This window comes from Streptomyces sp. NPDC002536 (assembly GCF_053594995.1).
This window is the reverse complement of the sequence record NZ_JBSFWU010000021.1, coordinates 1-57671: the sequence shown is the minus strand read 5'-3', so window position 1 is coordinate 57671 and position 57671 is coordinate 1. Positions and strand designations below refer to the sequence as shown.

The following is a 57671-nucleotide window of genomic DNA, read 5'->3' as shown; positions in this document are numbered from 1 at the left end:
CGACCGCACGGTCACCGCCACCGTCACCGCGGGCGAGGACGGCGTGGCCACCGCACCGCAGATCACCGCGGGCGACGTGACGGGCAAGTTCACCGTGCGCGCCACGGTGAAGGACGTCGCTCCGGCCACCGACTTCGCCGCCGACGTCGAGGCGCGCAAGGCGGACGAGCTCGCCCTCGTCGGCAAGAAGATCCTGACGGCGGCCCCGATGGGCTCGTTCGCCGAGCGCATCAAGGTCGAGTCCCTCGGCAAGGGCAAGCCGGTCGCCGGCACGGTGGTGACGGCCACGGTCTACGCGGACGGCAAGCCGGCCGAGACGACGGGCCCGTTCTTCAAGGACAAGGCGGGCAGTCCGGTCCGCACCGTGACGCTCGCGCCGACCGGCAAGGACGGGGTGGCCGAGGTGCCGGAACTGTTCACGGGCGGACAGCCGGGCAGTTACGTACTCCGCCTCACGACGGAGGACGGCCTGCTGGTGACGGTCTCGTTGGTGGTGCAGGCGAAGTAATTGCGTTTCCCCGCGCCCCATAAGGGGCGCGGGACCGTTACATGTGCGGCTCCGCCGCGTGGGCGCGAGCAACCACAGCAGACCTCAGCTTTCCCCGACATCCTCCGCAACAGGCTTGCCGGTCAACGCCGCCAGGCTATGGCGCACATGCGCCATGTGCGACCGCAACTCCTCGCGCCGCTCCTCGTGCTCCCGCAGCACCCGCTCGGTCTCCCGCGCGACCCGCTCCTCGCGCACCCGCGCCTGCGCGAGCACGGCCGCCGCCTGCGCCTCGGCGTCCTCCTGGCCGTGCCGGGCCGCCTCCTCCGCATCCGCGTAGTGGCGCTGCGCATCGTTCAGGGCCGTGCGGCCGTACTCCTCCATCGCCGCCACCCGGGCGTCCATCGCCGCCTCGCGCTCGGCGATCTCGCGGCCGGCCGCGTCCCAGCGCTCCGCGTGGTCCTTCTCCTGCTCGGCGAGCGCCTGCGCGGTGCGCCGGCGCATCTCCTTCAGGGCCGCGAGGGACTCCTCCCGGCGCTGGGTCACCTCGTGGCGCACCTTCGTGCGCAGGTCGTCGGAGACGGACTCGGCGGCGAGACGGGCCTGCCGGGCCCACTCCTCCGCCTCCGCCCGCACCGCCACGGCGTACTCGTGCGCCGCGTCGCGGAGTTCGCGGGCGTGCGACCCGGTGGCTTCCTGGAGGTCGGCGACGGCCGCCTCGGCGCGCTCGCGCAGGCCCACGGCCTCCAGCTCGGCGGTGGTCAGCAGGCCCTGGGCGCGCGGGCCCAGGGTGTCGTACGTCTGCGGCGGGAGCTTGGAGACGACGTCGGCGAGCCGCCGCACCTCGTCCTCCATCTCCCGCCCGAGGACGGTCAGTCGCGCGGCACGCTCCCATGCGGAGTCGCGCTGGCGCGCCAACTCCGTGAGGGCGCGGTCGACCTGCTCGGGCCGGTAGCCGCGACCCCGTACGACAGCGAATCCGTCAGGAGACACCGATGAACTCATCCCTGTAGCCCCTTATATCCGGAAATCCGGTATGCGACGCGGTCCGGCGTCCCATCATTCCTGGACGGGAGAGGCGCTCTTGACACGACACTCCGCCCCGTCTTGTGCACAGGGCGCCCGTCCCGCCGTCCACGGGTCGAGCGCCCTGTGCCGTCCACGCCTCGGCCGGCCGCTAGAAGAGACCGTCCCACATCTGCTCCAGCAGCACGGCCCACCAGTTCTCCGGCGAGGAGAGGGCCACCGGGTCCAGTGCCGCCAGTTGTTCCTGGAAGTCCACGGTCCAGCGCCCGGCCTGCTCCGGCGTCAGCCCGTAGCGCCAGCGCCACATTTTGCCGAGCAGCGCCAAAGAGCGTACGAACTGAGGAAGGCTCGTGTTGACGAACTGCGGCACGGCCGCGCGCCCGTCGGGCCCGGCCTCCAGGGGGACGGCCACGATGTGCGCCGTACCGTACTGCACGCACAGCTGGCGGCCGTAGTCGCTGCCCATCACCAGGTACGAACCGGCGTCCGCCGCCGGCTGCACCCCGCGCTCGACGGCGAGCTCGGCGAGCGTCGGCACCGGGCGGCCCGGCTGGGCCTGCCCCCAGAAGAACGGGCCGAAGTCGACGGGCACGCCCGCCTGGACGAGGGTCTGCGCGACGACCTCCGGCACGCCCTGGCGCGACACGGCGCGCTGGTCGAAACGGAAGACGCCCTGCGGGCCGAAGGACTCGGCGAGTTCCCGCCCGATGACGTCCGGCGCCGCGGGCGGGGCCGGACGCACCTGGCTCGGGTGCGGCAGCGGCGCCCGGTTCGGCGCGGGGCGCGCCGGGCCGTCGGCGACCTGGTGCAACTCGCCCTGGTGCGCGACGAGATGACGCACGCCCTGCTGCCGGGTCGCGTGGTCGCGCCCGTAGGCGGCGGTGTGGCTGATCCGCACCTGCGGCCAGGTCTCGCGCACCATGCGGGCGCAGTAACCGCCCGGCAGATCACAGGACTCGAGCTCGGTGTGCAGCTCGACGACGGACTGCGGGGGCACGTTCATGCCGCGCAGCTCGTGCAGGATCTGCCACTCCGGGTGCGGCGTGCCCGGCGCACTGCGCCGGATGATCTGCTGCTCGGACCCGTCCTGGGCCCGGTACCGCACCACGGCCATGTACCCGGGCCCCACGGTGGGCGGCCCGGCGGAGGGCTGGGGGTACCCGTACCCCTGCGGGGCGGCGGGGGGCTGGGGCGCGGGACCCCCTGCGGGGGCGCCGGGGATACCGGGGGGCCGGGGCGCGGGACCCCCTGCGGGGGCGCCGGGGATGCCAGGAGGCTGGGGTGCGGCCGGCGCCTGCGGGCCGTTCGGCCCGGCGAGCGGGGCCCCTCCGGGGACGCCGGGAGGCTGAGGTGCGGCCGGCATCTGCGGGCCGTTCGGCCCGGCGAGCATCGTGGCGGCGTGATGCACGGCGGGCCCCTGCCCGGGCCCCTGCGGGGGGCTCGGGGGCTGGACGGGTCCGCCGGGCCCCTGCGGGGCGAACATGGTGGCGGCGTGGTGCACGCCGCCGGGCGGGGTGCCGCCGGGCGCGGGCGGGGCGCCACCGGGGACACCGGGTGCGCCGGGAGGCGCGGGCGGGTTGCCACCGGGGCGTGCGGGGGCGCCCGCCATGGCACTGGGGTCGGCCAGCATCGTGGCGGCGTAGTGCCGGTTCCCTCCGGGGGTTCCGGGGGCTTGGGGGGCGTTCGGGGTGGCCGCGCCCTGCGGGGTGCCGGAGGCGGCGGCTGCGCCCTGGGGCGCGTTGGGAATACCGGGCGGCTGCGGGGGGCCAGGGATGCCAGAGGCTGCCGGACCGCCGGTGCCCTGCGGGGCGTTCGGGGCACCCGGGACGCCGGGGATGCCGGGCGGCTGCGGGGGGTTGGGGGCACCCGGGACCGCCGGGGCGCCGGGCGGCTGCGGGAGGCCGGGGATGCCGGGGGATGCCGGACCACCGGTGCCCTGCGGGGTGTTCGGCGCACCCGGGACGCCGGGGACACCGGGCGCCTGCGGGCCGTTGGGCGCGCCGGGGGCCGAGGGGCCACCGATGCCCTGCGGGATGCTGGGGGGCACTGGTCCGCCGATGCTCTGCGGACCGCCCGGCACGCCGGGGGCTGCCAGACCGCCCTGCGGGGCGCCAGGAGTCACCGGACCACCGATGTCCTGCGGGCTCCCGCCCGCAGGTCCGCCCGGCATGCCGGGAGCCACCGGACCGCCGGTTCCCTGCGGGGCACCGGGGACACCCGGGACCGCCGGAGCACCGGGCACGCCGGAGGCCGACGGGTCGCCCGCGCTCTGCGAACCGCCGGGCACGCCGGGAACCGACGGACCACCGGGCATGCCGGGAGTCGCCGGACCGCTGCCGCCCTGCGGGACACCAGGAACGCCCGGGGCCGCGTGAGCACCGGGGATGCCAGGTGACTGCGGAGCGTCGGGCATGCCAGGGGCCGCAGGGCCACCGATGCTCTGCGGACCGCCCGGCACGCCGGGCACCTGCGGTGTGCCAGGGCTCACCGGACCACCGACGCCCTGCGGGACGCCGGGTGCGCCAGGTGCCGCCGGGCCAACCATGTTCTGCGGGACGCCAGGCCCGCCCAGGGCATGGCCGCCGGACGCGCCGAGAGGCACCGGGCCGCCAGTGCCCTGCGGAGCACCAGGTGCACCCGGAACCGCCGGGCCACCGGGAACACCGGATACGCCAGGGGTCGAGGGGCCAGCGACACCCTGCGGAGCACCGGGCGCACCCAGGTCGCCAGCGGACGGGCCAAGGCCTGCCGGGCCACCCGGGACGCCCATGCCCTGCCGGACCCCAGGGCCACCAAGGCCCTGCGAACCGCCAGAGGCATCCGCGCCCTGCGGGGCGTGGGCCATGCCAGGGGCCATCGGGTCGCCGGGTGCCTGCGGGGCACCCGGAATGCCCGGGCTCTGAAGGCCAACGGGCGCACCGGGCGCACCCGGCGCGGCATGGCCGTGCGCCGCACCCGGCGCACCCGGAGCCTGCGCAGCAGCACCCGGCAGAGCCGGTGCGATCGCCGTGGCCGGCAGCGCACTGCCCCGCGGCAGCAGTTCCGTCTTCGCGTCCGAACGCACGCCCGGCGGCGGCGTGTCGTCGGCGTCCGAACCCGACAGTGCCGGCGTCAGCACCGTCGCCGGCAGACCCACCGAGCGGTCGTCGTCCTCTTCGGCACCCGCCCAGGGGGCCGCACCCACAGCGGACTTGTCCACGTCCTCCCAGGACATGGCCGCCCCGGTGTCGCCGCTGTCCCCCGCCGGAGGCGCCCCGGCGTCCGAACCCGACAGCGCCGGCGTCAGCACCGTCGCCGGCAGACCCACCGAGCGGTCGTCGTCCTCTTCGGCACCCGCCCAGGGGGCCGCACCCACAGCGGACTTGTCCACGTCCTCCCAGGACGTGACCGCCGCAGTGCCGTCACCGCCTCCCGCCGGAGGCGTCCCGGTACCGTCACCACCCGCCCCCACCGGAGGCGTCCCGGCACCGTCACCATCCCCCGCCGGAGGCGAGGACGGCGTCCTGCGGTCCGGGATCCCCATCGCGTCCGCCGCGTCCTGCAGCCACTGCGGCGGCGACAGCAGGAACGACGTCGCCTCCAGGTCCACCCGGCGCGGCGGTGCCGCGTCCGGGGCCGGTTCGTCCACGGGCACCGTTCCGTACTCCTCCTCGTAGCGGCGGATCACCTCGCCCACCGGCAGTGCCGGCCACAGCGTCGTCTCACCGCTGTCCCGGGCGATCACCAGGCGGGCGCCGCCGCCCCCGGAGCCGCCCTCGGCCCAGGCCACGAAGCCCAGGTCGAACTCCCTTACCTGCACCTCGCGGTGGAGGTATCCGGGCACGTCGCCGTTGACCCAGCGCTCCGCCCGTTCCTGCGCCTGCGCGAACGTCACCATGCGCCGCTCACCCCTCCACCGGAACGGCGTACGCGAAGCCGCCGTCCACCATCAGGTTCGCCACCGTCTCCAGCTCCGGCGGTCCGCCGGCCAGCCGCATCAGGAAGGCGTCGAAGTCCTCGCCGCAGGGCAGGAGGAGGTGCTCCACCCGCTCCTGCACCGTCCGGCCGTCGTGGTCCCGGGCGTCGTCGTACGCGCAGAACCACACCGAACCGACCGCTTCGCCCTTCACCTTGACGGCGAGGACGCCGCCCTGGACGAAGGCCACACCCAGGTAGTCCTTGGTGAGGTGGTCCCGCAGGCACTTGTTGACGTAGACGAGGTCGTTGACCGCCGCCTCCTCGCGCACCGTGAAGAACGGCTGGTCGATCAGCAGGCCCAGCTCCGCGTCCAGCGCCGCGCCCACGGGTACGCAGCCGCCCGCCGCCTTGAGGAAGGAGCGGTACGCGTCCGGCAGGCGGTAGCCGAGGTCCTCCTCGACGCCCTGGACCTGTTCCTCCGTCACCGCGAGCTCCCGCTGCGGGAGCGCGAAGTGCACGGGACGGGTCTCCTGCAGCGGGCGGGTGCCGCGCTTGTCCTGGTCCACGAGGGCCGTCGTCAGGCCGCCGTGGTGCCGGAGCAGCGCCTTGACCTCGACGGGGACCAGCTCCAGGCGCCGGGTGCCGGCGACGTGGTGCCAGGTCCAGCCGTGCGGGGTGGCCACCGGCGGCATGCTCGCCCACAGCTCGTGGCCCGCCGCGCAGAGCGCGGCGTTGGCCGACACGTAGTCGGTCAGCCGCAGCTCGTCGACGCCGAAGCCCTCCGGGGGCTCCGCGATCTCGGCGGCGGCCCTGGCGTACGCGGAGAAGTCCGGAAAGCCGTTCTCGTCCACCCGGACGCCCTTGGGATGACGGGCGTGCCGGACCGGGTCCGGGAAGTGCACGACCTGCCCGGCATAGGCCGCGTTCGGTGGCGCGGCCTGCTGCCCGAGCCGACCTGAAGTCATGGCGGAAGCCCCCTACTGACTGCCTGCTGTCTCCTGGAGACCCGGCCGCAGGCCGAGCACACCTCGTGACCGACAAGCCTATGCGGTGCCGCAAGACGTGATTCCGCCGCTGCCCCGCACCCGCCCCGCGCCTATGCCGCCGACATCCGACCGGCGCTTGCAACCGCGTACACCGGCGCGGCGTGAATACCGATATGACCCCGCCGCAGCTCCACTCCCACGGCGACAACTCGTGCCCCCTCAGCCATCACGCGGCACACCAGGCGCACGCAACGCCGACCTGCCTTCCGCACCCGCCACCCCATTTGGCAGTCTGATCCCCGCAACAGGGGGATTGCACGGGAGGGAAGTACCACCATGCACACGACTCAGGACCGCCAGACCGAGGGCGGTACGCCCGGCGACCCCCGGCTCACCTGGAGTTCCACCGAGGACGCGGACAGACCGCCCGCACTGCTGCACCGCCGCGACGGGATCCTGCCCGCGGTCGCCGCGGCGCTCTCCGTCCGCGGCGAGACCCTCACCTGCACCGGCGGCAAGGCCGACCAGCCGCCCCGGCTGCACCCCCTCGTCCAGGACTTTCTGGACACCCTCACCAGCGACCGCCGCGAGCGCTTCACCGGCCGCTGCCCGGAAGCGGTCCTGCTGACCCGCTTCCTCACCGGCTTCGAGGGCGGCCGCAGCAAACGCGCCTCCCGCAAACCCCTCACCCACGGCGAGGCCCGGCGGGCCCTCAAGCAGGCCAAGCTGACGGCCCGCCACATCCGCGAAGACGGCGACCCGCTGCACGGCGGCTACGCCCCGCCCTGCCGCTCCTGTACCGCGCTGCTGGCCCACTTCGGCGTACGCTCCGTCGATCCGGCCCCCTCGACCCATGGCAGGAACTGACCACCACACCATGCGCGCTTTCGACCGCACCGCCGCCACCCGTTTCCCCGTCGCCGTCGACGCGGCCCTGCGCGAGGCCGGGTGGCAGCCCGGACGCTGGGACATCAAGGCCGCCGAGCAGTGGGCCGACGCCCTGCGCTCCCACGTCTCGCCCGCCGGGCACCGGCACACCGTCTTCCCCGCGGCCGTGGAGGCGTGGGCGGAGTTCGGCGGACTGCGCATCGCGTCGTCCGGGCCGGGGCGGCACATCGCGCCGACGCCGTTCGAGATCGACCCGATGCACGGGCTGCACCTGGCCCGGACCGTCGCCGACCTGGGGCGGGCACTGGGGGCGGACGTGTGTCCGCTGGGCCGTGAGCTGGACGGCCAGGCGCTGCTGGCCATCGACGCGCACGGGCGGGTGTACGGGCTGGACCATGCGGGGGACTGGTACCTGGGGTCGGATATCGATCATGCGATCGGGACCCTGGTGACGGGGACCCGCCCGTCACGCCTCTCGGCCGGCACCCGGCAACAGGGCTAGGGCGTTCGCGCCCCGTCAGGGGCGCGGGGAACTGCGCGACCAGCCACAGCCGGCCCGCAGCCGACCCACCGGCCCATGTCCGGGGCGAAGCCCCGACGGGGCGCCCCCGGCACCCCCTAAGCCGGTATGACCGCCGAAACGCGGAAGCCCCCCGCATCCGTCGGCCCCGACACGAACACGCCCCCCAGCGCAGCCACCCGCTCCCGCATGCCGATCAGGCCGTTGCCGCCGCTCGGCAGCTCGGGGCCCCGGCCGTCCGACGGGCCGTTCTCCACCTGGAGGGCGACCTCCGCCTCCCGGTGCGCCACGCGCACCACCGCCTTCGCGCCGGGTGCGTGCTTGTGCACGTTCGTCAGGGCCTCCTGCACCACCCTGTAGGCCGTGCTCTCCACCGGCGCCGCGTACGACCGCTCCTCGCCCTCCATGGACAGCTCCACGACCATCCCGGCCGTGCGCGACTGCTCGACCAGGTCGCCCAGCTCCTCCAGCGACGGCCCGGCGGCGTCCCCGGCCGCCCTGACCCGCGCCGACGCGGCGGCCGCCACGGCCGCGAGCCGCTCCGGCTCTTCCGGGGCGGGGGCGGCGGGGGCGTCCGAAGCCGTCCGCAGGACGCCCAGCATCGAGCGCAGCTCCGTCAGCGCCTGCCGGCCCATGTCGCCGACCAGGGCCGCGTTGCGGGACGCCTTCTCGGGGTCCTTGAGGGCCACCGCCTGCAGGGCCGCCGCGTGCACCACCATGAGCGACACCCGGTGGGCCACCACGTCGTGCATCTCGCGCGCGATCCGGGTGCGCTCCTCGTTGCGGGCCCACTCGGCCCGTTCCTCCGCGCGGTCGGCCAGCAGGGACAGCTCGCGCTCCAGGCCGTCGGCGCGCTCGCGCAGGCTCTCCACCAGGCGGCGGCGGGCGCCGACGTACAGGCCCATGAGTACCGGCGGTGCCGTCAGGCCGAGGGCCATCACCAGGGAGAAGACCAGCGTCGCCCAGAATCCGGGGCGGTAGGCGTCCTGCGGCATGTCGCGGTGGAAGCGCGCGAGCGTGACGATCAGCGTCCCGGCGAAGGAGGCGCCGGACAGGACGACGATGATGCGGCGCGGGACGTCCGAGGCCGCGAGGGTGTAGAGGGCGACGATGCCGAGCAGCAGGCCCATCTCGGCCGGGGTGATCGCGATGGACACCAGCACCACCGCGACGGGCCAGCGCCGCCGCAGCAGCAGCGTGGCCCCCACGGGTATCCCCGCCAGGCCGACGAGCGCGGCCGGCAGTCCGGCCTCGTTCGCGAAGGAGACGCCCTCCAGCATGCATTCGAGCGCCGACACCAAGGCCAGCACCGCATCCAGCGCCAGGCCCCGCCGGCGCGCCCACCACCACGGCCCCGCAGGCGCGCCCCGCGCGCCTGCGTCCGTGATTGCCCCCGTTGTGGTCATACCACCCAGACTACGGGCGGGTGCCACCGCTTTTCCCGGGGTGCGCAGCAGTACAAGGGCACATACCGTCGCGTCGGAGGGCGGCGGTACGGCATAGTGTGGGGTACCCGGCGGACAGGTCTTGGCCAATGTCCGATTCGGGTGAGATTGCTATCCCCTGTGGTGTAATTGGCAACACTACGGTTTTTGGTGCCGTCTTTCCAGGTTCGAGTCCTGGCGGGGGAGCTTCAGTTCCGGCCCTTTTTCTTCGGTTTCCTCCGGGCCCTACCGTTTCCTTCCGGGTCCTCCCCCGTGATTTCCGTCCCGCTCCGAGGCCCTGACCAGGCAGTCGTTCCCGGGGCGCGTTTCGGCCGCAAGACTCACCGGTATCCTTCGGGTGTCCACCACTCGAAGCCAAAGGACACACCCGTGAGCGCCAACCGCCCGGCAGCCGTCGTCGTCCTCGCAGCGGGTGAGGGCACCCGCATGAAGTCGGCGACCCCCAAGGTCCTGCACACCCTCTGCGGCCGCTCCCTCGTCGGACACGTCGTCTCCGCCGCCCGCGAGCTGGACCCGGAGCACCTGGTCGTCATCGTCGGCCACGCCCGCGAGCAGGTCTCCGCGCACCTGGCCGAGACGGACCCGGGCGTCCGCACCGCCGTGCAGCACGAGCAGAACGGCACCGGCCACGCCGTGCGCATGGGCCTGGAGGAGCTCTCGGACAGCGGTGTCGCGCTCGACGGCACCGTGGTCGTGGTCTGCGGCGACACCCCGCTGCTGACGGGTGGGACGCTGGCGCGCCTGTCGGAGACCCACGCCGCCGACGGCAACGCGGTCACGGTCCTCACGGCCGAGGTCCCGGACTCCACCGGCTACGGCCGCATCGTGCGCGACGCCGCGACCGGCGCCGTGACCGCGATCGTCGAGCACAAGGACGCCACCGACGAGCAGCGCGCCATCCGCGAGATCAACTCCGGGGTGTTCGCCTTCGACGCCCAGCTCCTGACGGACGCGCTCGGCAAGGTCCGCACGGACAACAGCCAGGGCGAGGAGTACCTGACCGACGTCCTGGGCATCCTGCGCGAGGCCGGGCACCGGGTGGGCGCGGCCGTGGCCGGCGACCACCGCGAGATCCTGGGCATCAACAACCGCGTCCAGCTGGCCGAGGCGCGCAAGCTGCTCAACGAGCGCCTGCTGCACGCCGCGATGATGAGCGGCGTGACCGTCGTGGACCCGGCCACCACCTGGGTCGACGTCACCGTCACCTTCGAGCCCGACGCGCTCGTCCAGCCCGGCACCCAGCTCCTCGGCGCCACCCACCTGGCCGCAGGCAGCGAGGTCGGCCCCAACACCCGCCTGACGGACACGTCCGTGGGCGCCGGCGCGCGCGTCGACAACACGGTCGCCGTCTCGGCGCGGATCGGCGAGGGCGCCGTCGTCGGCCCGTTCGCATACCTCCGTCCGGGTACGAACCTGGGCCGGAAGTCCAAGGCCGGGGCCTACGTCGAGATGAAGAACGCCGAGATCGGCGAGGGCACCAAGGTCCCGCATCTGTCGTACGTCGGCGACGCCACGATCGGCGAGTACACCAACATCGGTGCCGCCAGCGTGTTCGTGAACTACGACGGAGTGAGCAAGCACCACACCACGATCGGTTCGCACTGCCGGACCGGTTCGGACAACATGTTTGTGGCTCCTGTCACGATCGGGGACGGCGCCTACACGGCCGCCGGCTCGGTCATCACCAAGGACGTGCCCCCGGGCGCCCTGGCCGTCGCCCGCGGCCAGCAGCGCAATATCGAGGGCTGGGTGGCGCGCAAGCGCCCGGGAAGCGCCGCCGCAGACGCCGCTTCCGCAGCTCACCGGACCACCGACGGAGAGCAGTGACCGTGACACCGGGACGCCGTGCGGGGCGTACCGTGATAAGCGCACACAAAGCGACATCCAAGGAGATTGTGCTGTGACCGGGATCAAGACGACCGGCGAGAAGAAGCTCATGCTCTTCTCCGGCCGCGCCCACCCCGAGCTTGCCGAGGAGGTCGCGCACCAGCTGGGCGTCGGCCTGGTCCCGACCAAGGCATTCGACTTCGCCAACGGCGAGATCTACGTCCGCTTCCAGGAGTCCGCGCGCGGCGCCGACTGCTTCCTGATGCAGAGCCACACGGCTCCCATCAACAAGTGGGTCATGGAACAGCTGATCATGATCGACGCGCTGAAGCGGGCCTCGGCCCGCTCCATCACGGTGATCGTGCCGTTCTACGGCTACGCCCGTCAGGACAAGAAGCACCGCGGCCGTGAGCCCATCTCCGCCCGCCTGGTCGCCGACCTGTTCAAGACCGCGGGTGCGGACCGGATCCTCACGGTCGACCTGCACACCGACCAGATCCAGGGCTTCTTCGACGGCCCGGTGGACCACCTGTTCGCGCTGCCGATCCTCGCGGACTACGTGGGCGCCAAGGTCGACCGCGACAAGCTCACCGTCGTCTCCCCCGACGCCGGCCGCGTGCGCGTCGCCGACCGCTGGTGCGACCGTCTGGGCGCCCCGCTGGCGATCGTCCACAAGCGCCGCGACAAGGACGTCGCCAACCAGGTGACCGTCCACGAGGTCGTCGGTGACGTCGAGGGCCGCGTCTGCGTCCTCGTCGACGACATGATCGACACCGGTGGCACCATCTGCGCCGCCGCGGACGCCCTGTTCGCCCACGGCGCCGCGGACGTCATCGTCACCGCGACGCACGGCGTGCTCTCCGGCCCGGCCGCGGACCGCCTGAAGAACTCCAAGGTGAGCGAGTTCGTCTTCACCAACACCCTGCCCACGCCGAACGAGCTGGAGCTCGACAAGATCACGGTCCTGTCGATCGCCCCGACCATCGCGCGCGCCGTGCGCGAGGTGTTCGAGGACGGCTCGGTCACCAGCCTCTTCGACGAGCAGGCGTAACGATCTTTCAGTAGCACTTGTGTGCTGATCGATTTCTGGACGGCCTCCCCGCCGGGTAGACTCATCGAGTTGCTCGGCGAGGGAGGCCGCCCCCATTCATGGGTGTGCGGTGGTCCGTTATCGACGCGCTCTTCGTAGCAGGCCTGTCGTGGGCCGGGTAACCGCCCCGCACAGTTCAAGCCTCCGAGGAGTGCACCATGGCCGAGATCAAGCTCGCCGCTGCCGTCCGTTCCGAGTTCGGCAAGGGCGCCGCCCGCCGCGACCGCCGCGCCAACCTGGTCCCCGCCGTCGTCTACGGCCACGGCTCCGAGCCGGTCCACGTGAACCTGCCCGGCCACGACCTGATGATGGCCCTCAAGACCCCGAACGTCCTGCTCTCCCTGGACATCGAGGGCCGCGACGAGCTGGTCATCCCCAAGCAGGTCCAGCGTGACGCGCTCAAGGGCTTCCTGGTCCACGTCGACCTGCTGGTCGTCAAGCGCGGCGAGAAGGTCACCGTCGAGGTTCCGGTCCACACCGAGGGCGAGCTGGCCCCCGGCGGCAACCTGCTCGAGCACACGCTGACCGCCCTGCCGGTCGAGGCCGAGGCCACCCACATCCCCGAGGCCGTCACCGTCTCCGTCGCGGGCCTGGAGGCCGGCGCCTCCGTCCTGGCCAAGGACATCACCCTGCCGGCCGGTGTCGAGCTGGCCGTCGAGGCCGACGCCGTCGTGCTGCACGTCGTCGCCGGTGCCGCCGCCGAGGTCGAGGCCGAGGGCGCCGAGGCCTGAGCCTCGCCCCGATAGCACACCGCTGCCGCCGCCCCGCTCCACTGGAGCGGGGCGGCGGTTCGCTATGAAGGAGACATGCAGATGACGGACGACTCCAGCGCCCCCTGGCTGATCGTGGGCCTCGGCAACCCCGGCCCCGAGTACGCGGGCAACCGCCACAACGTGGGCTTCATGGTCGCCGACCTGCTCGCGGAGCGGATGGGCGGCAAGTTCAAGGCCCACAAGGCGCGGGCCCAGGTGGTGGAGGGCCGGCTCGGCACCCCCGGCGTGTCCAGCCGCCGCGTGGTGGTCGCCAAGCCGATGTCGTTCATGAATCTGTCGGGCGGCCCGACGGCCGCACTGCGCGACTTCTACAAGGTGCCGGCGGACCGCGTGATCGCCGTGCACGACGAGCTGGACATCGACTACGGCACGCTGCGGCTGAAGCTGGGCGGCGGCGACAACGGCCACAACGGCCTCAAGTCCATCACGAAGGCACTGGGCCCGGACTACTGCCGCGTCCGCTTCGGCATCGGCCGGCCGCCGGGGCGGATGCAGGTCGCGGACTTCGTCCTGAAGGACTTCTCGTCGGCGGAACGGAAGGACCTGGCCTACGAGGTCGACCGCGCCGCGGACGCGGTGGAGTCACTGATCGTGGACGGGCTGGAGCGGGCGCAGGGGACGTACAACTCGTAGGGGGTACGTACCAGTTCCCCGCGCCCCGTAAGGGGCGCGGGGAACTGCGCGAGCAACCACAGCAGGCCCGCGGCCGAAGAACCGTCCTCAGCCCGTGTTACGGAGCCCGGCTGCCACACCGTTGACCGTGAGCAGGAGCGCCCGCGCCAGCAAGGGATCCGCCCCCTCGCCCCGCGCAGCGGCCTCCCGCTGGCGGTGCAGCAGCGACACCTGCAGATACGAGATCGGGTCCAGATACGCGTCCCGGATGTGGAACGTCTGCCGCAACACCGGGCTCGCGTCGAGCAGTTCGCCCTCCCCCGTCACGCGCAGCACCTCCCGCACCGTCAGCTCGTGCTCCGCCTTGATGGTGTCGAAGACGTGCCGCAGCTCGTCCGGGACGAGCGTGTCCACGTAGTGCTGCGCGATGCGCAGGTCCGTCTTCGCCAGCGTCATCTCCACGTTGGAGAGGAAGTTGCGGAAGAAGTGCCAGTGCTCGTGCATCTCCTCCAGCACCGTCTCCAGGCCGGCCTCGCGGGCCGCCTTCAGGCCCGAGCCGACGCCGTACCAGCCGGGGACGATCTGGCGGGACTGCGTCCAGCCGAAGACCCACGGGATGGCCCGCAGGCCGTCGAGACCCGCGCCGGAGTCGGGGCGGCGGGACGGGCGCGAGCCCAGGTGCAGGTCCGCGAGCTGGTCGACCGGGGTCGAGGCGAAGAAGTACGCGGGCAGGTCCGGGTCCTCGACCAGGCGCCGGTACGCGCCGTGCGCCGCGTCCGAGACGGTGTCCATCGCCGCGTCCCAGCGCGCCAGCGCCTCGTCCGACTGGCGCGGCGCCGTGTGCAGGGCGGAGGCCTGCAGCGTGGCCGCCACGGTGAGTTCGAGGTTCTCCCGGGCCAGGGACGGGATGAGGTACTTGTCCGAGATGACCTCGCCCTGCTCGGTCACCTTGATCTCGCCCTCCAGCGTGCCCCACGGCTGCGCCAGGATCGCGTCGTGGGTGGGGCCGCCGCCGCGGCCGACCGTGCCGCCGCGGCCGTGGAAGAGCCGCAGCCGCACGCCGTAGCGGTGCGCGACGTCGCGCAGCCGGCGCTGGGCGCGGTGGATCTCCCACTGCGAGGTCGTGATGCCGCCGAACTTGGAGGAGTCGGAGTAGCCGAGCATGACCTCCTGGACGTCGCCGCGCAGCGAGACCAGCCGCCGGTAGGAGGGGTCGGCCAGCATCTCGTCCAGCAGCCGGTCGGCCTCCTTGAGCTCGTCCGTGGTCTCCAGCAGCGGCACGATGCCGATCTTCGCCCAGCCGGCGTGCAGGTCGACCAGCCCGGCCTCGCGGGCCAGGACGGCCGCCGCGAAGACGTCGTCGGCGCCCTGGCACATCGAGATGATGTACGACTCGACGACCTCGGGCCCGAAGCACTCCAGCGCCTCGCGGACGGTGTGGAAGACGCCGAGCGTCTTCTGCCCGTCCGCGTCCAGCGGCGCCGGCATCGGCGCCAGCGGGCGCCGTGAACGCAGCTCCTTGGCCAGCAGGCGGCGCCGGTAGTCGCGCGGCATGTCGGCGTAGCGCCAGGACTCCTCGCCGAGGCGGTCGAAGAGCTGGCCGAGCGCGTGGTGGTGGGCGTCCGCGTGCTCGCGGACGTCCATGGTCGCCAGGTGCAGCCCGAACGCGGCCAGGGTGCGGATCGCCCGCTCCAGCCGGCCGTCGGCGATCAGCCGGCCGCGGTGCGCGCGCAGGGAGTCCTGGATGAGCAGCAGGTCGGCGAGGAGCTCGCCGGTGCCCAGATAGTCCCGGCCCTCCTCGTGCGCGGTGTTGCGGGCCAGCCGCTCGCGGGTGTTGACGAGCTTCTGGCGGATGCAGGTGGCCTTGAGCCGGTAGGGCTCCTCGGCGTTGAGCCGCTTGTAGCGGGGGCTGATCTCGGGCAGCAGTTCGAGGTCCCGCTGCAGCGAGGTGAGCAGTTCCTCGGTGGCGCCGCTGTTGCGGATGGAGTTCGACAGCGCGCCGCGCAGCACGTCCACCTGCTCCAGGGCGTCGGTGATGCCGTGCTCGTGCTGCAGTATCAGCACGTCCCAGGTCACCTCGGGGGTGACGTTGGGGTTGCCGTCGCGGTCGCCGCCGATCCAGGTGCCGAAGGTCAGCGGGCGGGTGCCGGCGGGCAGCTGCACGCCCACGCGGTCGAGCTCCGCCGCAAGATCCTCCAGGACGTCGCCGACGGCGTTGGCGTGCAGCTCGTCCAGGTAGTAGATCGCGTTGCGGGCCTCGTCGGTCGGCTCCGGGCGGGCCACGCGCAGCTCGTCGGTCTGCCAGAGCAGGTCGATGTTCTCGGCCAGCCGCAGGTCCGTGCGGCGCTTGTCGCCCGTGCCCGTGGCGGTCGCGTCCAGCAGCTCGGCGATGCGCCGCAGCTTGTTGAGCACGCTGCGGCGGGCGGCCTCGGTGGGGTGGGCGGTGAACACCGGCCGCACCTGCAGGTGCTGCACGGTCTGCGCCAGGTGCTCGGGGTCGGCCTCCTTCAGCTGGTCCGCGGTACGGGCCAGGATCGAGCCCTCGGCGTCCCGCTTGGCCCGCAGCTCGCGGCCGCGGTGCACCTGCTCCGTGACATTCGCCAGATGGAAGTACGTGGAGAAGGCCCGCACCAGCCGGGCGGCGGTCTCCAGGTCGGTGGCGCCCAGCAGCTCGGCGGCCGCCTCCCCGTCCGTACGGGTCAGGGCCCGCACGCGCTCGACCAGGTCGAGAAGTTCGTCACCCTCCTGGCGGACCAGCGTCTCACCGAGGAGATCGCCGAGGCGGCGGATATCGGCCCGCAGGGCGGCATTGGTGTGGTCGGCACTGCTCACAGGTGCGGCTCCTTGCGAAGTTCTGAGCATCTGGAGGGGTGGCGGACCGCGCTGTCCGACGCCCCCCAGCATAGGTCTCCGCCCGGACCCCGCCCGACGCGCGGTGCCCCACAGCCCTCTTGCCCCCGGCGGGCGCCCTGCCATACTTACGATGCCGTAGGTTACGGAACCGTAGCCATGCTCCGACTCCCTTGAGGGAACCCATGACTGCAAGCCCCGACGTGCTCGAAGACGCGCCGAAGGCCCAGGACACCCCGATTACGTCCGCCACTCTCGGCGGCGACAGCAAGCGCTCGATCGAACAGATCACCCTTCTGCTGTTCATCACCGTGCCGTTCCTCGCGCTGCTCGCCGCCGTCCCGCTGGCCTGGGGGTGGGGAGTGAGCTGGCTGGATCTGGGCCTGATGGTGGCCATGTACTACATCGGCTGCCACGGCATCACGATCGGCTTCCACCGCTACTTCACCCACGGCGCCTTCAAGGCGAAGCGCCCGCTGCGGATCGCGCTGGCGGTCATGGGCTCGCTCGCGGTCGAGGGACCGGTGGTGCGCTGGGTCGCCGACCACCGCAAGCATCACAAGTTCTCCGACGCCGAGGGCGACCCGCACTCCCCCTGGCGGTACGGCGAGACGGTGCCGGCGCTCCTCAAGGGCCTGTGGTGGGCGCACGTCGGGTGGATGTTCGACGAGGAGCAGACCTCGCAGCACAAATACGCGCCGGACCTCATCAAGGACCCGGTGATCCGCGCCGTCTCGCGCCAGTTCGTGCTCTGGACGGTCGTCTCGCTGCTGCTCCCGCCGCTGGTGGGCGGCCTGGCCACCTGGTCGTGGCAGGGCGCGCTGACGGCCTTCTTCTGGGGCTCGCTGGTCCGGGTGGCCCTGCTGCACCATGTGACGTGGTCGATCAACTCGATCTGTCACGCCGTCGGCAAGCGGCCGTTCAAGTCGCGCGACCGCTCGGGCAACGTGTGGTGGCTCGCGGTCCTGTCGTGCGGCGAGTCCTGGCACAACCTGCACCACGCCGACCCGACGTCCGCCCGGCACGGCGTGCTGCGGGGCCAGCTCGACTCCAGCGCCCGCCTCATCCGCTGGTTCGAGAAGGCCGGCTGGGCGTACGACGTGCGCTGGCCGAGCGCGAGCCGGATCGACTCGCGCCGGGCGCCCGGAGGAAACCGGGAGGAGGAGCGTGCCCCGCACGCGGCATGATGGACGGTGTGGCGACGATCGACAGCAATGACTCTTCCTCCAGCTCCTCCCCGAAGGCCCCGGCTCCCCGGCGCGCCCGGCCCCGCCGGGTGCGGATGACCGGCGCGGAGCGCCGGGAGCAGCTGCTGGACATCGGTCGCGCCCTGTTCGCCGAGCGGGGTTTCGAGGGCACCTCGGTGGAGGAGATCGCGGCCAAGGCCGGGGTCTCCAAGCCGGTGGTCTACGAGCACTTCGGCGGCAAGGAGGGGCTGTACGCGGTCGTCGTCGACCGGGAGATGCGGCAGTTGCTCGACATGGTGACGGGCGCGCTGACCGCGGGCCACCCGCGGGAGCTGCTGGAGCAGGCGGCGTTCGCCCTCCTCGACTACATCGAGACGTACACGGACGGCTTCCGCATCCTGGTGCGGGATTCGCCGGTGGCGCAGTCGACGGGCACGTTCGCCTCGCTCATCAGCGACATCGCGACGCAGGTCGAGGACATCCTGGGCCTGGAGTTCAAGGCCCGCGGCTTCGACCCGAAGCTGGCGCCGCTGTACGCGCAGGCGCTGGTCGGCATGGTGGCCCTGACGGGCCAGTGGTGGCTGGACGTCCGCAAGCCGAAGAAGGCCGAAGTGGCGGCCCATCTGGTCAACTTGGCGTGGCACGGCTTGGACGGCTTGGAGCCGAAGCCGAGACTTGTGGGGCACCGGCGCGCCTGACGGCGCAGGTCACCCCCGGGGTGCGGCGAGTTCGGCACCGCCGGTCCGCTCCGCGGTGGTTGCTCGCCGCTGCGGCGGATTCAAGGGGCGTGTGCCGCCCCTTGACCCCCGTCTCGCGCGTTCAAGGAGCGCAAGCGCCCTTGAACGCACGGGCCGAGGGGGCAGTCGCCCCCGGCAGCGCCGGTCCAAGGGTGCATCCGCACCCTTGAATCCCGCCCGGCCCCGCTCAGCCCGCCTTCCGGGCCACCACGAAGATCCTCCGGAAGGGGAAGACGGTTCCGCGCGGCCCCGCCGGATACGCCTTGCGCAGCAACTCCCGGTACTCCGCAAGGAACTCCTCCCGCTCGGCGGGGGCGTCCGTCAGGGCCGTGAGCACCGGCCGCAGGCCCGTCCCCTTGAGCCACTCCAGGACCGGGTCCTCGCCCTCCAGCAGGTGGAGGTACGTCGTCTCCCACGCGTCCACCTCGCAGCCGAGCACGGCGAGGCGCTCCAGGTAGTCCGCGGGCTCGCGGACGTCCACCATGCGGCGCCCCGCCACCCCCAACCGGTCCCGCCAGCGCGGCGACCCGCACAGCTCGCGCAGCAGCGCATGGCTCGGGGCGTCCCCGTTCCCCGGGACCTGGAAGGCGAACGTGCCGCCCGGCACCACGTCCGCCAGCAGCGCCGGGAAGGCCTCCGCATGGCCCGGCACCCACTGGAACGCCGCGTTCGAGACGATCAGGTCGTACCGCGCCCCCGGCGCGGACCACTGCGCCAGGTCGCCGTACGCGAAGTCGATGCGGCCGCCCCGCAGCGTCTTCCCGGCATACGCCTGCGCCTCCTCCAGCATCGCGGCCGAGTTGTCGTAACCCGTGATGTGCGCGTCGGGCCAGCGCTCCGCCAGCAGCGCCGTCGCGTTCCCCGGGCCGCAGCCCAGGTCGGCGATGCGGGCCGGGCTGCCGGGCAGCTCGGGGACCCGGGCCAGCAGGTCCTGGAAGGGGCGGGTGCGCGGGCCCGCGTGGCGGAGGTACTGCTGCGGATCCCAGACGGGCATGGTGAGCCTCCTGCGAGGAGTGACCTGGCGTGGCTCTTCCAGCATCCCGCGCAAATTATCTTGACGTCAAGAGACTTCATGTCGACAGACCAACTACACTGATCCCATGGAGGACGAGGTCGATCGGCTGGTCGCGGCGTGGCGCCGAGAGCGCCCCGACCTCGACGTGGAACCACTCGAAGTGCTGAGCCGCGTCAGCAGGCTCGCCCGGCACCTCGACCGGGCGCGGCGGCTCGCCTTCTCCGAGCACCAGCTGGAGCCCTGGGAGTTCGACGTACTGACCTCGCTGCGGCGGGCGGGCGCGCCCTACCAGCTCTCGCCGGGCCAGCTGCTGACCCAGACCCTGGTCACCTCCGGCACCATGACCAACCGCATCGACCGGCTCGCCAAGAAGGGCCTCGTGCTGCGCGAGCCCGACCCCAGCGACCGGCGCGGCGTGCTCGTCCGCCTCACGGACGAAGGCCGGGACCGCGCCGACCAGGCGCTCGCCGGGCTGCTGGCCCAGGAGCGCGCCATCCTCGCCGAGCTCTCCCCCGCCCAGCGGGGCGAACTGGCCCGGCTGCTACGCCAGTTGACCGCCCCGTTCGACAACGTCCCCGGCTAAGTCCACCGGGCCCACGCCGGCCCGCCGGGCCAGCGCCACCGCGGCGAGCGTGGAGTGCACACCGAGCTTGCCCAGCACGTTCTGCATGTGCGTGCGCACTGTGTGCGGGGAGAGATACAGCCGCTCGGCAACCGCCTTGCGGCCGAGCCCGGCCACCATGCAGCGCAGCACCTCACGCTCGCGCGGGGTCAGCGACTCGACGAGCCGCTCGCTCTCCGTACGGTGCTTGCGCGCCGCCGTCAGCTCGCGGAGCACGCCCGTGAGCAGGGCGGGCGGCAGGTGCGTCTCGTCCCGGAGCACCCCGCGGATCACCGCGAGCAGGCGGGACAGCGAACAGTCCTTCGCCACCCAGCCGCCGGCCCCGGCCTGCAGCGCGGCGGCCGCCCGGCGCGGGTCGTCCCGCTCGGCCAGCACCACCGTGCGCACACCCGGGTGGCTCGCGCGCACCCGCGCCACCAGCGAGATGCCGTCCACCGCGCTCTCCGTGACGGCCCCCTGGCCGTCCGGCCCGGGGCCCTGGCCCCGGAGCTGGGGCGGTACGCGCACGCCGTCCGCGCCGACCGTGCCGAGGTCGGCGTCGATCAGCAGCACGTCGTAGCGCCGCCCCTCACCCGCCGCGCGCTCCACCGCGCGCAGCGCCGCCGGCCCGCTGCCGGCCGCCGAGACGTCCACATCCTGCTCGGCCGCGAGGGCGGCGGCGAGCGACTCGGCGAAGATGCGGTGGTCGTCGACCACCAGTACCCGAATTCGTGCCACAGACACCCCCATCTCCGGACAGACGGGGCAGTGCGGGTACGGCGCCCGAACCCGGGGCCCTACGCCGTGCACGGCCGCCGCCGTGACCTGACACCACCCCGCCCCGGGCGTCGTACCTGCCTGTCTCGCCCCCTGATCAGCGCCGGCCCCCACCGGCACTGTGCATCAGCGTACGGCCGGGGTACGACAACGGAAGCGGATTGGCAAAACTGCCTGGCCCCGGTGTTTATGGTGAGCTTTATGTTCAGTATTGAGGCGGTGAACGACCCGGAACGACGCGATGTTGTCCTTGCACGGTTGCAGACCGTCAACGACGAACGGTCCCCCGCGCTGCGGGCGTTACGGGGCACCCCGGCGGTGGAGGCTCAGCCGCTGGAGACCTACGCGGTCGGCGAGGGCGGGGAACTGGTGGGCGGGCTCGTCGGTCGTGTGCAGTGGCAATGGCTGCACGTGGAGTTGTTGTGGGTGGACGCGGCGCACCGCGGCGCGGGGCTCGGCTCGCGCCTCGTCGAACGGGCGGAGGCCCGTGCCCGCGAGGAGTACGGGTGCGTCGGGAGCCAGGTGGAGACCTGGGACTTCCAGGCGCCGGGGTTCTATCGGCGGGTGGGGTACCGCATGTTGTCCTCACTGGCGGACTATCCGCCGGGGCTGACCAACCACGTGCTGGTGAAGGCGTTTTAGGAGGCCCCGGCCCCACCCTTTCACCGTTTCTTGGGGGGGCAAGCCCCCCAAGCCCCCCCCGAACTGCGCCCCGTAAGGGGCGCGGGGAACTGCGCGACCGGCCACGAACGGGCCGCACTTGCGACGGGGTCTGGGGCGCAGCCCCAGGAAACGGCGAAAGGGTGGGACCGGGGCGCCTACAACACCCGCCGCGCCCCCTCCCCCGCCACCACCGAGAACACCCGCGACCTCCCGAGGGCCTCGGTGACCGCCTTGGTCACCGCCTCCGCGTCCGCCGCCTCCACCAGGGCGATGGCCGAACCGCCGAAGCCGGCGCCCGTCATGCGTGCCCCGAGTGCGCCCGCCCCGACCGCCGTGGCGACCGCCAGGTCGAGTTCCGCGCAGGACACCGCGAAGTCGTCGCGCAGTGATGCATGCCCCTCCGTCAGCACGGGGCCGACCGCCCGCGCATCCCCCGCCGCCAGCAGGGCGGCCACCCGCTCCACCCGGCCGTTCTCCGTCACCACGTGCCGGACCAGGGGGCGTTCCGCAGCGGGCAACTCCCCCAGCACCGACCCCAGTTCGCCGACGGAAACATCCCGCAGCGCCCCCACCCCGAGCCGCCGCGCAGCGGCCTCGCAGCCCGCCCGCCGGGACGCGTACGCGCCGTCGCCCACGTCGTGCTTGACGCGCGTGTCGATCACCAGCAGCCGCAGCCCCCACCCCTCCAGCCCGAAGGGGATCTGCCGCATCGACAGGTCGCGCGTGTCGAGGTGCAGGGCGTGCCCGGCCCGGCAGCACGCCGACGCCGTCTGGTCCATGATTCCGCACGGCACCCCGACGTACGCGTTCTCGGCCCGCTGCGCCAGCCGGGCCAGTTCGGGGCGGGGCAGCTCCACCCCGTACAGCCCGGTCAGCGCGAGCGCCGTCGCCACCTCCAGGGCCGCGGACGAGGACAGTCCCGCGCCGACCGGCACGTCGCTCTCCACGTACACGTCCGCGCCGCCCACGGGCAGGCCCGCCTCGCGCAGCGCCCATGCCACGCCCGCCGGGTAGGCGGCCCACCCCCGGGCCTCGCCCTCCCCCGCCTCCCGGGAGTGCAGGCGCAGTACGCCGTCCGTCCGCGGGGCCGCCGCCACCCGCGTGCACTGCGGGAGCGCGAACGGCATCACGAAGCCGTCGTTGAAGTCCGTGTACTCGCCGATCAGGTTGACCCGGCCGGGGGCCGCCCACACCCCGGCCGGGTTCTTCCCGTACACCGTGCGGAAGTTCTCGGCAGTGGTCATCGGCGTGCGAACTCCCAGGCGTCCTCGACGATTCCGGCCAGGTCGGTGCGGCGCGGGCGCCAGCCCAGCCGTGCCGCGGCCCGTTCGGCGGAGGCGACCAGCACGGCCGGGTCGCCGGGGCGCCGCGGGGCGGTGCGCTGCGGGATCGGGTGGCCGGTCACCTTCCGCGCGGTCTCGACGACCTCGTGGACCGAGAAGCCGTTGCCGTTGCCGAGGTTGCAGACCAGGTGCTCGCCCTCGCGCGCGGCGTCCAGGGCCAGCAGGTGCGCCTCGGCGAGGTCGGCGACGTGGATGTAGTCGCGGACGCAGGTGCCGTCGGGGGTCGGGTAGTCGTCCCCGTAGACCGAGATCTCCTCCCGCTGCCCCAGTGCCACCTGCAGCACCAGCGGGATCAGGTGCGTCTCCGGCGCGTGCCGCTCGCCGTAACGGCCGTACGCGCCCGCGACGTTGAAGTAGCGCAGCGAGACGGCGGCCAGGCCGTGGGCCGCGCACTCGCCCGCGATCATGTGGTCGACGGCGAGCTTGGTGGCCCCGTACGGGTTCGTGGGCGCCGTCGGGGCGTCCTCGGTGATCGGCACCGCCACAGGTTCGCCGTACGTGGCCGCCGTCGAGGAGAAGACGAGGCGGCGGACGCCCGCGTCCCGCATGGCGGCGAGCAGGTCGGCCGTGCCGCCCACGTTGTTGCGCCAGTACGGCTCGGGGTCGGCGACCGACTGGCCCACCTGGGAGAAAGCGGCGAAGTGCAGCACCGCGTCGTACGAGCTGTCGAGCCACCGCGCCGCGTCCTGGATGCGGCCCTCGACGAAGCCCGCCCCGTCCGGGACGGCCTCGCGGTGTCCGGTCGAGAGGTCGTCGAGGACGGTCACCGCGTGCCCGGCGGCCAGCAGGTGGGCCGCGACGACGCTGCCCACGTAGCCCGCGCCGCCGGTGACCAGGAACTTGCTGTTGCTCATGCGCTTGCTGCCTCTCGCAGTCGGCGGGCCGCGGCCTCGGGCGGCACATCGTTGATGAACACGTTCATGCCGGATTCGGAACCTGCAAGGAACTTCAGCTTGCCGGGAGAGCGGCGGATGGTGAAGAGCTCAAGGTGGAGGGCGAATTCGGTCCTTTCCGGGTGACGGAACGGCGCCTGGTGCCAGGCCGAGACATAGGGGGTCGGCGGCCGCCCCGGTCCGAAGATCCGGTCGAAGCGCTTCAACAGTTCCAGGTAGACCTGTGGAAACTCTGTGCGCGCGGCGGCGTCCAGCGCGAGCAGGTCCGGGACGCGGCGCCGCGGGTAGAGGTGCACCTCGTACGGCCAGTGGGCCGCGTAGGGGACGAACGCCGTCCAGTGGTCGGCGTCGAGCACGATCCGGCGGCCGTCGGCGTACTCCTGCGCCACGGTGTCGTCGAAGAGGTTGCGCCCGCCGGTGCGGGCGGCGTGCGCGGCGGCGGAGGCCAGCATGCGCTCGGTGCGCGGGGTGACGAACGGGTAGGCGTAGATCTGGCCGTGCGGGTGAGCGAGCGTGACGCCGATCTCCGCACCGCGGTTCTCGAAGCAGAAGACCTGTTCGACGGCGGGCAGGGCGGCCAGTTCGGCCGTCCGGTCCGTCCAGGCGTCGAGGACCAGGGCGGCCCGCCCGGGATCGAGATCCGCGAAGGAGGCCTCGTGGTCGGAGGTGAAGCAGACGACCTCGCAGCGGCCGGAGTCGCCGGCCAGGGAGGGGAAACGGTTCTCGAAGACCACGACCTCGTAGTCCGCGGCGGGGATCTCGGTGAGCCGCCCGTCCCGCGAGGGACACAGCGGGCACTGGTCCGCGGGCGGGTGGTAGGTGCGCTCCTGACGGTGGGAGGCGATGGCGACGCTGTCGCCGAGCAGCGGATCGCGGCGGATCTCGGAGGCGGTGACGGTGGCGCCGAGCGGCCGCCGGTCCACGGCGTCCCGGACCGCGTCGTCACGGGAGTCGTAGTAGAGCAGCTCACGGCCGTCCGCGAGCCGGGTCGCGGTCTTCTTCACGGTGGCTCTCCTCAACTCGCAGGGCCCAACACCTTCACACACAACCGAACACAAGGAATCATGACCCAACAACTCAGTCAACGTCGAGTGAGGTGATCCGCCCATGACGTCCATGGCGACCACGGTGCCCGTGCCCCTGGCCGACGGGCTCCGGCTGCCCGTCAACGGGCTCGACTACACGATCCTGGCCCTGTACTTCGTGGTCGTCCTGGGCATCGGCTTCGCCGCCCGCCGCTCGGTGCGCACCAGCCTGGACTTCTTCCTCTCCGGGCGCTCGCTGCCCGCCTGGGTGACCGGACTCGCCTTCGTGGCCGCCAACCTCGGGGCCACCGAGATCCTGGGCATGGCCGCCAACGGCGCACAGTACGGCGCCTACACCGTGCACTGGTACTGGATCGGCGCCATCCCGGCCATGGTCTTCCTGGGCCTGGTGATGATGCCGTTCTACTACGGCTCGAAGGTCAGATCCGTGCCGGAGTTCCTGCTGCACCGCTTCGGGCCGTCCTCGCACCTGCTCAGCTCGGTCATCTTCGCGGTGTCGTCCGTGCTCATCGCAGGCGTCAACCTGTACGCCATGGCCATCGTGCTGCAGGCGCTGCTGGGCTGGCCGCAGTGGGTGGCGATCGTCGTCGCGGGCTTCTTCGTCCTCGCCTACATCACGCTCGGCGGGCTCTCCTCGGCGATCTACAACGAGGTGCTGCAGTTCTTCGTGATCCTCGCGGCGCTGATCCCGCTGACGATCGTCGGGCTCAAGCGGGTCGGCGGCTGGCACGGGCTGAGCCACTCGCTCACCGCCTCGCACGGCGACAACTTCCTGAGCGCCTGGGGCGGTACGGGCATCGGGCACCCCAACCCGCTGGGCGCCAACTGGCTGACCATCGTGCTCGGCCTCGGCTTCGTGATGTCCTTCGGCTACTGGACCACCAACTTCGCCGAGGTGCAGCGCGCGTTGTCCGCGAAGAACCTCAGCGCCGCCCGGCGCACGCCGTTGATCGCCGCGTTCCCCAAGATGTTCATCCCGATGGTCGTGGTCGTCCCCGGGCTCATCGCGCTCGTCATGGAGCCCTCGCTCGGCAAGGCGGGCGGCGACCTGAGCTACAACGACGCGATTCCCGTGCTGATGCGCGACCTGCTGCCCAACGGCGTGCTGGGCGTCGCGGTCACCGGGCTGCTGGCGGCCTTCATGGCGGGCATGGCGGCCAACGTCTCGTCCTTCAACACCGTGTTCACCAACGACATCTGGGCCGCCTACGTCCGGCGCGGCCGCGAGGACGCGTACTACCTGCGGACCGGGCGCGTGGTCACCGCGGTCGGCGTCGTCATCGGGATGGGGACGGCCGTCATCGCGTCGTCCTTCTCCAACATCATGAACTACCTGCAGACGCTCTTCTCGTTCTTCAACGTCCCGCTGTTCTGCGTCTTCATCATCGGCATGTTCTGGAAGCGGGCCACCGCCGCCGCGGGCTTCTGGGGGCTGCTGAGCGGCACGGTGGCCGCGATGGTCAACTACTTCTGGTTCTACAAGCAGGGCGTCATCGGCATCCCGTCCGACCAGGGCGCCAACTTCGTGTCCTCCATCGTCGCGTTCGTGATCGGTGCGGCCGTGATGCTCGCGGTCTCGCTGTGCACCACGCCGAAGCCGGCCGCCTCCCTGGCCGGCCTGGTCTACGGGACCGCCTCGCCCGGCATGGCGGAGCCGGCCGCCGAGGGCGACGACGCCTGGTACCGCAGGCCCGCCCTGCTGGGCTGGGGTGCGGTCGTGCTGGCGGCGGCCTGCTACGTGCCCTTCTCCCTGTAACCGCCGTCAGCCAGGAGACAGTTGTGAGCGAGAACGAGAACGAGTTCGAGTACCAGCACGACGTCGAGGAACTGGAGCGCAAGTCCGCCACCGCCGCACGCCTCTTCGACGTGCGGCGGATCATCGGCGCACTGTTCACCGTCTACGGGATCATCGTCACCGTCGCCGGGATCACCGCCTCGGACGCGGACGTGAAGAAGGCGCAGGGCATCAACATCAACCTCTGGACGGGCCTGGGCATGCTCGCCCTGGGCGCCTTCTTCCTCGTCTGGCTCAGACTCCGCCCGACGCCCCCGCCGGCCCCCGCGGAGCAGCGCCCGGAATGACGGTGCCGCCGCCCGTCGCGCGGTCGAGCAGACCCGTGCGGGCGGCCAGGGCGGCCGCCTCCAGGCGGGAGCCCACCCCGAGCTTCATCAGCACGCGCTGGACGTGCGTACGGGCCGTGCTCGGGGCTATGCCCATGCCCGCGGCGATCAGCCGGGTGTCCTCGCCCTCGGCGACCCGCACCAGCACCTCGACCTCGCGCGGGGTGAGCAGCTGGAGCAGCCGGGCGCCCTCGTCGTCCGGCTGGGCCGCCGGGTTGAGCAGCTCGGCGAACGCACCCTGGAGCAGCTGCGGATCGACCGCGGCCTCGCCCGCGCGGGCCTTCATCATGGCCCGCTCGACGCCCTCGATGCGCTCGTTGTGCCGGACGTAGCCGGAGGCGCCCGCGGCGAACGCGGCCGCGATCCCCAGCGGGCTGGGCACCGGGCCCAGCACCACGACGGCGACCTGCGGGCGCTCCCGCTTGATCCGCACCACCGGCTCGAAGGCACCCGGCTCCGCCGGGGCCGCCGTGCCCATCAGGCACACTTCGGGCGCGCGGCTCACCACCAGATCGGCCGCTCCCGCACTCGGCGCGGCCGCGGCCAGCACTCGGTGCCCGCGCAACTTCAGTGCCGAGGCGAGCGCCTCGGCCAGTAGACGGTGGTCGTCGACCACCATGAGCCGCACGCCCATGCGCGTCCCCCCTGTCGCCCCGCGTACGTCTCCCCGGCTCCTTCTTGCCCCCGGAAGCTACACGCTTGTTCGACGTTCCGCGCCCCTTACCGGTGAGAAGTCCCCCGGAATGCCGAAATCCCTGCCAATCACGTGTACTTCGAGACTGAAACGGATCGTTCAGGCATGTACGCGCGATGGACAGGGATACGGCTGGGTTTCGACAGGCTTCCACGCACGGGACGCCGTCAAACGATCACTTGGTGATCACATCGTCCTCGGCCGCCGGCTCAGCTGCCCCCGAAGACCAGGGCCAGGTAGTCCTTGCCCAGTCCGGCCGGACCGGCCTTGTTGGCAAAGCCGTTGCCCATGTACAGGTGACCCTGCGACCACACCACGTCCTGGTAGTTCGGGGAGAGCTTGCGCTCGGCCTCGATCGTGTCGACCGGGTTCTTCATCAGCACATCGGTCTTGAACGTCTTGGGATCGATCCGGATCACCATGCCGCCGGCCTTGTACGTCGGGTCCTGGTAGGCGACCAGGTACCCGTCGCGGTCCAGCGACAGCGGGGTGAACGAGGAGCCCGGCGCGCCCGAGACCTTGCCCCGGGACTGGCCGTCGGAGAGGCCGAAGCCGACGATGTCGGTGACCCGGCCCACCTCCTGGGAGTTGCCGCTCTGGTGCTCCTGGGTCGGCAGGTAGAGGGTGTCCTTGCTGACGACGACCTTCTTGCAGCCCTCGACGTTGGTCGACTCGCACTTCGGCGTGAACTTGCCGTTCTGCGTGGAGACCTTGCTGCGCAGCGTGCCTTCCTTGGCACTGTCGTCGATCGCCAGGAAGTCGGAGGCGGCGCTGCCCGTGTGATCGCCCGCGTCAACCGCCACCACCAGGGGGTCGGTTGACACCACGTGCACGTAGTTCAGCCCTGCGGGCACCTTGTACGTGGACTTGATGCCGCCCGTCGCCGGGTCGAGGGTCTGCACCTGCATCTGCGGGCGCTCGTAGTCGCCGCAGCGGCGCACCGCGACCAGCTTGGAGCCGCCGCCGTAGCCGTCGTCCCGGCAGTCGTCGCCGGCCTTGGGCGTCCACAGCTCCTTGCCGTCGCTCAGCGACCAGGCGGCACCGCCGCTGGTGCCGCCCGCGGCGACGGTGCCGCCGCCGACGGTGACCTCGCCGAAGTTCACCGGCTGGTCGCCGGCCTTGGCGGCCTTCTGCCACAGCTTCTTGCCGTTGTTCAGGTCGAGGGCGACGACCTGGTTGCACGAGCCGCCGTACTTTTTGTCCGGCGTGGGCTTGGAGTCCTTGACCAGGACCGCGGTCCTGCCGTCGGACGTCACCTGCTGGGAGGCCCAGCAGATCTCGCCGTCGAGCGGGATCTCGTACTTCTTGCCGCCGGACAGGCCGTAGCCGACGACCTTGTAGACGTCGGACTTGGCGAAGACCTGGCCGGTGACCCAGGTGCCCTTGACGCTCACGAGGTCGTCGACCTGGGGGGAGTCGACGCTGAACAGCATCTTGCCGTCGATCGTCTTGGGGGCGTCCTTGCCACCGCCGCCGCCCTGCGGGCCGCCGGCCTGGCTGCTGTCGGTCTTGGTGCCGCCGTCGCCGGAGCTGCCGCTGGTGGCGTACCAGATGCCGCCGCCGGCGAGCAGGGCGAGCGCGACGGCCCCGCCGACGATCGCCGCCACGGGGGGCTTCTTCTTCGGGCTGCCGGGCGGCGGGACGGCAGGACCGGCGGGGTACTGCGGCCCGCCGGGGCCCTGTTGGGGGTACCCGTAGCCGCCGGGGGCGGCGGGGGGCGGGGTCTGGGGGTACCCGTAACCCGGGGCGGCGGGGGGCGGGGTCTGCGGGTAGCCGTAACCGCCGGGGGCGGCCGGGGGCGCGGTCTGGGGGTAGCCGTAACCGCCCTGGGCGGGCGGAGTCTGCGGGTAGCCGTAACCGCCGGGGGCCGGCGGAGTGCCGGGCGCCCCCGGAGCGGACGCGGGCTGGGGCGGAGCGCCGAAGCCGCCCGGCGCACCCGGAGGCGGGGGCGGGGTCTGCGGCGCGCCCGCCGGAGGCTGCGGCGGCTCGACCGCGCCGAAGGCCTGGGTCGGCATGTAGGCCTGCTGGCTGTCCTGGCCGCCGGAAGCGCCCGGCGGAGGCGGATTCTGCGGGGCACCCGGGGGCGGCGGCGGAACCTGAGACATCGGCTTTCCTCTGTGTGCGCGGGTACCGCAGCCCGACCGGCCTCCCCCGCGGTCCCGGTCGTCCGAAAACAACCGGGATGGAGCGCATCGGGTGCAAAACCCGCCAGTGAGCGGCACGCGAGCGGGTGTTCTTTTGTATCACCGTTCGCTTTACGCCCACGGGCCGATCCCAGGGGCATCCACCACCTGAGACCGGCCCGTGACGAGACCGTTGCACCGTGCCCCGAAGGGGCGCGGGGAACTGCGCGATCAGCCAAAAACGACCCGCACCCGACGAACCGCCTAAACGTCCTCGGCCAGTTCGAGCCACCGCATCTCCAGCTCCTCCCGCTCCCCCGCGAGTTCACGCAGCTCGGCGTCCAACTTGGCGACCGCCTCGAAATCCGTCGCCTGCGCAGCGATGCGCTCGTGGAGCTTCGCCTCCTGCTCCCCGATGCGGTCGAGCCGCCGCTCGATCTTCTGCAGCTCCTTCTGCGCGGCGCGCAGCTCACCGGCCGACTTCTGCTTCACGGCGGCAGCGGGAGCAGCCGGAGCCACAGCGGCAGGCGCCGCCGCCTCGACGACCTTCTGCCGCCGCTCCAGGTACTCGTCCAGCCCGCGCGGCAGCATCCGCAGCGCGCGGTCGCCGAGCAGCGCGAGGACGCGGTCCGTCGTGCGCTCGACGAAGTACCGGTCGTGGCTGATGACGACCATGGAGCCGGGCCAGCCGTCGAGGAGGTCCTCCAGCTGCGTGAGCGTCTCGATGTCGAGGTCGTTCGTCGGCTCGTCCAGGAACAGCACGTTGGGCTCGTCCATCAGCAGCCGCAGGATCTGCAGCCGGCGCCGCTCGCCGCCGGACAGGTCACCGACGGGAGTCCACTGCTTCTCCTTGGTGAAGCCGAACTTCTCGCACAGCTGCCCGGCCGTCATCTCCCGGCCCTTGCCGAGGTCGACGCGGTCGCGCACCTGCTGCACGGCCTCCAGCACCCGCTTGGCGGGGTCGAGTTCGGTGACCTCCTGCGAGAGGTACGCCAGCCGGACGGTCCTGCCGACGACGACCTTGCCCTTGCTCGGCTGCTTCTCGCCCTCCGTGCGCGCCGCCTCGGCGAGGGCGCGCAGCAGCGAGGTCTTGCCGGCGCCGTTGACGCCGACGAGGCCGATGCGGTCGCCGGGGCCCAGCTGCCAGGTGAGGTGCTCGATGAGCACCTTGGGGCCGGCCTGGACGGTCACGTCCTCCAGGTCGAAGACCGTCTTGCCCAGCCGTGCGTTGGCGAACTTCATCAGCTCGGAGCTGTCGCGCGGCGGCGGCACGTCCGCGATGAGCTCGTTGGCCGCCTCGATCCGGAAGCGCGGCTTGCTCGTCCGGGCCGGGGCGCCGCGGCGCAGCCAGGCGAGCTCCTTGCGCATCAGGTTCTGCCGCTTGGCCTCCTCGGTGGCGGCGATGCGCTCGCGCTCGGCACGGGCGAAGACGTAGTCGCTGTAGCCGCCCTCGTACTCGTGGACGGTGCCGCGCTGCACGTCCCACATGCGCGTGCAGACCTGGTCCAGGAACCAGCGGTCGTGCGTGACGCACACCAGCGCCGAGCGGCGCGCCCGCAGGTGCCCGGCGAGCCAGGAGATGCCCTCGACGTCGAGGTGGTTGGTGGGCTCGTCGAGCACGATCAGGTCCGGCTCGCCGATGAGCAGCTTGGCGAGCGCGATCCGGCGGCGCTCGCCGCCGGACAGCGGGCCGATGACGGTGTCGAGCCCGTCGGCGAAGCCGGGCAGGTCGAGGCCGCCGAAGAGGCCGGTGAGCACGTCGCGGATCTTGGCGTTGCCCGCCCACTCGTGGTCGGCCATGTCGCGGATGACCTCGTGCCGGATGGTGGCGGCGGGGTCGAGCGAGTCGTGCTGGGTGAGCACGCCGAGGGTGACGTGGCCGGCGTGGGTGACGCGGCCCTTGTCGGCCTCCTCCAGCTTGGCGAGGACCCGGATGAGGGTGGTCTTGCCGTCGCCGTTGCGGCCGACCACGCCGATCCGGTCGCCCTCGTTGACGCCGAGGGAGACGCCGTCGAGCAGTGCACGGGTGCCGTACACCTTGTCGACGGCTTCCAGATTGACCAGGTTGGCTGCCATTGCGCTCCTCGCTTTGAGTTACGGGTCCAGGATCCCATGGGTTGCGGTGGGCCTGTCCGTGCGGGCTGGCTGTGGCTGATCACGCAGTTCTCCGCGCCAGTGCGCCGCCTTGTCGATCAGGTCTTCGCAGAGGCGCTGGAGGAACTCGGCCATGTCCGCCGCCCGGGCTCCGGCGGGGGTGGCCGGGCCGAGGGCCTCCGCCCCCTCCCGGAGGGCGCTCGCCAGCAGGGCGTTCGTGCGGACGCTCGCCAGCAGCGACCGGTACCAGACGTCGTCGCCGACGACGTAGCGCTCGTGCCGCTGCCCGGGATCGCGCTCGCGGCGGACGAGCTCCTGCGCCTCCAGGTAGGCGATGGCGTTGGAGACGGACGCCGGGCTGACCTGCAGGCGCCGGACCAGCTCGGCGGAGGTGAGGCTGCCGGTGTCGGTGCTGCAGAGGCAGGCGAGCACCCTGGCCATCATCCGGGGCACTCCGGTACTGATCAGCGTCGCCGCCAGGTGTTCCTCGAAGCCGCGCACGGCCTCGGGGTCGCGACCGTCGCGACCGTCCGCATCGGCGGAGGCCGCGCCCGGTTCCGGCGGGGCGGCCGCCGGGGCGCCGCGGCGGGCGCGCCGGGCGGTGGCCAGGTGGGCGTGGTCGGCCCGGTAGCCGTCGGGCCCGCCGTTGCGGGTGACCTCGCGGCTGACGGTCGAGGTCGGCCGGGCCAGGCGTCTGGCGATCCCGGCGTAGGTGAGCCCTTCGGCGAGCCCCTCGGCTATTCGCCGCCGGTCGTCGTGGGTGAGCCTGCCTCCCGGCATGTGCGGTCGCCTCCTGCGCGCGGTGCGGTGCTGGCTGCCAGTGTGCGTTCACCGGCAGCCCATTGCAACGGGCGGGGGTGCGTATTGCATTCACGTGCAGCTTCATTGCAATGAATGAGCGAAGTGGCCCATATATAAGCGGAATTGAATGCCTCACGGATTGAGGGATCGCTGAACGCAACGTAGCTTTCATGGAGTTCTGAACGTCTGCGACGCGACGAGAAACGGGGCGACCGCCATGCTCGAATCCCTCCCCACCCAGCGCCCTGCGGGCTGTCCCTTCGACCCCCCGGAGGAGCTGGCGCGGCTGCGCGAACAGGAACCCCTGGCCCGGCTCACGTTCCCCGACGGGCACCGGGGCTGGCTGGTGACCGGCCACGCCCTGGCCCGTGCGGTGGTGTCCGACCCGCGGTTCAGCTCGCGGCACGAGCTCATGCACATCCCGATGCCCGGCGCGGTCCCCACGGAACCGATACCGCCGGCCGGGCCCGGGATGTTCATCGGGCACGACGCGCCCGAGCACACCCGCTACCGGCGCCTCCTCATGGGCAAGTTCACGCTGCGCCGGATGCGGCAACTCACCGAGCGCGTCGAGGAGATCACCGCCGCGCAGCTGGACGTGATGGAGCAGCAGGGTCCGGTGGTGGACCTGGTGCGGGCGTACGCGCAGCCCATCCCTGCCCTGTTGATCTGCGAGCTGCTGGGTGTGCCCTACGACGAGCACGAGGCCTTCCAGCACCACACGATGACCCTGAACGACCACAACGCCACCGCGGAGGAACGGGGCGCCGCGATGAACGCGCTGGGGACCATGCTGTACGAGCTGGTCGTGGCCAAGCGGGCGGCGCCCACCGACGACGTGCTCGGAGACCTGGCCGCCGGTGACGAGCTCACCGACGAGGAGCTCACCAACATCGCCGTTCTGCTGCTGGGGGCAGGGTTCGACACCACCGCCAACATGCTCGCCCTGGGCGTCTTCGCCCTGCTCCAGCACCCGGAGCAGCTGGCGGCGATGCGCTCCGGGCCGGAGGTCGTGGACACGGCCGTCGAGGAGCTGCTGCGTTACCTGAGCATCGCCCACACCGGCGTGCGGACGGCGCTGGAGGACGTCGAGCTGGACGGCCGGCAGATCAAGGCGGGAGAGTCGATGGTGCTCTCGGTGATGGCCGCCAACCGGGACCCGGCGAAGTTCCCCGACCCCGACCGCCTGGACGTACGACGCCGGGCCACCGGGCACTTGGCGCTCGGCTTCGGCATCCACCAGTGCCTGGGGCAGCAGTTGGCGCGGGTCGAGATGCGGGTCGCCTTGCCGGCGGTTTTTGCGCGGTTCCCGGGCCTGAGGCTGGCCGTTCCGGCCGGGGAGGTGCCGTTGCGGACGGATTCCGACATCTACGGGGTGGATCGGTTGTTGGTGACGTGGTGAGGGGTTGCACCCGGTCGCCGAAGTCAACCGATACAGGCACGTTCGTCCCCTGCAACCGGGCGCCTTCCGCCAGTAACGTTGCATGTTCACGCGGTGCGGATACCGGACCTCGGGGGCTTGCCCAATGGCGGGAAATGAACTGACCCTCGGAAAAACGATCGCCAAGGCGCGCAGGCGCAAAGGATGGCCACAGCGGGATCTGGCTGCGATGATCGGCCGCTCGGAAAGCTGGGTCTCGCAGGTCGAGCGGGATGCGATCCCGGTCAACAGTCTGAATACGCTGCGTCAGATCGCTGATGTCCTGGGCATTTCGCTGACTGTACTTCTCGATGCCGCGCCGTCACCTGGACAATCGCCGACATCGGCTCGTCGTCGATCCGCCTCGGCTAGGGTGGCTCGCAATCTTGGTCCAGAGAAGGGTGAAGACCCTGTGCGACGCCGCGAACTTCTGGCCGCTGCGGCGGTGGTCTTCGTCTCCCCGCTGACCGGTGCCTCGACGGCCGAGGCCGACTCCCTCGCCCCGCTTGAAGACCTCCTGCTCTACGGCACCGCCACTGTGCCGGGTGACGGTGAGGTGTCACCGGCCGGCGTCGCTGACGCAGTGAAGGCGTCCCGCCAGGAATTCCGGGCTGCCCGCTACGACAGGCTGGCCCGGACCCTGCCCAGCCGGATCGCGCAAGCGGCGGCCCTGGAACCGGTGGAGCTGTCCGCCACGGCGGTCGCCGACCTCTACAACATCGCCACCCGGTTGTGCATCAAGCTCGGCGAGGACGGACTCGTGGCGATCACCGCCGACCGCGCGCTGAACTCCGCGCGGATCGGCGGGGATGCCCTGACGATTGCCGAGGCGCACCGGATGGTCTCCAGCGCCTGGCGCCGCCAAGGCCACTTCGCCCGTGCCACCGATATCGCGGTCAGGGCCGCGCAGGACGTACGCGCGGACCGAGGCTTCCCCCAGGCCGCCCGGCTGTCCGCAAGCAGCTCACTGCTGGCCACCGCCGCGTACACGGCAGCGAAAACGGGCGACCGGCACACAGCACACGCGCTGATCAGTGAGGCCGCCGAGGCTGCGGAGGCCGGCCGGACGAGCACCGCGGCTCGCACCGACACCGGGACCCAACAGGTACTGCTGCACCAGTTGTCGGCTCACTACCTCCTCGGTGATGCCGGGCAGGCGATCGACCTGGCCAGGACCATCGACCCCGCAGCGCTGCCGACCGCCGAGCGGCAGGGGCGGTTCTTCATCGACGTGGCCCGCTGCTTCGACCAGTGGGGCAAGCCCGATCAGTGCTACCGCGCGTTGCTGGCAGCCGAGAGGGCGGCGCCACAGGAGATTCGACGCGGTGCGGTCAAGAACCTGGCCGGCAGTCTGCTCCGCCATGACCGGAGCCTTCCGGGAGTCCGGGCCTTCGCCGACCGTGCGGGCGTGGCCGTCAACTAGGCTTCACCTGGCCGCGGACAGACCCCGGGCTACACCCCCGGGCAGCTCTCAGTGCCGGACCAAGCAGAACGGATGCTGGTAGAACTCGGCGAGTTCCAACGGATCAGAGCAGTCCAGCACCACACACTGCAGGTCAGCGATCACGAGCCGGTCCTGAGCATTGTCCGGCTGCGCCGGTGTCCGAGCCAGGCATTCGGCGCGCCAACCCTCCCTTCCCGCAAAGGGCTTGCTACCTCGCAGCCCGGTTGCGGACCTGTCGGCCCCTCCGGCGGTTGACTCGTCTCAGCCGCCAGGCGCCCACAACTCTCCCGCCCGAACCCCGGCGGGAGAACCGAAGAGAAGGGAACAGGCAATGAACGACCTGATCGTCTCGAAGCGTTCCATCAAGGCCGCCCGCAGCCAGGACCGGCTGAGCGACGGCGGCGGCACCGGCAAGGGCGACGGCAACGACTGATCGGGGCCGCAGATGACCGCCATCTCCTCGGCGGTCCGAAGCCTCGGCGGGAGTTTCCCCGCCGAGGCGTTCGGCCGCACCTACCGCCTCTGGCCACATATCGGCGACTTCTCGGACCTGTTCACGTGGGACGACCTCAACGAGATCATCGCCCGGCACCGTCTCGAACCCCCGCGGCTGCGGCTCTTCAACGACGGCCATCAAGTCCCACCCCACGCCTACACCCACCCGGTGGTGTCCAAGCGCCACACGGTCTGGCACCGGGTCGAGCCGGACAACCTGCACCGCCGACTCAAGGACGGCGCCTCGCTCGTCCTGGATGCCGTGGACGCACTGCACCCCGGCGTGGAAGACCTCGCGACAGCCCTGGAACGACGATTCCGTACAGATGTACAGGTCAACCTCTACGCCTCGTGGACCTCGAAAGAGGGCTTCGGTATCCACTGGGACGACCACGACGTAGTGGTCCTCCAGCTCGAAGGCGCCAAGCGGTGGAAAATCTACGGTGCCACCCGCATCGATCCGTTGCGGATCGATGTCGAAGCCCCGAAACCGCCAACCGGAGCCCCGGTCACGGATGTTGTCCTGAGGGCCGGCGACATGCTCTATCTGCCACGGGGATGGTGGCACGCCGTCGCCGCCACCGAGGGCCGGTCACTGCACCTGACCTGTGGCCTGAAGCCCACCACTGGTGCGGATCTCCTGTCGTGGCTGTCGGACCGGCTACGGGTCTCGGACACCGTTCGCGCGAACCTGCCGCGCTTCGCGTCGCCGGACAAGCGGACGGCGTATCTGGAGGCTTTGCGGAAGGAGTTCACCGAAGCCCTGCACGACGGGGTGATCGAAGAGTTCGTGACCGCACGGGGAAGCATGGACCCGGGCCGACCGATGCCGTCACTGCCATTCGTCGACGGCATCCCCGCGGACGAGGGCCTTCGCGTCCGCATCACGGCTGCCGGAGCCTGGTACACGGTGGACGAGGACGGCCACGTCGTGTTGAGCGCAGGCGGCCAGGAGTGGACTTTCGCCTCCCCCGCCCTCGAAGTGATCAAGCCCCTCGCCGAAGGAGGCGCCCCGACCCTGGGCAAGCTGGCGGTAGGCTCCGGGCTCCCTGTCGGCCACGTCGCAGCCCTCATCTCCGAGCTGGTCGCGGCCGGCGTCGCCGCCGTCAGTCGGAGAAGGTAACCGATGTTCAGTGCCCCTGAGCCGGCCCTCAGAGACCGCATGACCTCCGCCCGCGACCACGCGTGTGCCTTGCTGGGCCTCGATGCCACTGCGGGCGGAGAGGTGTGGGGATACGCCGGCAGAACATTGTCCGGGCCCGTCGCCGCGCCGGAAGGCACAGCGTGGCTGCGGCTGGTCAGCGAGCCCAAGGGCAAAGGAAACGGGAAGTTGTGGGAGGGCCCCGAGGAGGCGGAACGATCCGTACCGCCCGCCGTTCCCCGGCCACGGCTGCTCGGCCTGGGCAACTGGTCCGCCGACGGCTGGAGTTACCGGGCAGAGCACTACGAGATCGCCAAGACTCCGCCGGTGGTGAAGAGCCCGGTGCTTCACCGCTGCGTGGATCTGCCGGATGCCTGGTGGCAGGACCTACGCCAGGCGCTGCACCACCTCGCCCTCGTCCGCACCGACCGCCAGGCGGTGCGCGAGGAGTACATCCGCCGTCGCGTCCCGGAGTTCACCGGTATCACCCCCGGTGAGATCACCTGGACCACAGCACACGGCGACCTCCACTGGGCGAACCTGACCGGCCCGGTACTGACCCTTCTGGACTGGGAAGGCTGGGGCACGGCGCCGCTCGGGTACGACGCCGCAAGCCTCTACCTGCACTCCCTGCCCGTGCCCGATGCCGCAGAACGGATCCGCAAGGAATTCGCCCACGTGCTGGGCACCCCGGCCGGCCGGATCGGTGAGCTCACCGCCTGCACCGAAATCCTCCAGGCAGCCGCTCGCGTACCGTTCTACGCCGGCCTGGCCGACGGCGTGCGCCGGCATCTTCACAGCTTTTGTCAGGCCCCGGACGCGTAAGTTATGAAGGCGGCCCATGCGTGGGCACCTATGGCAAGTTGGGGGCCGTTCCTTCGCGCCGAGTCGCGGACGTGGACGGTGAAGGGGAGGGGCGCGACTTCGACGCACTGGCTGCCCTCGGGCCCGCTGTAGCTGGACTTGAACCATGTCGGTTCGGCACTCATAGTTCCTCTGCCACTCTCTTGATCAACTGAGCCGATTCCGCTTCGTTGAGGGCGTGCATACGGATCGCTGCGTAGCGCTTCATGAGCACACTCACCCTGTCCGGGTCCGCATGCAGCATGCTGCTCACTTGTCCCTCTCCGTAGCAGTGGTGGATGTGATCGGAAGTCTCCAGCACAGTGAACGGTCCGCTGATTCCGGGGCTGGCGCCTTGCCCGATGGGCAGCACCTGGATGGACACATTGCGCAACTCGCCTGCGTCCAGCAGATGGTTGAGCTGTCCCTTCATCACGTCGGGTCCGCCCACCAGGCCCCTCAGGGCCGCCTCGTGGATGACGAAGCTGAACAGCGTGGACGTCTTCTTCAGCAGTTCCTGACGCTCCAGCCGGGCTACTACCCGCTTCTCAACAATACTGTCATCCACCGGCGGGCAGTAACTGGCCATGAGTACGCGCGCATACTCCTCGGTCTGCAACAGGCCGGGCACGAGCAGCACTTCGTACCAGTGAAGAGCAATCGCCTCGGCCTCGATGTCCATGTACTCGTCCGTGCGGACCAGGACCCGTTCCGCTTCCAGATACGGCTGTGCCGCGACCAACTTCCCGTTCGCCCCGCACAACCGGTCCGCGACTTCCAGCAGCCGCTGCGTCGGCCTCCGGCGCCCCATCTCCATCGACGAGACGGTCTCGTACTCGTAGCCGGCTTCCTTGCCGAGCTCCTTGCGCGTGATATTCGCGCCTGTCCGCCACAACTTGATCTGGTTTCCGCACAGTCGCCACACCATCGGCGGCTGAGAAGTCTCACTCATCCGGCACCCGCCCCTCGCTCCTCTGTCGGTACCAACGGAGGCTAGGGCGGGGCAAGAGATATCCGCGCCAGGTTCGCGGGAAGTCCCTACTGTCGGGGTACCCCGGAGCGCCCCGTCAGGGGCGCGGGGAACTGCGCGACCAGCCCCCACAACCCGCAGCCGACACACTGCCCCTGGCCCCGCCAGGGCTACCGCACCGCCTCCACCGGCCGTACCCGCAGCGCCGCCCACGTGGGCACCAGCGTGGCGGCCAGCACCACCACGACCGCCACCGCAACCACCGTCAGGTACACCGACACCGGCCCCGCGGGCCACCACGACCCGTCCGCCGCCGCGAGGCAGAACGGCACCAGCGTCGTCCCCGCCGCCACCGTGCCCAGCGACAACCCCACGGCGGCCACCAGTCCGCCCTCCACCGCCATCATCCGCAGCACCTGGCCCCGCGTGGCGCCCGTCAGCCGTTGCAGCGCGAACTCCCTGCGCCGGTTGCCGACGGCGACCGCGGTCGTGTTCACGACCGAGAGCGCGGTGTACACGACGAGCAGTCCGACGACGAGGTAGTTGACGGACGCCTGCGTCCGGTTGTCCCGCGCGTGCGCGGCCGTCACCGCTTCCCGGCCGCTGACTTTCAGGCCGGGCAGGGCGGCGGCCAACGCGGCAGGGTTCCCGCCCCGCACCAGGATCTGCGCCGGCAGTCCCGCCGTCGTGTGCGGGGCGAGCAACTCCGCGCTCGTCAGCGCCGATTCGTACCCCTCGCGCCCCGCGAACAGCGCCACGACCCGGACGTCCACCACGGCCCCGTCCCCCAGCTTCAGCCGCAGCACGTCCCCCACCCCGCGGTGGATCCGGTGCGCCACGCTCTCCGGCAGGGCGACGGCGTCGCCCCGCAGGCCGGCCAGGCTCCCCGCGGTGGCCCGCACCGCGAGCGTCTCGTTCACGCCGTCCGCGCTGACGCCGCGCAGGGGCAGGCCGTTCTTGTTCTCGTCGCCGTCACGCGGCGCGAGGGTGAAGGCGGAGCTGGTGACGTACGCGCTCGCGCCCGTGACGCCCGGCAGCGCGCGGACCCGGTCGAGCAGGGCAGGGTCCACTCCCCCGGCGGCCGACGTGATCACCGCGTCGGCCCGCAGGTCCTGCGCGAACACCCGGTCGGTGGCGGCCGCGGCCGTGGTCTGGAGGTAGATCTCACCGACGGCGATGGCGCTCGCCAGCATGACCGGCATGGCGACCGCGGCCGTCTTCGCCGCCCTCGCCCGGCAGCCCCGCACCGCCAGCCTGCCGCAGACACCGGTGAGGAGCCGTACGGGCCAGTACAGCAGGGCCGTCACGAGCCTGGTGCACCACGGGCCGAGCAGGGCCAGGCCGATCGCGCAGCACATCACGGTCGGCCCGGCGGTACTGGCCGCCACGGGGCCGTGCAGGACGAGCGCGGTGACGAGCGTCAGCGCGACCGTACCGGCCAGGAACAGCAGCCCGAGGACGATGCGCACCGGGTGCAGCCGGCTGCTCGGCGCGGCGGCCTCCCCCAGCGCCTCGACGGGGCGCGCCCGCACCGCCCGCGCCGTGCCGAGGAGCGTGCCCGCCACGGCGGTCAGCAGCAGTGCGCCGTACGCGGGCAGGGCCGGGATCCAGCCCTGCCGGAACTCGACGGCGCCCGCGACCATTCCGCTGTCGACCAGCGTGTCGAACAGCCATCGCCCGGCCACCGGCCCCGCGGGCCAGGCGGAGGCCCCCGCGAGGACCATGACCATCAGGGTCTCGCCCAGCAGCATCCGCCGCAGCAGGCGCGGGGTCGCCCCGACCGCCCGCAGCAGGGCGAGTTCGCGGCTGCGCTGCTGCGCGGACAGCGACACGGTGCCGGCCACGACGAACGCCGCGACCAGGACGACCAGGCCGCCGACGGCGCCGGAGAGCGCGATCAGATCGTCGCTGCCCTGCACCACTTCGGGGTGTTCGACGGCCCCGCGGCCGTCACCGGTCAGGAACGTGACGGGCTGCCCCGCCAGCGCCTTGCGCACGGCGCCGGGGTCCGTGCCGGGCGCGAGCACGACCGCGATGTCGGCGACGGTGTCCGGGCGGCCGGACAGACGCACGGCCTCGGACCCCGAGAAGAACAGGGTGGGTTGAGGGACATCGTGCGCGGTGACGATGCCGCTCACACGGTACGTGGCCGACCCGCCGTGCGCGGCGATCCGGACGCGGTCGCCCGCGGTGACACCCGCGCGGCGGGCGAGCCCGGCATCGAGGACGACGTCGCCCCTGCCCTGCGGGGCGCTGCCGGACGCGAGCGCGTACGGGGTCAGGGCGGCCGAATCCCAGCCGTGCGCCTGCGCCTTGGCGCCGTCCGCCACCGCGGCCTCGAAGGTGCGCTCACCGACGGCGTCGCGCACGCCGGGAACGGCGCGCACGCGCTCCACGAACTCCGCGGGGAGCTCGACCCGTTCAGGGAGGGTCGTCTTCCGCTTGTGCTTCTTGCTCGTCGGCACCTCGTGCGTGCGGTCACCCGTGACGAGGAGCTGCGCACCCGCGAGCCGCTGCGGCGGAACGACGTTGCGGATGCCGGTCTCCATCAGCCCGCCGCAGGCCATGACGAGGGTGGCGCCGAGGAACAGGGCGAGGAAGGTGGCGACGAAGGCGCCGGAGCGGTGCCGCAGGGAGCGCGCGGCGAGTTTGGCCATCACGGGGGACGACGCTATGGCCGGGGCAGCGCCCCGACCCATGGGAACAGCAGGCCAACGGGGGTGGGGCTAGCCCTACCGGACCGTCGCTCCCGGCACCGGCCCCGAGGCCACCCGCACCGCGCGGCACGTGCCGGAGGCGCGCAGGGCGTCGGCCACCTTCTCCGCCTCCTCCGGGCTCCCGGCCAGGAATGCCGTCGTCGGGCCCGAGCCCGAGACCATCGCCGCCAGGGCACCGGCCTCGGTGCCCGCCGCGAGGGTGGCCTCCAGGGACGGGCGCAGCGAAATGGCCGCCGGCTGGAGGTCGTTGGAGACGGCGGCGGCCAGAGCGGCCGGGTCGCCTGCGCGCAGCGCGTCCAGCAGGGCCGGCGACGGCTCGGGGGCGGGGATCTCCGCATCGCCCCGCAGGCGGTCGCACTCGCGGTAGACCGCGGGGGTCGACAGGCCGCCGTCCGCCACGGCGAAGACCCAGTCGAAGGTGCCCCCGGTCTCCAGCGGGGTCAGCAGCTCGCCCCGGCCCCGGCCGAGGGCCGCGCCGCCCACCAGGCTGAACGGGACGTCGCTGCCCAACTCGGCGCAGATCTCTAGGAGTTCCTCGCGCGAGGCGCCCGTGCCCCACAGTGCGTCACAGGCCAGGAGGGCGCCCGCGCCGTCCGCGCTGCCGCCGGCCATGCCGCCCGCCACCGGGATGTCCTTGGCGATGTGGATGTGGACGTCCACGGCGTGCCCGTACCGCGCGGCCAGCGCGAGTGCGGCCCGGGCCGCGAGGTTGGAGGCGTCCAGGGGGACATGCGCCGCGTCCGGACCGGAGCACGTGATGCGCAGCGACTCGGCCGGGGTCACCGTGACCTCGTCGTACAGGCCGACGGCGAGGAAGACGTTGGCCAGGTCGTGGAAGCCGTCGGGGCGCGGACCGCCCACGGCGAGCTGGACGTTGACCTTGGCGGGGACGCGGACGGTGACGGACTCGGCGGTCACGGGGACGGCTCCTCGGGGCGATCGGAAGGACGGGCGGAGGGGGCGGCCGATCGTACGGCCGGGACCGGCGCCTGGGGCCGATCGTACGGCCCAGGGCCTGTCCGCCCCGTAGGGGCGCGGGGAACTGCGCGATCAGCCACGACGCGCCTGTAGTCGAGGGGCTCGGGGCTGCGCCCCGGACCCCTGGGGTAGTGCGTCGGCTGCGGACCGGCGGTGGCTGGTCGCGCTCACGCGGCGGAGCCGCATATGTCAACAGCCCCGCGCCCCTGACGGGGCGCCGAAGCCGTGCCACCCGGCCGGCGGCGACCCGCCGTCAGGCGGTCGGCTTGTGCTCCGCGATGGCCGCGAACTCGTGCACCGTGAGCGACTCGCCGCGCGCCTGCGGCGAGATCCCCGCCGCGACCAGCGCGGTCTCGGCCGCGGCGGCCGAGCCGGCCCAGCCGGCCAGCGCGGCGCGCAGGGTCTTGCGGCGCTGGGCGAAGGCGGCGTCGACGACGGCGAAGACCTCCGCCTTGCTCGCCGTCGTCTCGATCGGCTTCTCGCGGCGCACCAGCGAGACGAGGCCCGAGTCGACGTTCGGGGCGGGCCAGAAGACGTTGCGTCCGATCGAGCCGGCCCGCTTGACCTCGGCGTACCAGTTGGCCTTGACCGAGGGCACGCCGTAGACCTTGTTGCCGGGCACGGCCGCGAGCCGGTCGGCGACCTCGGCCTGGACCATCACCAGCGTGCGCTCGATGCTGGGGAAGCGGTCCAGCATGTGCAGCAGCACCGGCACGGCGACGTTGTAGGGCAGGTTGGCGACGAGCGCGGTGGGCTGCGGGCCCGGCAGCTCCTGCACCTGCATCGCGTCGCTGTGGACGAGCGCGAAGCGGTCGGCGCGGGAGGGCAGCCGGCCCGCGATGGTCGACGGGAGGGCGGCGGCCAGCACGTCGTCGATCTCGACCGCGGTGACCCGGTCGGCGACCTCCAGCAGGGCCAGGGTCAGCGACCCGAGGCCGGGGCCGACCTCGACGACCACGTCGTCGGGCCGCACCTCGGCGGTCCGCACGATGCGCCGGACCGTGTTCGCGTCGATCACGAAGTTCTGGCCGCGCTGCTTCGTGGGGCGGACCCCGAGGGCGGCGGCCAGTTCTCGGATGTCGGCCGGGCCGAGGAGGGCGCCGGATTCGTCAGTGCTGGGGCTGGAGCTCACCCGTGAAGTTTACGGCCGCACACCGGCCAGGGCGTCGACCCCCGGCTGACGTAGAGCTTCTTGGCCCGCATGGTCTGTTCCTCGGAGGTGGCGTCCTGCGGCCGGCCGGAGCCGCCGAGCGACTGCCAGGTGCGCACGTCGAACTGGTACAGCCCGCCGTACGTGCCCGAGGGGTCCACCGCGTTGGGCCGCCCGCCGGCCTCGCACTGGGCGAGCCCGGACCAGTTCAGCCCCTCCGCGCCCTGCACGGTGGTGGGCCGCGGCTTGGTGCCGATCTTCACGATCTCGGTGCGGGGCTGCCGGGCGATCTCGGAGGAGATCTTCTTGGGCTTCTGCTTCACGCCGTTGACCGTGCGCAGCGCGTACATCACGCGTTCGGCGCCCGGCTCGCCGCGCTGCACGACGGTCTCGGTGCCCTTGTAGAGCGTGGGGTCCTCGTGCCGTTCGGTCTCGAAGGGGATCGGCTCCTCGCGGACCTCCTGGCTGCCGGTGATGCGCATGACGGAGATCGTCTGCCCGTCGCGCGGGAAGCTGCCGGGGTCGACGGAGGTGGTGTCCTGGCCGTGCAGGACGATCCCGGCCTGGTCGAGGGCCTCGCGGACGGTGGCCGCGTTGGTGCGGATCGTGCGCTCGCGCCCGTCGGCCATGAACGTCACGGACCGCTCGGTGCGCACGTCCAGGTCCAGGCCCTTGCGCCCGATGGACGTGGAGCGGGAGGCGGACAGGTACGCGCCCTCGGCGCGCACGCCGAGCTGGCGCAGGGCGCCGTCGACGGTCCGGGCCGTGGTCCACACCTGGCGGCGCTCCCCGTCGAGGGTGAGGGTGACGGGACGGCCGTAGCGGACGATCACGCGGTCGCCGGAGGCGAGGTCGTGGTGCGGGCCGGGGGCGACGATGTCGTGGTCGCCGACGTGCATGCCCTGGTCGGCCAGCAGCTCGTTCACGTCGTCCGCGAAGGTGTGCAGGGTGCGCGGCCTGCCGTCGACGCTGAGCTGGACGGCCTTGTCGCTGGCGATGAACGCCGAGGTGCCGCCGGCCAGGAAGGCCACCACGAGGGCCTGCGGCAGCAGGCGGCGCAGCGGTTCGGTGCGGTCGCCCGCGGGGCGTCTGCGGCGCGCGGCCCGGCGGCCCCGGCCGTCGGCCTCCGGTTCCCCGTCCGGGCCGTCGTCGCCCGTGGCACCGGGCGCTGTGGCCTGCCGGGGCAGCAGGGGCTGCCCGGAGGGCTCGTGGGCCGGGGACGGCTGGTGCGGCTCGTACGACGGCGACGACACCGGCAACGAGGCCGCCGACGGGACCTCGTAGGTCCCGAACGGCTGCTCGTACGGTTCGTACGGCTCGTACCGCGGATACGCCCCGTACGGCTCGTGGGGCACGTACGGGTCGTAGCGCGGCGCTTCCGTGGTGGCGCGGGGGCTGCCCTGGGTATGACTCACGACACTCCACTGGTACGGCTGCACACGGCCTGGGCCCGGGACTGTAGCGGAGGCGCGGTCACGGACCAAAGTCGTACCGTCACACGGTGTCGCGGATTTGAGGGTCAGTACCCGAAGGCGCGTGCGGTATTGGCCGCGACGGCCGTGGCCAGGGCGTCCTCGTCGGTCCCCTTCACTTCCGCCATCGCACGCAAAGTGACCGGAATGAGGTAGGGCGCATTCGGCCGTCCGCGATACGGCATCGGTGTGAGGAAAGGTGCGTCGGTCTCCACGAGCACCCGGTCGAGGGGGGCGACGGCGAGGGCGTCGCGCAGCGGCTGAGCGTTGCGGAAGGTGACGTTCCCGGCGAACGACAGGTAGTAGCCGGCCTCGGCGCACACCTTCGCCATGGCGGCGTCGCCGGAGAAGCAGTGGAAGACCACCGTCTCCGGCGCGCCCTCCTCCGTCAGGACGCGCAGCACGTCGTCGTGCGCGTCGCGGTCGTGGATGACCAGGGCCTTGCCGTGGCGCTTGGCGATGTCGATGTGGCAGCGGAAGGAGTACTCCTGGGCCGCCATGCCCTCGGGACCGGTGCGGAAGAAGTCGAGACCGGTCTCGCCGACCCCCTTGACCTGCGACAGGCCGGCCAGGCGGTCGATCTCGGCGAGGGCGGCGTCGAGCGCCGCCCGGCCCCCGGGCTCGCGGGCCCCCTGCCGGGACCAGCCGTCGGGATCGCCGAGCTCGATGCGGGGTGCCTCGTTGGGGTGCAGGGCGACGGTCGCCCAGACGGCGTCATGGGCTGCCGCGGTGTCCGCGGCCCACCGGGATCCGTTCAGGTCGCAGCCCACCTGGATCACGGTGGTGACGCCGACGGATGCGGCCGAGGCGAGGGCCTCCTCCACCGTGGCGTACTTCTGCATGTCCAGGTGAGTGTGCGAGTCGGCCACGGGCACCGCCAGCGGCGCCGGGAGGGGCGGGGGGACGTCCTTGTCGTCGTTCTTCTTCCGCTCGCCGCCGGCCGGGCCACTGTTCGATGCCATGCACGCGATTCTAAGGAGCGGGCGAGCTCACTTCCGGTGCAGGTGGAAGGGCTTGAGCAGGTCCGAGAGGTGCCAGTGGTGCTCGGCGTGGTGGTGCGGGCGCTCCTCGTGCGAGCCGCCGTTCATCAGCGGCCCCGCCGTCGCGGGGGCGGGCACGGTCGTGCGGGTGGGCAGGTGCAGGGCGTCGGCGATCACGGACACCTGGCCGGAGCGCATGATGCGCACCACGTGGTTGCCGCAGTTGACGCAGGTCGGGCGGGTCAGCGGAGACGGGACGCGCTGCCCGTCCGCGTAGTACGTGACGAACGGCTGGCCCTTGGCGTCGACGTGGTGCTGTATTTCGTACGACTGTTCCCAGCAGTGCCCGCATCGCATGCAGGCAAAGCTGTAGGACTCATGCGCCGCCTCGAAGGCCGTCGCACCCTGCTCGGCGGCAGTGCGCGGACGGGTCACGGGGTGGACTCCGCTCGAGGTCTCTGCGGTCTCGCTCATGGCAGCTCCTCTTGTCCGTAGACAAGTCTCTCCGGGATCGGACGTCCCACATCAAGGGAACGCCCTTCCCGGCGGCAGCGCAGCAGCCCGGCCCCCGAATTGGGGCAAACTTGGCGGCTTCATGCCCGAAGGCGCTCACAGCCGGTACCAAGCTTTGCTTTTCGGGTTGGCCCTTTACCCTACGGTGAGACCTGCTGTGCGGCATTTTTTGCCGCTACGACCGCATCGAACACGGCCCTCTTGGGCAGGCCCGTCTCGGCCGCCACGGCCGCAATGGCCTCCTTGCGGCGCTCGCCCGCTTCCTCCCTGATCCGCACCCGGCGGACCAGCTCGGCCTCGTCCAGTTCCTCGGGTCCGGTCTCCGGCGCGCCCTCGACGACGATCGTGATCTCGCCGCGGACGCCCTCGGCCGCCCACGCGGCGAGCTCCTTGAGCGGGCCGCGCTTGACCTCCTCGTACGTCTTCGTCAGCTCGCGGCAGACGGCCGCCCGGCGGTCCGCGCCGAGCACCTCGGCCATGGCGGCCAGGGTGTCGTCCAGGCGGTGCGGGGCCTCGAAATAGACCAGGGTGCGCCGCTCGCCGGCCACCTCCCGCAGCCGGCCCAGGCGCTCGCCGGCCTTGCGGGGCAGGAAGCCCTCGAAGCAGAACCGGTCGACGGGGAGGCCGGACACCGCCAGCGCGGTGAGCACGGCCGACGGGCCCGGCACGGCGGTGACCTTGATGCCGCGCTCGACGGCGGCGGCCACCAGCCGGTAGCCGGGGTCCGACACGGACGGCATCCCCGCGTCCGTGACCAGCAGCACCCGCGCCCCGCCGGCCAGCGCCTCGACCAGCTCGGGGGTGCGGGCCGCCTCGTTGCCCTCGAAATAGGACACGACGCGGCCGGTGGTGTGCACCCCCAGCGCCTGCGTCAGGCGGCGCAGCCGCCGGGTGTCCTCGGCGGCGATCACCTCGGCCGCACCGAGCTCGGCGGCCAGGCGCGGGGGCGCGTCGGCGACGTCGCCGATGGGGGTTCCTGCGAGTACGAGCGTTCCAGTCACACCACCATCCTCGCAGGGCGCCCGCGCACCGCCGTCGGCTGCGGGCCGTCCGTGGCCGAAGAACTACCGCCTCAGCAGCGTGACGTCCTGGGACCGCGCCGCCAGAAACGTCGGCAGCGGCAGCCCCATCGCCCCGCGCCGCATCCGCATCAGGGTGGCCTCGACCTTGGCGCCGCCGGGGTGCACCGCCGGGTCCTCGGGACGGCCGGTGTTGCGCCAGTGGTGCTCCTGCCCGTCGCACTCGGCTCTGGTGCCGCCGATGGCGTGCACGTACTGGCTGCTCTGGCGGACGTTGGTGGCCAGATACACCGGCTCGCCCGCGTTGCCGCCGCTGCACAGGTACGCGCCGGACAGGGTGACGGTGCCGTCGGGGGCGACGGAGCCGAGGCGGTCGATGGAGATCCTGTAGACCGGGGTGCCGATGGCGTGGGCGGCGGTGGGCGTGGGGAGTGCGGTGAACAGGGCAGCGCCGAGGGCGGTGACGAGGGCGGGGCGGACGGTCGGCACGGGGATCCTCTTTCGGGTCTGTGATGACGAGCCGCCAGGGATACCCGAATTGTCCGTTACGGCGCCCGAGGCGCGCCGTCAGCCGGCGTACAGCATCAGGCCGATGCCGACCACCATCAGGCCTGCGGCCGCCACGCGGGGGCCGCCGAACCGCTCCTTCATGAAGAGCGCGCCGATGGCCGCGCCCACGATGATGGACGACTCGCGCAGCGCGGCGATCGGCGCCAGTTCCGCCTTGGTCTGCGCCCACAGCACCAGGCCGTAGGCGAACACCGACAGCAGGCCGCCGAGCAGGCCGCGCACGGCGAACGGGCGGATCTCCGCGAGGAACCGGCCGCGCCGGGTGGCCATCGCCCAGGCCGGGATCACCAGTCCTTCCAGGACCATCAGCCAGGCGATGAAGCCGAGGGGCGAGTGCGCGGCGCGCACGCCGAGGCCGTCGATGACGGTGTACGCGGCGATGGCCAGCCCCGTCGCGAGGGCGGCCCCGACCGCGGGCCACTGCGAACCCCGAACCGGTGGCCTGGCGCCACTGCCGCGGATGCCCCACAGGGCGAGCCCGACCAGCCCGGCGGAGGCCACGACCACGCCCGCGAGCTGCCACTGCCCGGGCAGCTCGCCCGCGAAGACGGCGGCGAGGACGGTGACCACGAGGGGCGCGGTGCCGCGGGCGATCGGGTACATCTGCCCGAAGTCGCCGAGGCTGAACGACCGCATGAGCAGGGCCTGGTAGACGACGTGCACGACGGCGGAGGCCACCAGGTACGGCCATGCGGGGGCGGCCGGCGCCGCAGCGAAGGGCAACAGGGCGAGGCCGCACAGGGCGCCTCCGCCGCCGACGAGGGTGAAGGCCAATAGCTGATCACGGATGTTGTGGGCTATGGCGTTCCAACTGGCGTGGGTTATCGCGGCGATGAGGACGGCGACAGCGACGGTGGCAGTCATGGGCGCGATCTTTCCGTAACCGTGGCTCCGCCCCGGACCAGGGCCCCGTCAGGGGCGCGGGGAACTGCGCGACCAGCCACGACGCGCCAGCAGTCGACGTCCCGGGGCTTCGCCCCGGACCCCTGGGGTGGTGCGTCGAGTGCGGGCCGGTGGGGGCCGGTCGCGCAGTTCCCCGCGCCCCTGACGGGGCGCTGCCGTCCCCCCTACGGGGCGGCCCGCAGCACCGCCGCCACGATCGGTCCCGCCGAATCGCCGCCGTGTCCGCCCTGCGGGACCACGGCCGCGGCCGCCACGTCGCCGCGGTACGCGGTGAACCAGCCGTTCGGCGACGTCTGGCCGTCCATCTCCGCGGAGCCGGTCTTGGCCCCGATGTCCCCGCCGAGGCCGGACATCGCCCCGGCCCCGGTCCCCGCCGTGGCGGTGAGCCGCATCATCGAGCGGAGGTCCGTGGCCACCCCGGACGGCAACGAGCGCGGGGCGCGGGCGAGTTCGCGGCCGTCCACCGACGGGTCCACCAGATACGGCTGCCGGAACGACCCGTTGCGGACCGTGGCCGCCACCGAGGCCATCGTCAGCGGGTTCATCTGCACCCGGCCCTGCCCGATCATCGCCGCCGCCTTGCCGGCCCCGGAGTCCGACGGCACCTTGCCGTCGAACGTGGAGATGCCCGCCTTCCAGTCCAGCCCGATGCCGAAGACGTCGCGCGCCTCGTCCGCGAGCGCGGTGTCGGACAGCTGGCCGGCCAGGGAGACGAACGCCGTGTTGCACGAGGCGGCGAAGTCCTGCGCGAACGTCGCGCCCGGGTTCTCGCTCTTCTCCACGTTGTGGAACTGCATGCCGTACGTCACGAACTTCGGGCACGGCAGCGGCTTGCCCGGGGCCGCCTTGCCCTGCTCCAGCAGCACCGCCGACGTCACGATCTTCATCGTGGAGCCGGGCGCGGTCGTCCCGCCGATCGCGGCGTTGAACCCCTTCTGCGCGTTGGCGATGGCCAGGATCTCGCCCGTGCTCGGCTTCACCGACACCACCGAGGCGTCGGCGTGCCGGGCGACCGCCGCCTCGGCCGCGCGCTGCGCGCCCGCGTCGATCGTCGTGCGCAGCGTGCCCGGCTTGCCCTTGGAGACCACGAACAGCGTCTTGCCCGGCGCGCCGCCGGCGCCCTGGCTGCGCACCTCCACGCCCGGCTCGCCGCCCGCCTTCTCCCCGAACTTCTTGCGCAGTTCGGGCAGGAGGGGGGCGAGCGAGGGGTAGTCCTTGGGGTCCAGTTCCTTGCCGTCGCGGTCGACGGCGGTGACCTGCGGGGCCTCCGTGGCGGCCGTCTTCAGCGACTCGCCAGCCGCCAACTGCGGGTGCAGGACGGCGGGCTGCCAGTCGACCAGCGGGCGGCCGCTGCCCCGGCCCCGCACCACGGCGAGCGAGGACTCGTACGTCCAGGTCGAGCGCTGCTTGTCCAGGGCCACCTCCGCGGTGACCGTGAAGGGCACCGTGGTGCCCGTAGCAGCCGCCTGACGGAACGTCACCTTTTCGATGCGGGCGGCGTCGTGGTAGCCGGTCAGTGCTGCCGTCGCCGCCTGGGCGTTGTCGGTCAGGCCCGCGGCCTTCTCCGTGTCGCCCGCCTCCCATGCCGCGAGGAAGTCACGGGCGGTCGACTCCACTTCGCTCGCGCTCGGCGGGCCCGTCTCCACCGGTGCCGCTTCGGTGTGCGTGGATCCGCCGTCGCCGCTCATGGCGTCGGCGAGGTTCCAGACCCCCAGGCCTGCGGCCCCCACCAGCGCGGCGGCGACCCCGCCGACGGCGTACTTCGCACCCTTGTGCATGCCGATCCCCCTCCTGGCCCCCACGGTTCCCCCCATGGCTCGGACCAGCTTTTAATCAGTCGATTAAAACTCCAGAGGGAACTCTACGGGACAGGAGTGACATACGACGCGAGGGTGGCCGGAACGTTTCACGACGGGGGCCGGATCCGGCGTCAGATCCAGGTGTCGAACCACATGCGGTTGCGCCACGCGTCGATCGGAATCGCCTGACCCGTGTAAAGGGGCCAAAAATAAACGAAGTTCCACACGATCAGCAGGACCAGCGTCCCCGCGACGACCGCGCCGGCCACCCGGCGCCGTTCCGAGGAACCGCGCGGCCCGAGGATCGCGCCGATCATCATCGCCACGGCGAGGCACAGGAACGGCGCGAACACCACGGCGTAGAAGACGAAAATCGTGCGTTCCTGCCACATGAACCACGGCAGATAGCCCGCGGCCACCGCGCACAGCACCGCACCCGCGCGCCAGTCGCGCCGGAACGCCCACCGCCAGAGCAGGTACAGCACCGCGAAGCAGGCCGCCCACCACAGCAGCGGCGTGCCCAGGGCGAGCACCTCGCGCGCGCACTTGTCGACCGCGTCCGTGGGACAGCCGTCCTGGCCGGGCTTCGGGGACTCGTAGAAGTACGAGACCGGGCGCGCCTGGACCAGCCAGCTCCACGGGTTCGACTGGTACGTGTGCGGCGAGGAGAGCGTGGTGTTGAAGTCCCACACCTGCTGCTCGTAATGCCACAGGCTGCGCAGCGGGTTGAGGATCCCGTCGAGGAGACCGCCCGTGCCGTGACCGCCCTCGGTCTCGGCGTAGTGCCGGTCGTAGCCGCTGTGCTGCCAGCCCAACGAGGGGCTGAACGTGCCGCTCTTGGCGAACCAGCCCGTCCAGGAGGCGAGATAGACGCCGAGCGCCACCGGCACCGTCGACAGGAACGCCCACGGCACGTCGCGGCGCAGCGCCGAGCGCCACGGGCGCAGCGCCCCGGCGGTGCGCCGGGAGCCGGCGTCCCAGAGCACGATCATCAGGCCGAACGCGGCCAGGAACACGGCACCGTTCCACTTCGTGGCACAGGCCAGGCCCAGCAGGACGCCGGCCGCGAGCCGCCAGGGGCGCAGGCCCAGGCGCAGCCCGTCGCCGACGGGAGGGGCGGGAAGGGCCTCGCCGGTGTCGTCCACGGGCAAGGCCGCCGCCAGGCGCGCCCGCGCGCGGTCGCGGTCGACGAGGATGCAGCCGAAGGCCCCCAGCACGAAGAACATCAGCACCGTGTCGAGCAGTGCGGTGCGGCTCATCACGAAGTGCAGCCCGTCCACCGCGAGCAGCCCGCCGGCCAGGCAGCCGAGGAACGTGGAGCGGAACAGGCGGCGGCCGATGCGGCACAGCATCAGCACGGAGAGCGTGCCCAGCAGCGCGACCATGAAGCGCCAGCCGAAGGGGTGCAGCCCGAAGAGCTGCTCGCCGATGCCGATGACCCACTTGCCCACCGGGGGGTGGACGACGTACGCCGCGGCGTCACCGACGTACGAATGCCCGGCAATGATCTTGTCGTTGGCGTCCTTGGGCCAGTCGACCTCGTAGCCGAACTTCCACAGCGCCCAGGCGTCCTTGGCGTAGTACGTCTCGTCGAATATCACCGCGTTCGGGCTGCCCAGGTTCCAGAACCGGAGCACCCCCGCGAACAGGGCGACGGCCAGTGGGCCGGCCCAGCCCGTGGACCGCGCGAGCCGGTACGCCAGGAGCGGGGGGGCGCCGAGGGCGCCCCACACCCGCGTCCCTGGTTCGGGATACGGCGGCACGAGCCGCTCCCGCACTCCGCCGTGGCTCCGCCGGCCCGCGTAGCCGTAGCGGCGGAGGCGGTGCTGCCACGGGTGCGGGTTCCGTTCCTGGGTCGCGGTGTCAGTGCTCACCGCGCCATCGTATGGAACCGGGCTGTGAGAGGTCCCGTCCTGCGGGTGCGGGTCGGCCTCGGGTGCCCGCGCTCCTTACGGGGCGCGGTTCTGCAGTGCCGCGCGCAGCCCCACGTTGCCGATCAGGATGCCGCCGTCCACCGGCAAGGTCACCCCCGTGATCCACGCCGCATCCTGCGACGCCAGGAACGCCACCGCCGCCGCGATGTCCTCCGGCCGTCCCACGCGCCCCAGCGGATACACGGGCGCGGCCCGTGCCAAGGCGGCTTCCCGGCCGGTCCAGTTGGGCGTGTCCACCGTGCCCGGCGCGACCAGGTTGACCCGGACCCCGCGCGCAGCGCACTGACCCGCCAGGGTGCGGGTCAGGCTCGCGAGCCCGGCCTTGGCCGCGCTGTAGGCGTGATTGCCGAAGTCCTGTTCCCCGTTGACCGAGCCGACGTTGACCACCGCGCCGCGGCCCCCGGCGGCGGCCAGGTGCGGCATGGCCGCCCGGATGCAGCGGAAGGCGCCGTTCAGCGTGATGTCGAGGTCGCGCTGCCAGGCCTCGTCCGTCTCGTCCTCGACGAGCGCCGGATCCGGGTGGCAGGCGAAGGCGTTGTTGACCAGGACGTCCAGACCGCCGAACCGCTCGACGGCCACCGCCACCGCCGCCTCGACGGCGGCCCGGTCGCCCACGTCGCAGGGCGCCGCCTCCGCCGTCAGGCCCGTCTCCCGGATGCCCGCCGCCGCCTTCTCCGCGCGCTCCCCGTCGAGGTCGCTGACGAGCACCCGCGCGCCCTCGGCCGCGAGGCGCCGCGCGGTGGCCGCGCCGATGCCGCGCCCGGCACCGGTGATCAGGACCGTCCAGCCGTCGAACCGTCTCAGCACACGGGGTGACTACCCGGCGAGCGACTTCGCAACCGCCCGCACCAGGGCCTGGGCCCGCGGGTCGGCGGTGACGTTCTTCTGCATGCCGTTGGTGACGTAGCCGAAGGAGATGCCCGACTCGGGGTCGGCGAAGGCGAGCGAGCCGCCGCGGCCCGGGTGGCCGAAGGAGCCGGGGCCCAGCAGCGGGCACGCCCCGCCGTGCAGCATGTAGCCCAGTCCGAAGCGGGTGCCCACCAGCAGGACCCGGTCCGGGCCCGCCGACTCCTCGGTGCGGGCGAGGGTCAGGGTGGCGGGGGCGAAGAGCCGGTGGCCGCCGTCGACGACGCCGGTCAGGGAGGCGTAGAAGCGGGCCAGCGCGTCGGAGGTGGCGATGCCCGCGGAAGCGGGGAGCTCGCCGGCCCGGTAGGCCGGGTCGTTCTCGTCCGGGTGCGGGTCGATCGCCGCGAAGGCGCGGCGGGTGAGGGACTCCGGGTCGCGGTAGGCGTCCGTGACGGACTGCTTGGCGCGTACGCGCAGCCCGGCCGAGGCGGGCGCGGGCGGGGCCTCGACGTCGGCTATCCGGCCGACGCGGTCCCGCTCGGCGTCCGGCAGGCCTATCCACAGGTCGAGGCCCAGCGGGCCGGCGATCTCCTCGGCGACCCAGGTGCCGAGCGTGCGCCCGGTGACGCGCAGGACCAGCTCGCCGAGCAGCCAGCTGTAGGTCTGGGCGTGGTAGCCGTGCTCGGTGCCGGGCTCCCAGGCGGGCGCCTGCGCGGCGAGCGCGCGCGGGCCGCTGACGCCGTCGACGGCCTCGGCCGGGGTGAGCGGGGTGTCGAGCACGGGCAGCCCGGCTCGGTGCGCGAGCAGGTGCCGGACGAGGACGCGCTCCTTGCCGGCCGCCTTGAACTCGGGCCAGTACGTGCCGACGGGCGCGTCCAGGTCGACCTGGCCGCGCTGGTGCAGGAGCAGCAGGACGGCGGCGGCGACGCCCTTGGTGGCGGAGCGGACGACCTGGGCGGTGCCGTGCCGCCAGGGCTCCTCGCCCAGATCGGCGTCGCGGGTGCCCGCGTACAGGTCGACGACCTTGGTGCCGTCGCGGTAGACGGTGACGGCGGCGCCGCGCTCGCCGCGGAGGGCGAAGTTGTCTGCGAAGGCCGCGCGGACGGGTTCGAACCCGTCCGCCGTCGTGCCGTGGACGTCCACCACTGGTACTGCTCCTGCCGTGCCGATTGTTGCCAGTCCACCATGGTGCAACGTGCCCGATTCGCACTGTTGACCGGGGGTGGGCGGGCCGAGGGCGCGGGTCAGGTCTCGGTGCGGTCGGCCAGGGCGGGGGCCGGGGCGGGGCGGACGTGGGCGGTCCACTTCTCCTCGACGCGGGCGGCCTTCCAGACCACCATCGCGAGCAGCCACGTGACGAAGAACATGCCGACGATGACGAAGCCGACCGTGTTCAGGTCCAGTCCGCCGATCCAGTCCCAGAACGGGCCGTGCAGGTCCAGCTTGTCGGCGATCAGGCCCAGCAGCTCGACCGTGCCGATGACGAGCGCCACGGCAACGGACAGGCCGGTGATGACGAGGTTGTAGTAGACCTTGCGGACGGGCTTGGAGAAGGCCCAGCCGTAGGCGAAGTTCATGAACGAGCCGTCGATGGTGTCCAGCAGCGACATGCCCGCCGCGAAGAGCACGGGCAGGCACAGGATCGCGTACCAGGGCAGGCCCGAGGCCGCACCGGAGCCGGCCAGCACCAGCAGGGCCACCTCGGTGGCGGTGTCGAAGCCCAGGCCGAAGAGCAGGCCCAGCGGGTACATCTGCCACGGCTTGGAGATCGACTTCATGACGCGGCCGAGCAGCCGGTTCATGAGCCCGCGGTTGTTCAGCTGCTCCTCCAGCGCCTCCTCGTCGAAGTGGCCGGCGCGCATCTGCCGGAAGACCTTCCAGATCCCGGCCAGGACCACGATGTTGAAGATCGCGATGAGGTAGAGGAAGGCGCCGGAGACGGTGGTGCCGATCCAGCCGGTGATCTGGTGGAGGGAGGAGTTCTCGTCCTGGACGGGCCCGGCCAGGGCCTTGACGCCGAGGGCGAGCAGGAACGTCAGGCCGAAGACGACGCTGGAGTGGCCGAGCGAGAACCAGAAGCCCACGGACAGCGGGCGCTTGCCCTCGTGCATCAGCTTGCGCGTGGTGTTGTCGATGGCCGCGATGTGGTCGGCGTCGAAGGCGTGCCGCATGCCGAGCGTGTAGGCGGTGACGCCGATCCCGATGCCGAAGGTCTTCGTGCCCACGGTGTGGTGCTCGGGGGCCACGACGGCCACGAGCGTGAACCACCCGATGACGTGCAGGGCCAGGATGAAGGCGGCCATGCCGCCCATGCGGCGCCACTCGGCGCCCGTCATCACCGCCGTGATGCGGCGCCGGCCCGACGGACGCGCGTCCGGGGCTGAGGAAACGGAGCTGGCCACGGCAGGACCTTCCTACGGGTGTGCAAATGACGGCACACCGTAGGCGCGTTCCTGCCGTAGCTGCAACCCATGTGCATCTGCGCCCGGGGGTGCGCGCTACTGCGCCGCCCGGCTCCCCGTGTCCACCGGCACCGTCGCCCTGGCCGCGCGGGCCGCGTCCGCCGCGACCTGCTCGGCGGTCAGCACGTAGCCCGTCTCCGCATTGGCCGTGGAGCGGGCGAAGACCACGCCGTAGACCTTCCCGGAGGGGCTCAGCAGCGGGCCGCCGGAGTTGCCGGGGCGGACCGTGGAGCGTACGGAGAAGACCTCGCGGGTGGTGATGCCGTCGCCGTAGATGTCCTGGCCCTTGGCCCGGAGCTCGTTGGCGACGGCCGCGGCGCGCAGGTCCAGGCCGCCGTTCTCCGGGTAGCCGGCGACGACCGCCGCGTCCCCGCGCTTGGCGCTCTTGTCGAAGGGCAGGACGGGCGCGTCCAGGCCCGGCACGTCCAGGACGGCGACGTCGGTCTTCGGGTCGAAGAGGACGACCTTCGCCCGGTACGTCCGCCCGACGCCGCCCACACGGACGGTCGGGTCGCTGACCCCGGCCACCACGTGCGCGTTGGTCATCACGTGCTCGTCGGCGTAGACGAAGCCGCTGCCCTCCTGGCCGCGGCGGCCGCTGCCGACGTCCGCCACGCCCTCGATCTTGACGACGCTGTCGCGCGCCGCCTGGGTGGCGGCGGTGGTGACCGCGTCGCCCGAGGCCTTGGGCACGCTGGTGGCGGGCTCGCTCTCGAAGGGGTTGAACACCTGTGGGAAGCCGGCGCCCGCCAGGGCGTCGGTGGTGCGGCTGAACCAGGTGGGCGCCTGCTCGGGCATCGCCTTCTGCACGGCGTTGAGCAGCGAGGAGTCCTTGATCTCCTGGGTGAGCAGGGTGGAGTTCGCCGAGACCAGCACGCTGGCGGCGACCCAGGCGACCAGGAGGGCCGCCAGCGAGTTGACGGCGGCGCCGCCGGCGCCGTCCAGGCCCCGGACGGGGGCCCAGGTCAGGCTGCGGCGCAGCCGCCAGGCGAGCCGGCCGGCCAGGGCGTGGCCGATGCCGGCCGGGATCAGGACGACGAGCACGGCGACGACGGCGGCCGTCGCGGTGCCGGGCTCGAAGGGGCGCAGGGCGTACGGGAGCGCCCACACGCCGAGGACGGCTCCGCCGAGGAAGCCGGCGAGCAGGACGGCGCTCGCCACCAGGCCGCGGCGGTAGCCGGAGACGGCATAGCCGATGACGACCAGCAACAGGAGCAGATCGAGCAGGTTCACACGCGGGCCCTTTCCTTGTCGCGCGCCCCCGATCGCGCCACTGGGGAAAACGTGGATTGCCACCCCCGCGGTTCCGCGGGGTGGGGTTTGCCACGTTTCCGGCTGCCCCGCCACCGCGCCCCGTCAGGGGCGCGGGGAACTGCGCGGGCAGCCACGACGGACCCGCAGTCGACGCCCGGGGCTTCGCCCCGGACCCCTGGGGTGGTGCCCCTGCAGCATCAGCACCGCGAACAGTTCCACCACACGGCGGCGCGGCCCCTCGGGCGCCTGCACGGCGCGCAGGGTG

At 72.4% G+C, this 57671-nt stretch carries 48 protein-coding genes, 1 tRNA gene and 1 pseudogene (1 of these 50 running past the window's edge); 19 read left to right on the top strand and 31 right to left on the bottom strand.

The window, feature by feature from the left end:
* Nucleotides 1-508 carry the 3' portion of a hypothetical protein gene (locus ACWD4B_RS10785; RefSeq protein WP_451420420.1) on the top strand. Its footprint begins 1229 nt before the window's first position, so 508 of the gene's 1737 nt are visible here — the last part of the coding sequence; its start codon lies off the left edge, out of view; the stop codon is at nt 506-508.
* A gap of 84 nt (nt 509-592) precedes the next feature.
* On the opposite strand, the gene ACWD4B_RS10780 is transcribed toward ACWD4B_RS10785, so the two are convergent.
* The 3 genes from ACWD4B_RS10780 to ACWD4B_RS10770 all read right to left on the bottom strand — a co-directional run bounded on the left by ACWD4B_RS10780 (nt 593) and on the right by ACWD4B_RS10770 (nt 6375).
* A complete protein-coding gene (locus ACWD4B_RS10780) occupies nt 593-1492 on the bottom strand; it encodes a cellulose-binding protein (protein ID WP_451420419.1) in 900 nt (299 codons plus the stop codon).
* A gap of 172 nt (nt 1493-1664) precedes the next feature.
* Nucleotides 1665-5390 (bottom strand): SUKH-4 family immunity protein, encoded by a 3726-nt coding sequence (locus tag ACWD4B_RS10775; protein WP_451420418.1) that lies wholly within the window; start codon nt 5388-5390, stop codon nt 1665-1667.
* A gap of 7 nt (nt 5391-5397) precedes the next feature.
* Nucleotides 5398-6375, bottom strand: a complete 978-nt coding sequence (locus ACWD4B_RS10770) for an SMI1/KNR4 family protein (protein WP_451420417.1) — start codon at nt 6373-6375, stop codon at nt 5398-5400.
* Between the two features lie 357 nt (nt 6376-6732).
* Here ACWD4B_RS10770 and ACWD4B_RS10765 point away from each other — a divergent pair, with 357 nt between their 5' ends.
* Together ACWD4B_RS10765 and ACWD4B_RS10760 are read left to right on the top strand one after the other, a co-directional pair.
* Entirely contained in the window at nt 6733-7263 is a 531-nt protein-coding gene (locus tag ACWD4B_RS10765) for a YwqJ-related putative deaminase (protein WP_336414979.1), read from the top strand.
* Entirely contained in the window at nt 7250-7786 is a 537-nt protein-coding gene (locus tag ACWD4B_RS10760) for an SUKH-3 domain-containing protein (RefSeq protein ID WP_451420416.1), read from the top strand. The genes ACWD4B_RS10765 and ACWD4B_RS10760 overlap by 14 nt, the downstream gene beginning before the upstream one ends.
* A 116-nt stretch (nt 7787-7902) precedes the next feature.
* Here the strand turns inward: ACWD4B_RS10760 and ACWD4B_RS10755 are convergent, their stop codons facing one another.
* Nucleotides 7903-9210: a sensor histidine kinase gene (locus tag ACWD4B_RS10755; protein ID WP_451420415.1), complete on the bottom strand. Its 1308-nt coding sequence runs from the start codon at nt 9208-9210 to the stop codon at nt 7903-7905.
* Between the two features lie 153 nt (nt 9211-9363).
* Between ACWD4B_RS10755 and ACWD4B_RS10750 the strand changes: the two genes are divergently transcribed.
* From ACWD4B_RS10750 to pth, 5 genes are all read left to right on the top strand, one after another.
* A tRNA-Gln gene (locus ACWD4B_RS10750) sits at nt 9364-9435 on the top strand.
* A gap of 183 nt (nt 9436-9618) precedes the next feature.
* Nucleotides 9619-11076: a bifunctional UDP-N-acetylglucosamine diphosphorylase/glucosamine-1-phosphate N-acetyltransferase GlmU gene (gene glmU / locus ACWD4B_RS10745; protein WP_451420414.1), complete on the top strand. Its 1458-nt coding sequence runs from the start codon at nt 9619-9621 to the stop codon at nt 11074-11076.
* A gap of 73 nt (nt 11077-11149) precedes the next feature.
* Nucleotides 11150-12127 (top strand): ribose-phosphate diphosphokinase, encoded by a 978-nt coding sequence (locus tag ACWD4B_RS10740; RefSeq protein WP_171081852.1) that lies wholly within the window; start codon nt 11150-11152, stop codon nt 12125-12127.
* A gap of 197 nt (nt 12128-12324) precedes the next feature.
* Complete coding sequence (locus ACWD4B_RS10735) at nt 12325-12897, top strand: 50S ribosomal protein L25/general stress protein Ctc (protein WP_451420413.1); 573 nt, start codon at nt 12325-12327, stop codon at nt 12895-12897.
* Between the two features lie 81 nt (nt 12898-12978).
* Nucleotides 12979-13572, top strand: coding sequence for an aminoacyl-tRNA hydrolase (gene pth / locus ACWD4B_RS10730; RefSeq protein ID WP_451420412.1), 594 nt, complete (start codon nt 12979-12981; stop codon nt 13570-13572).
* An 87-nt stretch (nt 13573-13659) separates the two neighbouring features.
* Here pth and ppc read toward each other — a convergent pair whose 3' ends face one another.
* A complete protein-coding gene (ppc, locus tag ACWD4B_RS10725) occupies nt 13660-16383 on the bottom strand; it encodes a phosphoenolpyruvate carboxylase (RefSeq protein WP_451420411.1) in 2724 nt (907 codons plus the stop codon).
* Nucleotides 16384-16586: 203 nt separating this feature from the next.
* Here ppc and ACWD4B_RS10720 point away from each other — a divergent pair, with 203 nt between their 5' ends.
* Nucleotides 16587-17588, top strand: a complete 1002-nt coding sequence (locus tag ACWD4B_RS10720) for an acyl-CoA desaturase (RefSeq protein WP_451420410.1) — start codon at nt 16587-16589, stop codon at nt 17586-17588.
* Nucleotides 17585-18286, top strand: a complete 702-nt coding sequence (locus ACWD4B_RS10715) for a TetR family transcriptional regulator (RefSeq protein WP_451420409.1) — start codon at nt 17585-17587, stop codon at nt 18284-18286. The genes ACWD4B_RS10720 and ACWD4B_RS10715 overlap by 4 nt, the downstream gene beginning before the upstream one ends.
* A gap of 226 nt (nt 18287-18512) precedes the next feature.
* On the opposite strand, the gene ACWD4B_RS10710 is transcribed toward ACWD4B_RS10715, so the two are convergent.
* Entirely contained in the window at nt 18513-19319 is an 807-nt protein-coding gene (locus ACWD4B_RS10710; protein ID WP_451420408.1) for a trans-aconitate 2-methyltransferase, read from the bottom strand.
* Nucleotides 19320-19425: 106 nt separating this feature from the next.
* Here ACWD4B_RS10710 and ACWD4B_RS10705 point away from each other — a divergent pair, with 106 nt between their 5' ends.
* A complete protein-coding gene (locus ACWD4B_RS10705) occupies nt 19426-19923 on the top strand; it encodes a MarR family winged helix-turn-helix transcriptional regulator (RefSeq protein WP_171081837.1) in 498 nt (165 codons plus the stop codon).
* On the opposite strand, the gene ACWD4B_RS10700 is transcribed toward ACWD4B_RS10705, so the two are convergent.
* Complete coding sequence (locus tag ACWD4B_RS10700; protein ID WP_451420407.1) at nt 19882-20679, bottom strand: LuxR C-terminal-related transcriptional regulator; 798 nt, start codon at nt 20677-20679, stop codon at nt 19882-19884. The genes ACWD4B_RS10705 and ACWD4B_RS10700 overlap by 42 nt on opposite strands.
* 240 nt (nt 20680-20919) lie before the next feature.
* Between ACWD4B_RS10700 and ACWD4B_RS10695 the strand changes: the two genes are divergently transcribed.
* Nucleotides 20920-21360, top strand: a complete 441-nt coding sequence (locus tag ACWD4B_RS10695) for a GNAT family N-acetyltransferase (RefSeq protein ID WP_451420406.1) — start codon at nt 20920-20922, stop codon at nt 21358-21360.
* A gap of 176 nt (nt 21361-21536) precedes the next feature.
* On the opposite strand, the gene galK is transcribed toward ACWD4B_RS10695, so the two are convergent.
* From galK to galT, 3 genes are read right to left on the bottom strand one after another with little or no spacing between them, the layout of a single operon-like run.
* Nucleotides 21537-22625, bottom strand: coding sequence for a galactokinase (gene galK / locus ACWD4B_RS10690; protein WP_451420405.1), 1089 nt, complete (start codon nt 22623-22625; stop codon nt 21537-21539).
* Nucleotides 22622-23578 carry a UDP-glucose 4-epimerase GalE gene (gene galE / locus ACWD4B_RS10685; RefSeq protein ID WP_451420404.1) on the bottom strand — a complete coding sequence of 319 codons (957 nt, stop codon included), beginning with the start codon at nt 23576-23578 and terminating at the stop codon, nt 22622-22624. Before galE ends, galK begins: the two co-directional genes overlap by 4 nt.
* Entirely contained in the window at nt 23575-24621 is a 1047-nt protein-coding gene (gene galT, locus ACWD4B_RS10680; protein ID WP_451420403.1) for a galactose-1-phosphate uridylyltransferase, read from the bottom strand. Before galT ends, galE begins: the two co-directional genes overlap by 4 nt.
* 112 nt (nt 24622-24733) lie before the next feature.
* Between galT and ACWD4B_RS10675 the strand changes: the two genes are divergently transcribed.
* Both ACWD4B_RS10675 and ACWD4B_RS10670 read left to right on the top strand, forming a co-directional pair.
* Nucleotides 24734-26419 carry a sodium:solute symporter family protein gene (locus ACWD4B_RS10675; RefSeq protein WP_451420444.1) on the top strand — a complete coding sequence of 562 codons (1686 nt, stop codon included), beginning with the start codon at nt 24734-24736 and terminating at the stop codon, nt 26417-26419.
* Nucleotides 26420-26442: 23 nt separating this feature from the next.
* On the top strand, nt 26443-26745 hold the full coding sequence (locus ACWD4B_RS10670) for a hypothetical protein (protein ID WP_336416460.1): 303 nt from the start codon (nt 26443-26445) through the stop codon (nt 26743-26745).
* Here ACWD4B_RS10670 and ACWD4B_RS10665 read toward each other — a convergent pair.
* From ACWD4B_RS10665 to ACWD4B_RS10650, 4 genes are all read right to left on the bottom strand, one after another.
* Entirely contained in the window at nt 26693-27418 is a 726-nt protein-coding gene (locus ACWD4B_RS10665) for a response regulator transcription factor (RefSeq protein WP_451420402.1), read from the bottom strand. The genes ACWD4B_RS10670 and ACWD4B_RS10665 overlap by 53 nt on opposite strands.
* Before the next feature lie 269 nt (nt 27419-27687).
* Entirely contained in the window at nt 27688-29583 is a 1896-nt protein-coding gene (locus tag ACWD4B_RS10660; protein WP_451420401.1) for a hypothetical protein, read from the bottom strand.
* Between the two features lie 282 nt (nt 29584-29865).
* On the bottom strand, nt 29866-31677 hold the full coding sequence (locus ACWD4B_RS10655) for an ABC-F family ATP-binding cassette domain-containing protein (RefSeq protein ID WP_451420400.1): 1812 nt from the start codon (nt 31675-31677) through the stop codon (nt 29866-29868).
* 18 nt (nt 31678-31695) lie between these two features.
* Nucleotides 31696-32475 (bottom strand): MarR family transcriptional regulator, encoded by a 780-nt coding sequence (locus ACWD4B_RS10650; RefSeq protein WP_451420399.1) that lies wholly within the window; start codon nt 32473-32475, stop codon nt 31696-31698.
* Between the two features lie 238 nt (nt 32476-32713).
* Between ACWD4B_RS10650 and ACWD4B_RS10645 the strand changes: the two genes are divergently transcribed.
* From ACWD4B_RS10645 to ACWD4B_RS10625, 5 genes and pseudogenes are all read left to right on the top strand, one after another.
* Nucleotides 32714-33898 (top strand): cytochrome P450, encoded by a 1185-nt coding sequence (locus ACWD4B_RS10645; RefSeq protein WP_451420398.1) that lies wholly within the window; start codon nt 32714-32716, stop codon nt 33896-33898.
* Nucleotides 33899-33980: 82 nt separating this feature from the next.
* Nucleotides 33981-34211: pseudogene (locus tag ACWD4B_RS10640) on the top strand (helix-turn-helix domain-containing protein); the annotation flags it as partial.
* Nucleotides 34212-34328: 117 nt separating this feature from the next.
* Entirely contained in the window at nt 34329-35339 is a 1011-nt protein-coding gene (locus ACWD4B_RS10635; RefSeq protein WP_451420443.1) for an XRE family transcriptional regulator, read from the top strand.
* 466 nt (nt 35340-35805) lie between these two features.
* Nucleotides 35806-36978 carry a cupin domain-containing protein gene (locus ACWD4B_RS10630; RefSeq protein WP_451420397.1) on the top strand — a complete coding sequence of 391 codons (1173 nt, stop codon included), beginning with the start codon at nt 35806-35808 and terminating at the stop codon, nt 36976-36978.
* A gap of 39 nt (nt 36979-37017) precedes the next feature.
* The gene (locus ACWD4B_RS10625) at nt 37018-37821 is read left to right on the top strand and encodes a hypothetical protein (RefSeq protein WP_451420396.1); all 804 of its coding nucleotides are present in this window, start codon (nt 37018-37020) and stop codon (nt 37819-37821) included.
* On the opposite strand, the gene ACWD4B_RS10620 is transcribed toward ACWD4B_RS10625, so the two are convergent.
* The 17 genes from ACWD4B_RS10620 to ACWD4B_RS10540 form a co-directional block, all read right to left on the bottom strand.
* Nucleotides 37803-37985: a DUF397 domain-containing protein gene (locus ACWD4B_RS10620; protein ID WP_336416450.1), complete on the bottom strand. Its 183-nt coding sequence runs from the start codon at nt 37983-37985 to the stop codon at nt 37803-37805. The genes ACWD4B_RS10625 and ACWD4B_RS10620 overlap by 19 nt on opposite strands.
* The gene (locus ACWD4B_RS10615; RefSeq protein ID WP_451420395.1) at nt 37982-38791 is read right to left on the bottom strand and encodes a helix-turn-helix domain-containing protein; all 810 of its coding nucleotides are present in this window, start codon (nt 38789-38791) and stop codon (nt 37982-37984) included. The genes ACWD4B_RS10620 and ACWD4B_RS10615 overlap by 4 nt, the downstream gene beginning before the upstream one ends.
* A 188-nt stretch (nt 38792-38979) precedes the next feature.
* A complete protein-coding gene (locus ACWD4B_RS10610; protein WP_451420442.1) occupies nt 38980-41466 on the bottom strand; it encodes an ABC transporter permease in 2487 nt (828 codons plus the stop codon).
* Between the two features lie 75 nt (nt 41467-41541).
* A complete protein-coding gene (locus ACWD4B_RS10605) occupies nt 41542-42444 on the bottom strand; it encodes a 4-(cytidine 5'-diphospho)-2-C-methyl-D-erythritol kinase (protein WP_451420394.1) in 903 nt (300 codons plus the stop codon).
* Between the two features lie 313 nt (nt 42445-42757).
* The gene (gene rsmA, locus ACWD4B_RS10600) at nt 42758-43636 is read right to left on the bottom strand and encodes a 16S rRNA (adenine(1518)-N(6)/adenine(1519)-N(6))-dimethyltransferase RsmA (protein ID WP_336416447.1); all 879 of its coding nucleotides are present in this window, start codon (nt 43634-43636) and stop codon (nt 42758-42760) included.
* On the bottom strand, nt 43633-45069 hold the full coding sequence (locus ACWD4B_RS10595) for a ubiquitin-like domain-containing protein (protein ID WP_451420393.1): 1437 nt from the start codon (nt 45067-45069) through the stop codon (nt 43633-43635). The genes rsmA and ACWD4B_RS10595 overlap by 4 nt, the downstream gene beginning before the upstream one ends.
* 104 nt (nt 45070-45173) lie before the next feature.
* Nucleotides 45174-46088 (bottom strand): TatD family hydrolase, encoded by a 915-nt coding sequence (locus ACWD4B_RS10590; protein WP_451420392.1) that lies wholly within the window; start codon nt 46086-46088, stop codon nt 45174-45176.
* A gap of 27 nt (nt 46089-46115) precedes the next feature.
* Entirely contained in the window at nt 46116-46580 is a 465-nt protein-coding gene (locus ACWD4B_RS10585) for a hypothetical protein (protein WP_451420391.1), read from the bottom strand.
* Between the two features lie 179 nt (nt 46581-46759).
* Nucleotides 46760-47620: a 16S rRNA (cytidine(1402)-2'-O)-methyltransferase gene (rsmI, locus tag ACWD4B_RS10580; RefSeq protein WP_336416443.1), complete on the bottom strand. Its 861-nt coding sequence runs from the start codon at nt 47618-47620 to the stop codon at nt 46760-46762.
* Nucleotides 47621-47683: 63 nt separating this feature from the next.
* A complete protein-coding gene (locus tag ACWD4B_RS10575) occupies nt 47684-48127 on the bottom strand; it encodes a DUF6299 family protein (RefSeq protein WP_451420390.1) in 444 nt (147 codons plus the stop codon).
* A gap of 78 nt (nt 48128-48205) precedes the next feature.
* Nucleotides 48206-49072 (bottom strand): EamA family transporter, encoded by an 867-nt coding sequence (locus tag ACWD4B_RS10570; protein WP_451420389.1) that lies wholly within the window; start codon nt 49070-49072, stop codon nt 48206-48208.
* 203 nt (nt 49073-49275) lie between these two features.
* Nucleotides 49276-50889 (bottom strand): penicillin-binding transpeptidase domain-containing protein, encoded by a 1614-nt coding sequence (locus ACWD4B_RS10565; RefSeq protein WP_451420388.1) that lies wholly within the window; start codon nt 50887-50889, stop codon nt 49276-49278.
* Between the two features lie 152 nt (nt 50890-51041).
* On the bottom strand, nt 51042-52784 hold the full coding sequence (locus ACWD4B_RS10560) for a dolichyl-phosphate-mannose--protein mannosyltransferase (protein ID WP_451420387.1): 1743 nt from the start codon (nt 52782-52784) through the stop codon (nt 51042-51044).
* Between the two features lie 75 nt (nt 52785-52859).
* On the bottom strand, nt 52860-53648 hold the full coding sequence (locus ACWD4B_RS10555; RefSeq protein ID WP_451420441.1) for an SDR family NAD(P)-dependent oxidoreductase: 789 nt from the start codon (nt 53646-53648) through the stop codon (nt 52860-52862).
* A 12-nt stretch (nt 53649-53660) separates the two neighbouring features.
* Entirely contained in the window at nt 53661-54836 is a 1176-nt protein-coding gene (locus ACWD4B_RS10550; RefSeq protein ID WP_451420386.1) for a serine hydrolase domain-containing protein, read from the bottom strand.
* A gap of 98 nt (nt 54837-54934) precedes the next feature.
* Nucleotides 54935-56026: a HoxN/HupN/NixA family nickel/cobalt transporter gene (locus tag ACWD4B_RS10545; protein WP_451420440.1), complete on the bottom strand. Its 1092-nt coding sequence runs from the start codon at nt 56024-56026 to the stop codon at nt 54935-54937.
* A gap of 162 nt (nt 56027-56188) precedes the next feature.
* A complete protein-coding gene (locus ACWD4B_RS10540; RefSeq protein ID WP_451420385.1) occupies nt 56189-57385 on the bottom strand; it encodes a MarP family serine protease in 1197 nt (398 codons plus the stop codon).
* Nucleotides 57386-57671: the final 286 nt, after the last annotated feature.

Bases quoted from the DNA above. Each gene is read 5' to 3' on its own strand.
- ACWD4B_RS10780 (WP_451420419.1), bottom strand. From the start codon at position 1,492: ATGAGTTCATCGGTGTCTCCTGACGGATTCGCTGTCGTACGGGGTCGC.
- ACWD4B_RS10775 (WP_451420418.1), bottom strand. From the start codon at position 5,390: ATGGTGACGTTCGCGCAGGCGCAGGAACGGGCGGAGCGCTGGGTCAAC.
- ACWD4B_RS10770 (WP_451420417.1), bottom strand. From the start codon at position 6,375: ATGACTTCAGGTCGGCTCGGGCAGCAGGCCGCGCCACCGAACGCGGCC.
- ACWD4B_RS10765 (WP_336414979.1), top strand. From the start codon at position 6,733: ATGCACACGACTCAGGACCGCCAGACCGAGGGCGGTACGCCCGGCGAC.
- ACWD4B_RS10760 (WP_451420416.1), top strand. From the start codon at position 7,250: ATGGCAGGAACTGACCACCACACCATGCGCGCTTTCGACCGCACCGCC.
- ACWD4B_RS10755 (WP_451420415.1), bottom strand. From the start codon at position 9,210: ATGACCACAACGGGGGCAATCACGGACGCAGGCGCGCGGGGCGCGCCT.
- ACWD4B_RS10735 (WP_451420413.1), top strand. From the start codon at position 12,325: ATGGCCGAGATCAAGCTCGCCGCTGCCGTCCGTTCCGAGTTCGGCAAG.
- pth (WP_451420412.1), top strand. From the start codon at position 12,979: ATGACGGACGACTCCAGCGCCCCCTGGCTGATCGTGGGCCTCGGCAAC.
- ACWD4B_RS10720 (WP_451420410.1), top strand. From the start codon at position 16,587: ATGACTGCAAGCCCCGACGTGCTCGAAGACGCGCCGAAGGCCCAGGAC.
- ACWD4B_RS10715 (WP_451420409.1), top strand. From the start codon at position 17,585: ATGATGGACGGTGTGGCGACGATCGACAGCAATGACTCTTCCTCCAGC.
- ACWD4B_RS10710 (WP_451420408.1), bottom strand. From the start codon at position 19,319: ATGCCCGTCTGGGATCCGCAGCAGTACCTCCGCCACGCGGGCCCGCGC.
- ACWD4B_RS10705 (WP_171081837.1), top strand. From the start codon at position 19,426: ATGGAGGACGAGGTCGATCGGCTGGTCGCGGCGTGGCGCCGAGAGCGC.
- ACWD4B_RS10695 (WP_451420406.1), top strand. From the start codon at position 20,920: ATGTTCAGTATTGAGGCGGTGAACGACCCGGAACGACGCGATGTTGTC.
- galK (WP_451420405.1), bottom strand. From the start codon at position 22,625: ATGACCACTGCCGAGAACTTCCGCACGGTGTACGGGAAGAACCCGGCC.
- galE (WP_451420404.1), bottom strand. From the start codon at position 23,578: ATGAGCAACAGCAAGTTCCTGGTCACCGGCGGCGCGGGCTACGTGGGC.
- ACWD4B_RS10675 (WP_451420444.1), top strand. From the start codon at position 24,734: ATGGCGACCACGGTGCCCGTGCCCCTGGCCGACGGGCTCCGGCTGCCC.
- ACWD4B_RS10665 (WP_451420402.1), bottom strand. From the start codon at position 27,418: ATGGGCGTGCGGCTCATGGTGGTCGACGACCACCGTCTACTGGCCGAG.
- ACWD4B_RS10660 (WP_451420401.1), bottom strand. From the start codon at position 29,583: ATGTCTCAGGTTCCGCCGCCGCCCCCGGGTGCCCCGCAGAATCCGCCT.
- ACWD4B_RS10655 (WP_451420400.1), bottom strand. From the start codon at position 31,677: ATGGCAGCCAACCTGGTCAATCTGGAAGCCGTCGACAAGGTGTACGGC.
- ACWD4B_RS10650 (WP_451420399.1), bottom strand. From the start codon at position 32,475: ATGCCGGGAGGCAGGCTCACCCACGACGACCGGCGGCGAATAGCCGAG.
- ACWD4B_RS10645 (WP_451420398.1), top strand. From the start codon at position 32,714: ATGCTCGAATCCCTCCCCACCCAGCGCCCTGCGGGCTGTCCCTTCGAC.
- ACWD4B_RS10630 (WP_451420397.1), top strand. From the start codon at position 35,806: ATGACCGCCATCTCCTCGGCGGTCCGAAGCCTCGGCGGGAGTTTCCCC.
- ACWD4B_RS10625 (WP_451420396.1), top strand. From the start codon at position 37,018: ATGACCTCCGCCCGCGACCACGCGTGTGCCTTGCTGGGCCTCGATGCC.
- ACWD4B_RS10620 (WP_336416450.1), bottom strand. From the start codon at position 37,985: ATGAGTGCCGAACCGACATGGTTCAAGTCCAGCTACAGCGGGCCCGAG.
- ACWD4B_RS10615 (WP_451420395.1), bottom strand. From the start codon at position 38,791: ATGAGTGAGACTTCTCAGCCGCCGATGGTGTGGCGACTGTGCGGAAAC.
- ACWD4B_RS10610 (WP_451420442.1), bottom strand. From the start codon at position 41,466: ATGGCCAAACTCGCCGCGCGCTCCCTGCGGCACCGCTCCGGCGCCTTC.
- ACWD4B_RS10590 (WP_451420392.1), bottom strand. From the start codon at position 46,088: ATGGCATCGAACAGTGGCCCGGCCGGCGGCGAGCGGAAGAAGAACGAC.
- ACWD4B_RS10585 (WP_451420391.1), bottom strand. From the start codon at position 46,580: ATGAGCGAGACCGCAGAGACCTCGAGCGGAGTCCACCCCGTGACCCGT.
- ACWD4B_RS10570 (WP_451420389.1), bottom strand. From the start codon at position 49,072: ATGACTGCCACCGTCGCTGTCGCCGTCCTCATCGCCGCGATAACCCAC.
- ACWD4B_RS10565 (WP_451420388.1), bottom strand. From the start codon at position 50,889: ATGCACAAGGGTGCGAAGTACGCCGTCGGCGGGGTCGCCGCCGCGCTG.
- ACWD4B_RS10545 (WP_451420440.1), bottom strand. From the start codon at position 56,026: ATGACGGGCGCCGAGTGGCGCCGCATGGGCGGCATGGCCGCCTTCATC.